Source organism: Burkholderia sp. BCC0322 (assembly GCF_902833045.1).
Taxonomy (GTDB): Bacteria; Pseudomonadota; Gammaproteobacteria; order Burkholderiales; family Burkholderiaceae; genus Burkholderia.
The window spans coordinates 1-57,671 of the sequence record NZ_CADFDU010000017.1 but is presented as its reverse complement, the minus strand read 5'-3'; the positions used below and the strand labels follow the sequence as shown (position 1 = coordinate 57,671).

Here is a 57,671-nt window from a genome sequence, read left to right as displayed (position 1 = left end):
CACGACGCTCGTGCCGAACGCGGCGGGCGCACCGACGCCATAGAGCAGCCCGCCGAACGCAGGCCCGAGGATCTGCGCGGCCTGGTTGGCCGACGTCGACAGCGCGGTCGCACGCGGCAGGTCGGTGCGCGGCACCACGGCCGGCAGCAGCGACGACACCGACGGCGACTCGAACGCGCGGGCCGTGCCGACGATCGCGGCGAGCGCATACACGGCCGGCGCGGCCAGCCATCCTTGCGCAGCGCCGAGCAGGAACACGCCGGCGGCCAGCGCCTCGACGCCCTGGCAGATCGTCGCGATGCGCCGGCGATCGTAGCGGTCGGCCACCTGCCCGACGACGAGCGTCAGCGCGAACATCGGCACGAACTGCGCGAGGCCGACGAGCCCGAGCGCGAACGCGCTATGCGTGAGCGCGTAGACATACCAGCCGATGGCGACCGACAGGATCTGGAAAGCCAGGGAAGACATCACGCGCGTGCCCCAGAAGCGCTGGAACGGGACGTGACGGAACAGGTTGGCGGGTAACGGGGATAAGGGGCTGGAGTCGGGCACGGAGTCGGTCATCGAGGTCTCGGCGGGCGGCGCTGCGCGCCGGTACCGTTCGGGATACGACCGCGCACGCCGATGCGTGCGCGCGACAACGGTACGGACGCGGCCAAAGCGCGATGATATGCCAACCGCGGAGAACGGGCCGCAGGCACGGTTGCCGACGATTCCGGCGGCCGTGTTGACCACGGCCGCCGGGCGGTGGCCCGTTTACAGGATCCTCTGACGCAGGCGGCCCGCGAGCTTCATCGCGGCGCAACGCCCGTGTCGCTCGAGCCCATGACGACGCCGAACAGACGTTGGCCTTCCGGCGTGTCCTCGACCCGCCAGCCCTCGGCGCTCAACGCTTCCCGGATCCGGTCGGCTTGCGCCCAGTCCTGGTCCGCCCTCGCGCGCTCACGCTCACCGAGCCACGCACGGACGTATTCCGGAACATCGAGCGCAACCGGCCTCCATTCGCGCAAATCGAGGCCAAGCACGGTGTCGAAGCTGTCCACGGTCGCCTTCAGGGTCGCGGGCGGCAGGTTGCTCCTGACCAGATCCCACAGCACCGCGAGCGCCCTGGGCAGATTCAGGTCGTCGTTCACTTCGGCATCGAATCGCGCGACGAAATCCGCATCGACGCGCCCGCCGTCCGGCCAGCCGGCATAGAGGTGCCGCAGTCGATTCAGCGCGGTATGCGCCGCGTCGAGCGACGCCCACGTGAAATGCAGCTTGCTTCGGTAATGGGCTGTCAGGCACAGGTAGCGGTACGCGAGCGGATCGACGTTCCGGCTCTGCAAGGTCTGCAGACGGACGAAATCGCCGCTCGACTTCGACATCTTCGTATCGGCGTCGAGCGTCAGGAAGTGCCCGTGCATCCAGTAGTTCGCGAGGTGCGTGCCGTGGGCCGCCCGCGTCTGCGCAATCTCGTTGCTGTGATGCACGGCGATGTGATCCTCGCCGCCGCAATGGATATCGAACAACGTCCCCAGATACTTCGCCGACATCGCCGAGCATTCGATATGCCAGCCCGGAAAGCCGCGCCCCCACGGGCTGTCCCATTCCATTTGCCGCTTGACGCCGGCCGGGCTGAACTTCCACAACGCAAAATCCGTGATGCTCCGCTTCTCGCCGAGCGCCACGCGCTTGCCCGCCTGCAGCCCCGCGCGATCCAGCCGCGCAAGATAACCGTAGTCGTCCTGCCGGCTGGTGTCGAAGTAGAGGCCGTCGCTCGTCCGATAGACGTAGCCGGCCCGGTCGAGCGTATCGATGAACGCGATCTGTTCGGCGATGTGATCGGTGGCGCGGCACCAGATCGTCGGCTCGAGCAGGTGGAGCGCGCGCCAGTCCCGGACGAAAGCCTCGGTGTAGCGCCGGGCGATGGCCCACGCCGATTCGCCGGTCCGACGGCTCCCCTTCTCCATCTTGTCTTCGCCTTCGTCCGCATCCGAAGTCAGGTGGCCGACGTCGGTGATGTTGACGACGTGCCGGACCGCATATCCGTTGCGCTCCAGGACGCGGCGCAGGAGGTCCTCGAACACGTAGGTTCTCAGGTTGCCGATGTGGGCATCGTCGTAGACCGTGGGGCCGCAGCAATACATGCCGACCTGCCCGGCCCGGATTGGCGTGAAGGGGCGCACGGTGCGCGACCAGGTGTCATACAGCGCAAGCGGCATCGAGTTTCTCCGTCCCGAAAGTGTCGGCCCAAAAACAAAAAGGCCGCCTGTTTTGCATCACAGGCGGCCGGAAGGCGATTGCTTGAACGTTCAGCGAGTTCGCTGGACGCAATGTCCCCCTGGCATGTTCTGACAACATGCACGGATCACCGAGGAGGGGGAAATGGCGCGATCAAGCATGCGGACGATGCTAGCGCCTATGGACGGCAATGGTCAATACCATCGGACAGCCGCTCCCGATGACGACCCCGCGGCAGTCGCCACGCGGCCGGCACCGACCCATGCGGATCCGATGCACGGTTTCACCCGTCAAAAAAAAGCGCGAACCTCGGTTCGCGCCAAAGAGAGACCTCTCGCTGAAGACGTCGCCGTCCCACACCACCCCGCTCAGAACGAATGCCGCATCCCGATCCGCACATCGGCCTGCGTCTGCGTCGTCGACGGCGTGAAGCTGTAGCCGACCACCGCATCGACGCCTTGCGACGCGCGCAGGTAGTCGCCGGAGATGTACACATCCGTGCGCTTCGACAGCAGGTAATGCAGGCCCGCCGTGCCCTGGTTCCAGTGATGGCCTTCGAAGCGCGTGTGCTGGTAGCCCGCGATCAGGCTCAGTGCCGGCGTGAACTGGTACAAGCCGCCGCCTTCATAGACCTGCATGTGCGACGACTGGCCGAAGCCCTTGATCGTCGTGTACGAGAAGTTGGCGTCGAGCGTCAGCTTGCCGATCGTGTAGCTCGAGCCGATGCCGAACGTGCCCTGGCTGTCGACATCCATCGGCGTGTTCGCGAACAGGTCGGTGCGTGCGCCGGTCGCCGGATCGACGGTGACGGTCTGCTGGCCGAGGAACGTGTGCGTGCCGATCATCGCGTACGGGTCGAACGCATAGATGCCGTTCGGGTTGTTCAGGCGCGTGTACGCGGCGCCGATCGAGAAGTCGCCCTTCGTGAAGCTCGCGCCCGCGCTCCATGCGCTGTTGCGATGGAAGTTGCCCGCGACGTTGCCGAACGAGTACATCGCGCCGAACTTGAAGCCGCTGAGATCGTTCGACAGGAACTTCACCGAGTTCGGCAGGCGGTCGCCGTTGAAGCGGTCGAAGTCGCCCTGGTGGGTCGCATAGCCGCTGCCCCACGCGGAGATGTTGTAGATCGACACGAGTTCGTTCGTGATGTCGAGCTGGTTGCCGAACGACAGCGTGCCCCAGTCGTTCTGCAGGCCGACATACGCCTGCCGGCCGAACTCCGCGCCGCCGAAGCCGAGCTGCCCGTTGCCGAGATGGAAGCCGCTCTCGAGGGTGAACACGGCCTTCAGGCCGCCGCCGAGATCTTCCGTGCCCTTGAGGCCGAAACGGTTCCCGTACGCGACGCCGTCGTCGAACTTGACCACGTGCGAGCCGCCCGTGTTGTTCACGTACGTGATGCCCGCGTCGAGAATCCCGTACAGCGTCACACTGCTCTGCGCATGCCCGACGGCGGGTACACAGGCCGCGCATGCAAGCGCGGCGGCTACGGCAACTTTCGTATGCTTCATTATCGACCACCCTCCCTGAACCGTTCGATGGAACGAACCTCGTTCCGGCGCGCGCCGCGATGCGCCGGTGGATTCGAATTCGGTACGCCTGATGGCTTCGGAATTTCGTTTTCCGCAATAACGCAGCCATTGGCGAAAAATACAAACCCATATTTCGCGTCACCCGTCTGAAGGCGACACCAAATGGTCACGATGCGACCGGTCGGGAAAACACGTAGACGGCGGCGCGGTAAAAGCCGGCCGCCCGGATGAAGGGAATCAGTGACCGTCGAGGGCCGCGCGCACGGCCGGCAGGCCCGGTGCGCCGGCCGCCGTCGTCACGCCGTCCAGCCAGCCGGCAACCAGCGCCGGGTCGGCCTTCAGCGCATGCTGCGCCGCGAGCGCGGGCGACGTCTTGTGGTCGAGCATGTCGGCGATCATCCGGTTCTCGACGTCGACGGAGAACGTCATCTGCCGGAACAGCCGCGCGAGGTTCCCGCACTGGCCGGCGAATCCGGCGCGCGTGACGGTGTTGACCGTCGCGCCGCCGTAGTTCGGGCCGAAATACGCATCACCGCCCGACAGGTAGGTCAGGTGGAACTTCGTGTTCATCAGATGCGGCTCCCACGCCAGAAACACGATCCAGCGCTTGTCGCGCACCGCGCGCTCGACCTGCGTGAGCATGCCCGTCTCGCTCGACTCGACCAGCGACCAGTTCGCCGGGCCGAGCGCGTGGTCGGACAGCAGCCGCTTGATGTTCTGGTTCGCGGGCGCGCCGGGCTCGATCCCGTAGATCTTGCCGCCGAAGCGGTCCGCGTAGCGCCCGAGATCGGCGAACGTATGCACGCCGACGGCCGCCACGTAATCGGGCACCGCGAGCGTGAACTTCGCACCGCTCAGGTTCGCGTGCAGCACATCGATCGATTTCTCGTCGACGAACGGCTTCACGAGCGGCGCCTGAGCGGGCATCCAGTTGCCGAGGAACACGTCGACCTGCCCTTTCTTGAGCCCCTGGTACGTGATCGGCACCGACAGGTTCGCCACGTCCTGCCGGTAGCCGAGCGCCTTCAGCACGACGCCCGCCATCGCGTTCGTCGCATCGATGTCGGTCCAGCCGGGCGCCGCCATCTTCACGTCGCTGCACGTCTGCGGGTCGGCCGCGTGCGCGGCCTGCGTCGTCATCAGGCACGCGGCCGCGGCAAACGCCGCGCCGATCCGGATTGCTGCATTGCATTGCCGTTCCATCGTCCGCTTCCTCCGTCTTTCGTCAGTGATCGCGATGCGGGACGCTCAGCGCCCGACGCGCGGAAAACGCGCCATCGCCTCGAGCGTGTCGAGTTCGATGTGATTGCGCATGTAGCGCTGGCTCGCGTCGGAAAACGGCTGCCAGTCCCACGCCTGGATACGGCCCTGTGTCGTCGCCGCGTAATGGAAGCGCCGGCGCCGCTGGCTCGCGCGCACCTGCCGGTCCAGTTCGGGCAGGTTCCAGCGCTGCGCGGCTTGCGCGCGAAACGCGGCGAGCACGTCGGCCGCTTCCGGCGTGCCGGCGAGGTTCGTCAGCTCGCGCGGGTCGTCGCGGAGGTGGTAGAGCTGGTCGGGATCGGCCGGGCAATGCACGTACTTCCAGTCGCCGCTGCGGATCATCACGACCGGCGCAACCGCGCCTTCCGCGAGATATTCGCCGAGCGCGACATCATGCGCCGGCGCGCCGTGCAGGTGCGGCACGAGGCTCGCGCCATCGACCGGGTCGGGCCAGCCGCCGGCCGGCGCGGCGCCGGCCAGGTCGACGAGCGTCGGCAGCAGGTCGACGTGCGACACGGGCCCGCGCACGCGCGCGGCGCCGAAGCGGCCCGGCGCATGGACGATCAGCGGCACGCGGCAGCCGCCTTCGAAGAACGTCATCTTGTACCAGAGCCCGCGTTCGCCAAGCATGTCGCCGTGGTCGGACGTGACGATCACGATCGTATCGTCGGCGAACCCGCACTGTTCGAGCGCGGCCAGCACGCTGCCGAACTGCGCATCGACGTAGGACGTCGCACCGTAGTAGGCGCGGCGCGCGGCGCGGATCTGCGCGTCGGTCGGCGGCGTACGGTCGTTCTCGCAGACGAAGCGCAGCCGCTGCGAATGCGGGTCGCTGTCGGCTGCATCGAGCCGCACGGCCGGCATGTCGATCTCGTCGTCGCTGTATTGATCCCAGTATTCCCGGGTGATCGCATACGGGTCATGCGGATGGGTCAGCGACACGACCATGCAGAACGGCCGCGCATCGTGCCCGGCCGCCCGCTCGCGCGCGACGTCGTACAGCTTCTGCTTCGCCGCGAACGTGACTTCGTCATCGAAATCGAGCTGGTTCGTACGCACGCACGGGCCGGCCTCCAGCACCGAACTCATGTTGTGATACCAGCTCGGCCGCTCGGCCGGCCTGTCCCAGTCGGGCACCCAGCCGAAATCGGCCGGATAGATGTCGGTCGTGAGCCGCTCCTCGAAGCCGTGCAGCTGGTCGGGCCCGCAGAAATGCATCTTGCCGGACAGCATCGTCCGGTAGCCGCCCGCGCGCAGGTAGTGCGCGAACGTCAGCGTTTGCGCCGGCAATTCGGCGGCGTTATCGTAGGCGCCGATCCCCGACGGCAGCTTGCCCGTCAGCAGCGAGAAACGCGACGGCGCGCACAGCGGGCTTGCGCAGTATGCGGCATCGAATACGACGCCTTGCGCGGCGAGACGATCCAGCGTCGGCGTGCGCGCGACGCGATTGCCGTAGGCCGGCAGCGCGAACGGCGTGAGCTGGTCGGCCATCAGGATCAGGATGTTGGGTGTCGGGTTCGTCATCGGCAGTCGTGGGGAAAACGGTGTTCGAATGGAACGGCGCGCCGCTCGGGCAGCGACGCGTCCGGCATGACGGAAGCGGCTCGACGAAAGTGCCGCGCGGGCGGGCCGCGCTGGCTAGAATCGCGGAATGCGTTGCGTGCCGCCCGTGCAGCGGGCTGCAAAGCGGGCCGTGAAGGGGGCCGTAAAGCACGCATGCCGCACCGTCCGAAGCACTATCGCCCGCCCGAATTCGCGCGGGTAGGCGTCCGGCCCTTATGGGGCCATTAGAGAGACTTATGTCGAAATCCGAACCGTTACCGTCGATGCAGGCGCTGCGCGCGTTCGAATCGGCTGCCCGGCTCGCGAGCTTCACGGCGGCCGCGCGCGAGCTCGGCTCCACCCAGCCGGCCGTGAGCCAGCAGGTGTTCCAGCTCGAAGCCGAACTGGGCGTGCCGCTGTTCGAACGCAGCCCGCGCGGCGTCACGCTGACGGCCGACGGCCAGTGCCTGTACGAAGCCGTGCGGCTGAGCCTCGACACGCTGCGCGCCGACCACCTCGACTGGGTCGCCGCGCTGCCCGAACGCATGACGCTCGGCGACGACGTGCTGATGGTGCACGGCACGCCCGACAGCGACCTCGTCTATTTCCTCGAAACGGTCACCCCCGATGGTTGCCGTGCGGCCACGCCCGATGAAATCGCGCAGCGCGCGGGCGACGAACCGGCGTCGCTGATCCTGTGCGGCCACACGCACATTCCGCGGACGGCGAAGCTCGACGACGGCCGGCTGATCGTCAACCCGGGCAGCGTCGGGCTGCAGGCCTACACCGACGACCTGCCGTATCCGCACCGCATCGAGACCGGCTCGCCGCATGCGCGCTACGCGATGGTGTCGCGCACGGCCGCCGGCTGGAACGTCGAGTTCCATGCGGTCGAATACGACTGGCACACGGCCGCGGCCACCGCGGCATCGCGCGGGCGCGACGACTGGACCGTCGCGCTGCGCACCGGCCGATGCTGATGCGCGCGGCTCCCCCTCCCGCTTCACTTCACTCACCGGAAAACCGCACCGCCATGCCTGCTCCATCGCAACTGCTCTTCCTGCCCGGTGCATCGGGCAGCACCGCCTTCTGGCAACCGCTCGCCGGCCTGCTGACGCATCCGGCCGAGCGCCGGATCGTCGGCTATCCGGGTTTCGGCGACACGCCGCGCGATCCGGCCGTCGACGATTTCGACAGCCTCGTGCGTCATGTTCTGGAAACGATCGACCGGCCGACCGCCGTGATTGCCCAATCGATGGGTGGCGTGATCGCGATGCGCGCGGCGCTCGACAAGCCCGAACTGATCACGCACCTCGTGCTGACGGTCACGTCCGGTGGACTCGACATGGCCGGGCTCGGCGCGCAGGACTGGCGCGCCGGTTTCGCGCAAGCCAACCCGCAGCATCCCGACTGGTTCCTGACGCTCCATGCCGACCTGTCGCGGGACATCGGTCGCATCGCGCAGTCGACGCTGCTGCTGTGGGGCGACGACGATCCGATCAGCCCCGTCGCGGCCGGCCGGCGCCTGCTCGAACGGTTGCCCGATGCGCAGCTGCATGTCGTGCCCGGCGGCCGGCACGATCTCGCGGCGGTGCATGCGTCCACGCTCGCTCCGCTCGTCGATGCGCATCTGCAGCGCGTGTGACGCCGCGCGCTGCTGCTTCAACGCCAGCTTCGGATTCGGATCAGGCTTCGAGTTCGGCACAAACCCGAAACCGCGCCGCTCACGCGCCGCCTCCCGTCACCCCGCATTCCTCAGCGTGAGCCGCGCCTCGAGCCCGCCGCCGTCCGTCCGGTTGTTCAGCGTGAGCGTGCCGCCCATCGCGAGCGCGAGTTGCCGCGCGATCGCGAGGCCGAGCCCCGTGCCGCCCGTCTCGCGGTTGCGCGACGTCTCCACGCGCCGGAACGGCTCGAACACCGCGTCGAGCTGATCGTCCGGAATGCCGGGCCCGCGGTCGAGCACGGCGATCACCGCGCCGCCGTCCGGCCCGGCCTGCACGTCGATCTCGGCCGCGCCCGCGAATTTCAGCGCGTTGTCGACGAGGTTGCCGACGATACGGCGCAGCGCCTTCGGCCGCGTGACGAGCGCGAGCGGCGCGCGGCTGTGCAGCGCGACGTCCTGCCCCGCATCCGTGTAGTCGCACACGATGCTGTCGAGCAGCGCGTCGAGATCGATGCGGCGCGCGGCCTCCTCGGTGCCGTGCAGCGTCCGCGCATACGCGACGCCCTCCTTCACCAGATGCTCCATCTCGAGCAGGTCCTGGCGCAGTTTCGCGCCCTGCGTGTCGTCGTCCATCATGTCGACGCGCAAGCGCATCCGCGTGATCGGCGTCTGCAGGTCGTGCGAGATCGACGCGAGGATCTGCATGCGCTCGGCCATGTACTGCGCGATGCGATCCTGCATCGCGTTGAACGCCCGGGCGGCGCGCGCGACTTCCGACGGCCCGCCCTCGTTCAGCCGCTCGCCCTTCAGGTCGGGGCCCAGTGCGTCGGCGGCCTGCGCGAGCTGCTTGAGCGGCCGCGTCGCGAGCCGCACCGCGAGCCAGCAGCACGCGGCCAGCACCGCGAGCTGCAGCACGAGCACGACCGGCAGCCAGCCCGACAGCGGCACCGTCGACATCGGACGAATGTCGATCGTCAGCGGCGACCCGTCGGTCAGCCGCAGATGCACCTGCAGGTGTTCGCGGTCGCCGGGGATCGCGTTCGCGGTCAGCGGGTAGTCGCCGCCGATGCCATCGGAAATCGACCGCTCGACGCGCGCCGACAGCCGCGCCTCCGGCGGCGTGCCCGTATCGCCGGGCCCGAGGATGAACGCATAGCTGCGCCGCGCGAGGCGCGGCAGCCACGCGGCGCGCTCGGCCGGCGGCAGGTGGTCGAGCAGCGCGACCGAGCTCGCGACCTCGCGCTCGATGTAGCCCATCATCAGGTTGGTGGTCGCCTGGTCGCGCTCGGTCACCGTGAGCCAGAACGACAGCGTCTGCGCGAGCGCGAGGCCCACGCACAGGATCAGCGCGAGCCGCGCGAACAGCGAGCGCGGCCAGTGCCATGGCATGCGCGCGCTCATGGCGTACCGTCGACGGCAGTCACGGCCGACGAGAACACATAGCCCTCGTTGCGCAGCGTCTTGATGTAGCGCGGTTCGCGCGCACCGTCGCGCAGGCGCTGGCGCAGCCGGCTCACGAGCAGGTCGATCGACCGGTCGAACGGGTCGGACTGCCGCCCCTGCGTGAGATTGAGCAACTGGTCGCGCGTCAGCACGCGCTGCGGGTTGTCGAGGAACACGCGCAACAGCCGGTATTCGGCGCCGCTCAGCGCGACCAGCGTGCCTTCCGCATCGAGCAGGTGGCGCCCGGTCGTGTCGAGCCGCCATTCGCCGAACGCGAGCATCTCCGCGGTTTCCGTCACCTGCATGCCGGGCGGCAGCATGCGCGCGCGCCGCAGCACCGAGCGGATCCGCGCGAGCAACTCGCGCACCGCGAACGGCTTGGCCAGGTAGTCGTCGGCGCCCATCTCGAGGCCGATGATGCGGTCGGTTTCCTCGCCGCGTGCGGTCAGCATCAGCACCGGCACCGTGCGGAACTTGCCCGCGCGCAGGTCGCGGCACAGTGCGAGGCCGTCCTCGCCGGGCAGCATCAGGTCGAGCACGATCAGGTCGGGGGCACCGTCGTCCAGAACGCTGCGCATCTCGCGGCCGTTCGCGGCCAGCGATACGCGCATGCCGTTCTTCTCCAGATAATCCGCGAGCAGTTCGCGGATCGCGCGATCGTCGTCGACGATCAGCACGTGGTCGATCTTGTCCATGAGTCGTTGTCGGTGTCGGTGTCGAGGAATTCGGGCTGGCGATGTCCACTTTTATACCGCACGGCGGGCATGCGTTTGTATCCCAATGTATCGCGCCGCCGCGACGACACACAACATTGCACACGCGTGGCTCGCCGGACACATCGCAGATACGTCGGCGCCGCCTAATAGGGCCTGTCGAAACCCGTCCGGCCACCGCCCCCGAGCGGCGGCCTCCCGCTCAGGAGAACGCCATGCTGCCCCGACTCAAGATTGCCACCCTCGTCATCGCCCTTGCCGCCTCGGCCGGGCTCGCCGCCTTCGCGGGCACCCGCGACAACGCCGACATGCCGGCCGCGCAGGCCGGTACGGCGGCCCCCGATTTCACCGGCATCGACCGCTGGCACAACAGCCCGCCGCTGACGCTCGGCCAGCTGCGCGGCAAGGTCGTGCTCGTCGATTTCTGGACGTACTCGTGCATCAACTGCATTCATACGATTCCGTACGTGAAGGAGTGGGACCGGAAGTATCGCGACCAGGGGCTCGTCGTGGTCGGCGTGCATACGCCCGAGTTTCCGTTCGAGCGCGACGCGGGCAACGTCGCCGATGCGATCAAGCGCTTCGGCATCCGGTATCCGGTCGCGCAGGACAACCGCTACGACACGTGGCGCGCGTACGGCAACCAGTACTGGCCCGCGCTGTACCTGATCGACGCGAACGGGAAGGTGATCTATACGCGCGATGGCGAAGGCGGCTACGACAAGACCGAGGCCGCGATTCGCGGCGCACTGGCGCAGGCCGGTGACGGCGCGAAGGGCACGACGCGCACGCAATGACGGGCCGGCGCGCGGGCCTGGCACTCGCCCGCGCGTGCCGACCTGTCGCGAGCGTTTACCCAAGCTTCGCGTCGGCCGCCTCGATCATCGCTTCGCCGATCGCGAGGTTGCCGTTCGCGACCAGCGCGTCGCCCGCGCCCCGAATATCGGCCTCCGCCTTGTTCTGCCCGAGCTTGCGCTTGCCGACGAGCCGCGTGATCTCGATCTGCAGTCCGACGATCGACTGCAGCATCGCGTCGAGATAATCCTTCGGCGCGTCGCCCATCTTCCACGGCGCCGGCTGCGACGCCTCGTGCGTGCGCGTCAGCCGGGCAACCACGCCGCGCACGAACTTCTCGTCGTCGCGCACCGTGATGCGGCCGTGCGCATGCACGACCACGTAGTTCCACGTCGGCACCTGCCGGTGCGCCACATGCTTGCTCGGATACCAGGTCGGCGAGATGTATGCGTCACCCGCGCGGAAGATTACGAGCACCTCGTCGCCGTTCGCGACGTCCTGCCAGACCGGATTCGCGCGCGCGACGTGCGCATGCAGCTCGTCGGGCCCGCCGTCGCCCGGCAGCAGCTCGAACGGGATGTGGTTCGCGTCGAGCCCGCTCTTGCCGTGCGTGATCAGGCTGCCGAACGGATGCTGCACGATCAGCTCTCGCAGCGCGTCGGGATTGGTTTCGGCGAAATCGGCGGGGACGTACATGTCGGCTCCACGGTCATGCGAGGGTTGGAATGGCTCAGGCGCTGGCCCGTCATGCGGCGATTGTGGCTCCAAACTGGTTTATGCTGTAGAGCCGGATTGAAACAATTTCAGCAGACCAGAATCATGGCAAGAACGGCCCGGAACGTCGACATCCCGTCGCTCGGCGCGCTCGATCGTGCGGCCGGCGACCTGAGCCGCCAGCTCGCGCAGGCGCTGCGCGAAGCGGTGCGGCGCGGCGACGTCCGGCCCGGCGACACGCTGCCGTCCACACGGCTGCTCGCCGCGTCGCTGCAGGTGGCGCGCGGCACCGTCGTCGATGCGTATGCGCAGCTCATCGCCGAAGGCTTTCTCGAATCGCGCGGCGGCGCGGGCACGCGGGTCGCGCACGCGCTAGCGGAGCCGCCCGTCAACGCCCCCGAACCGCCCGCCCGGCGCCGCTCCCCGGCGCGCGCCGGCCTGCCCGAGCCTGCCGCCACGTTCGCGCGGATCGCCGGCGAATTCCGTCCGCTGCCGGCCATGCCGTTCGCGATCTCGGTGCCGGTCGGGCTCACCGCACCCGACGACATCTGGCGCCGGCTCGGCAACCGGCTGCGCGCGCGCGGCGCCGGCGCGCCATCCGGCTATGCCGATCCGCAAGGCGCGCTGCCGCTGCGCGAAGCGATCGCCGACTACGTGCGCCGCTCGCGCTCGGTGCGCTGCGATGCCGGCCAGGTCGTGATCACGAGCGGCACGCAGCAGGGGCTGCATCTCGCGAGCCAGGTGCTGCTCGGCGCGGGCAGTCAGGCGTGGGTCGAGAATCCGGCCTATCGCGGCATCACCGCGCTGCTCGACAGCACCGGGCGGCGCGACGCGATGGTGCGGGTGCCGGTCGACGCCGACGGTATCGACGTCGAGGCCGGTATCCGTCTCGCGCCACATGCGCGGGTCGCATTCGTCACGCCGTCGCATCAGTATCCGCTCGGCATGCCGCTCAGCATGGCGCGGCGCAATGCGCTGCTCGCGTGGGCGCGCGCACGGCACGCATGGGTGGTCGAGGACGATTACGACAGCGAGCTGCGCTACGAAGGCCATCCATTCCCGTCACTGCAGGGGCTCGACCCCGATCGCGTGATCTACCTCGGCACGTTCAGCAAGATCCTGTTTCCGTCGCTTCGGCTCGGCTACGTGATCGCGCCCGACGATCTCGTGCCCGCGTTCTGCGGCGCCCGCGTGCTGATGGATCGCCACGCGCCGACCGCCGACCAGCACGTGCTGGCCGCGTTCATCGCGGAAGGCCATCTCGACCGCCACATCCGCCGCGTGCGCAGCGTGTATGCGGAACAGCGCGCGCTGCTGATCGACACGCTCGAGGCGCGGCTGCCGCGCGAACGCGCGTGGGTGCAGCCGGGCGACCAGGGGATGCACGTCGTGCTGTGGCTCGCGGAAGGGATCGACGATCTCGACGTGGTCGAACGCGCCGCGCAAGCCGGCGTCGCGGTGCGCGCGGTATCGCCGATGTTCGCACCGGGCACGGCCCGCCCGGGGCTCGTGCTGGGCTTCGGCGGGTTCGGCCGCGCGCAGATGGAGGCGGCCGCGCAGCGGCTCGCGGATGTGGTTTCGTCAGCGGAATCGCGACCGCGCGTGCCGTAAAAGGTTGTCGGCAGGCAACAAACGTAATCGTCCGTAAATCCTGCAAGCAAACGGCCGTTTTGGCCGGCGTCGCACGGGTGCCGTTTGCTAGGATCGCGCCTCTTCCCTCCGTGCTCCTGCCGACTTGAATCGCTTCGTGCCGCTTCTTCGAGACGCGTGGCGCCGTTGCCGCGCCCGCGTCGCACCGTTCGCCGCGGCCTGCCGCGCGCGCATCCGCGCGCTGGGCGCCGGCGCGCTGCATGGCCTGCGTCATCCGACGCGCCGCGGCGTCGCGCTGACGCTCGCCGCGATCCCGGTGCTGGGCCTGCTGGTGCTGCTCGCATTCGTCCCGTTCACGCCGAGCATCGGCGACATCCGCAAGGCGCGCATCGACCGGCCCGCGCGCGTGCTGTCCGCCGACGGCCAGCTGATCGCCGAGTTCCGGCCCGTCAACCGCGAATGGGTACCGCTCAAGCAGATCTCGCCGCATATGGTCGACGCGCTGATCGCGACCGAGGACCACCGCTTCTACGCACATCACGGCATCGACGTGCGCCGCACGATCGCGGCCGGGCTGCATACGTTCTCCGGCGACCGCCAGGGCGGCTCGACGATCACGCAGCAGCTCGCGCGCAACCTGTATCCGGATGAAGTCGGCCGCGCGCCGACGCTCACGCGCAAGGTGAAGGAGCTGATCACCGCGTTCAAGATCGAGTCGGTGTACAGCAAGGACGAGATTCTCGAAACCTACCTGAACACCGTGCCGTTCCTGTACAACGCGTACGGCGTCGAAATGGCGGCGCGCACCTATTTCGGCAAGTCGGCCGACCAGCTCGACCTCGTCGAAAGCGCGACGCTCGTCGGGATGCTGAAGGGCAACAGCTACTACAACCCGGTGCTGAATCCGGAACGCGCGGTACAGCGGCGCAACATCGTGCTCGACCGGATGGCGCAGATGCGCATGCTGACGCCGCAGCAGCTCGCAAAACTACAGCGCCAGCCGCTGCGCGTCGACTTCGAGCCGCAGTCGGGGCAACCCGGCCTCGCCCCGCACTTCGCGGTGCAGTTGCGCAAATGGCTGATCGCGTGGGCCGATCGCAACAACTATGATCTGTACTCCGACGGACTCGTCGTACGCACGACGCTCGACGCGCGACTGCAGGACATGGCGACGCAGGCGCTGACGCGGCAGACCGAACGGCTGCAGGCGATCGCCGACAGCGCGTGGCGCGGCCCGTCAGGCTGCGGGCTGCGCAACGACCTGTTCCGCGGATTCATCCGCCAGACACCCGACTATCGGCAGGCACGCGACACGGGGCTGACCGACGTCGCGGCGCTGAAGCAGCTCGGCGCCAATCGGGAATTCATGCGCACGCTGTGCGAGCGCAAGACGCAGGTGCAGGCCGGCTTCGTCGCGATCGATCCGCGCAACGGCGCGATCCGCGCGTGGGTCGGCAGTCCCGATTTCGGCGGCGAGCCGTTCGATCACGTCTCGCAGGCGCGGCGCCAGCCCGGCTCGACGTTCAAGCCGTTCGTCTATGGCGCCGCGTTCGCGGACGGCATGCGGCCGGACGATACGTTCGTTGACCGCCCCGTCGCGATTCCGATCGACGGTAGTGCGGTCTGGCGCCCGACCGATGCCGAGCCGCCCACCGACGAGCCGATGACGCTGCGCGATGCGCTCGCGCTGTCGCGCAACCGCATCACCGCGCAGGTGATGCAGCACGAAGGCGCCGCGAAGGTGGCGCAGCTCGCGCGCGCAATGGGCGTGCGCGAGAGCCCGCTCGACGCGGTACCGTCGCTCGCACTCGGCACGAGCCCCGTCACGCTGAAGGAGATGGTGTCCGCGTACGGCACGATCGCGAACCGCGGCGTGTACGTCGCGCCGCAGATGATCACGCGCATCGACGATCGCGACGGCAAGGTGCTCGCCGCCTTCGGCAGCGCGCCGCCCGAACGTGCATTGCCGGAGCCTGCGGCACGGACGCTGGTCGACGTGATGCGCGACGTCGTCGATCGCGGCACCGGCGCCGACATTCGTTCGCGCTACGGAATCCGAGTCGACGTCGCCGGCAAGACGGGCACGACGCAGGACAACGCGGACGGCTGGTTCATCCTGATGCATCCGCAGCTCGTGGCCGGCGCATGGGTCGGCTTCGACGACGGCAGCGTGACGCTGCGCAGCGACTACTGGGGCGCAGGCGCGCACAGCGCACTGCCGATCGTCGGCACGTTCTACGATGCGGCGCTGCGCGCGAGGGCGATCGATCCGCACGCGCAGTTCTCGCCTGACTTCCGGCCGCGCAGCGCGCCGGCGCCGCGGCGACGCACGCCGCACCCGGGCCTGTTCGACTGGCTGAGGTTGTTCCGCTGACCAGGATGCCGGCGGGCCATGCCGGCATGCACGACAGCAGTCCGGCCTATCGACGCGTCGTCGTCGCGTGCCCGTCCGCGTACAGCCATACCGGCGTGCCGTCGTCGCGCAAGGCGGCGACCGGTTCGCCCAGGCTCCAGTTCTGCGCGACCGCGACACGGCGGACGAACCACGGCATCAGCATCGCGTGTCCGACGCCTGCGTTGCGATCGTCGTCGAACAGCGCATCGTCACCGATCCGCGTATAACGCGCCGGATGCAGCACGGTACCGTCCGAGCGAAGCACCGTCGCCCGCACGTCGTGGCCGCTCTCGTCCTCCACACAGGCCAGCCAGCCGTGATCGGCGCCCCAGAACAGGCCGGCCACGTCGTCGTAGCGCCCCTGCGCGACCGTTGCGCCCGTCTCGAGATCGCAGACCGCGAGTTGCACCGGCTCGCCCGGCAGGACGCCGATCGCGTAACGCGTGAACAGCTCGCCCGGCACGGCTTCGTCATCGGGCAACCACGGCAGCGCCCCCATGTTGACGAAGTCGAACGGTGTCAGCACGCGGCCCTGCCCGTCGACAATCGCGCACCGCCCGTCGTCGCGCCGAACGATGTGGCGGATCGCGCCGAGCTCGGTCAGCATGTCCGTCCGTTCGTCGTCGGTCAGCCTGGCGACTTCCGCGTAATGCGGTTCGACGACGACCCGGCCCTTCGCATCGACGAGGCCGACGTGACCGTTGCGCTGCGCGACGAAGGCGCCGCATTCGGACGACCATTCGAGCGCGTCCCACTCGGGTTGCGCGCGCCATTGTCCGTCGCGCCCGATCAGCCCCCACCGCTCGCCTTCGGATACCGCCGCGACGGTGCCGCTCTCGAATTCATGCGCATCGTCGAAACGCGGCGGAATCACCCACGCACCGTGCGTGTCGACGAAGCCCCAGCGGCCGTCCAGGCTCGCGGATGCGAGCCCGCCGGTGAAATCGCCGAAATCGTCGAGTGACGGCTCGAGCGCCCACGTGCCGTCCGTGCGCACGAGTCCGAGCCGCTCGCCGACGCGCACGCATGCGACGTCGCCGCTGAAATCCCACACGGCGTCGAACGACGGTTCGCGCACGATTCGCATCTCATCGCCATCGCTATCGCCATCGGCGAACAGCAGGCCGACCTTCCCGTCGCGCGCGGCCCACAGCAACCGGCCGTCGCGCGCGCCGCTCGTCCACAGGCTCGCCCACTCGGGCGGCACGATCACGTGCCACGCGTCGTCGGTTTCACGCCGCACGCCCCACAGGCCGTTGCGTGCGCGAAAGCTGAACGTGCCGTAGCCGAGCCAGTTGCCGTGCACCTCGCCGGCATCGAACATCTCGGCAAACATCACGCCGCGCGGCGGCTCCTGGCGGACGAAATAGTGATGCGACATGCAGCCGAACCCGAAGCCCCACGCCCAGTCGCGCCAGTCGGGTGGCGTATCGATCTCGAGCGCATCGCGCACGCCGTGCACGTCGCGAAAGTCCATGCAGTTCGCGACCTGCCACCACAGGCGCGTGCAGGTATCGCGCTCCCGGTCGATGTAGTCGCTCGGATCGCCGCCGTCGAGCCACGACAACTCGTCGAGATTCGCGGAAAACCGCGGTGCGCCGTGTGCATCGCCGAGCGCGTCGATCGATTCGCCGAGATGACGCACGAGCGCATCGAACTGACGCGCGAGCGCCGGATCGTCACCGGGCAGCGGATACGCGACGACGAACGACGCGAGCCGGCTGAGTCGCGCATGCGCCGCACGCGCGTCGCTGGCGAGATTCGGCGTGCCGGCATCGCCGAACACGCGCTGATCGGTAATCGCGTCGCCCGCGCCGCCGTCGGCGAGCAGCACGCGCCACAGCAGCGGAAAGTGATTGTTGGATTCCGCGAGCGCGATCGTTCGCGCGTCGTCGCCGTCACCGGCCTGGAGATACAGCCATGATCGATTGCCCATCGGAAGGGTCGCCCTCGTCTTTGTTGTTGCTGTTGTCGTGCCGGCGCTCATTATAGGAGCGCGTGATGACGAAGGCAGTGGCCAGTACCACGCTCCGCGCCGGATGAGTCCACCCGGGCGAAGCGGAGCCGAGCGCGCGGAACGACGCGACGCGCGCCGGCATGATCGGCGGTCAGTCCGCCGTGTCGCCGCCCTTCGGCACCTTCGACCACGCCTTGCGCCCCGGCAACGGCGACCACGCCGGCCGCGTCTTGCGTGCGCTGTCGGTCACGACCAGGTAGCGGCCCGCGATCGGCGTGATGTCGCGGTCGCGACGCAACACCCACAGCGACTTGCCGGCCTCGACGCGCGCCTGGTAATCGTCGTCGAGCAGGCCGTGCCGGTCGAAGAACGTGTTCAGCGACGCGGGAATCCGCACGCACCCTTTCGAGTGCCGTATGCCCAGCAGCGATTCGAGGCGATCGGGATCGGTCGCATGCATCTGGAAGCGCATCGGCGACACGCCGCCCTTGCCCCAGCCGCGCTCGCCGTCCACCCAGCCGAAGTCGTAGATGCGCATGTCGCGGCGGCCGTAGCCGCGAATGCCGTTCTCGTTGGTCGTGCCTTCCGCGCGGAAATCCATGTTGTCCGGCGAATGATGGAACACGCCGAGCGGTGTCAGGAAATGGTCGTACTGGCCCGGCAGCCCGGTGCCGACCGGCGATGCGCCGATCATCATCCACGCGTTGGCCGGCGTCGCGCGGAAGTAGATGAACAGCGCCTGCACGTTCGGTGAGCGGTCGACCATAGCGATGTATTCGCCCGCCAGGTTGCCGAGGTCAGCTTCGGCGAGCGCCTTCTGGAGCCGCTCGCCGTACGCGCGCTGCTCGCTTGCAGGCACGTTCAGGCGCCGCGTGACTTCCTGTGTGAAGCGCTTGCGCATGTCGATCGCGCGTGCCGTCGCATTTTTTGCCTCTTCGGCCGACAAGGGGGGATGCTGGCGCGGCGGTGTCGGCGCGGGTGCCTCGGCCTCGCTGGCGGGCGTGGCGGACGCGGCCGATGCAGGTGCGGCGGCGGATGCGGCAGAAACTGCAGAGGGCGCCGATGCGCCCGATGCACTCGATGCGACAGGCGCGGGCTGGGCCGCCGACGCACCCGACGATGCACGCGCTGACGAAGCAGCATGCGTGCGAGACGCCGCCGATGCGGGCGACTCGACTGATGAGGATGACGTAGCAGTGGGCAACGGTGCGTCGGACGCCGCAAAGGCAGGCCGCGCGACAAGCACGGAGATCGGCAGTGCCGCAGCGAGCCAGAAACACGCAGCGGCGACACGAGCAAGACAACGCGGCTTCTTGAATCGCCGCGCTTGGCTGAAAAGCATCATACGTTCGAAGCCATCGGCCGATCCGGCCGCCGCATGTTGCTGTTGCGAGCGGCGCAGCCTCCGCGCGAGCCATCGACACGTCCGGCGCACCGTATGCGCCCGGCGCCGACGCCTCTTCGCGGTGGAGCGGTTGTTGATGCAACGCGACCGGCCCGATGGTGGCTATTGAGTCGTCAGGCTCTTCATTTTACGCGTCCGCGCAAGAATCGGCAGGGAGGAAAGGCGCGGTTTTGCGCTTCGTCACGCTTTGTTGCAACTCGTTGCCGCTCGCCGTTTCATTGCATGCCAGGCTTGTGCGTTGAGCGCTCGAGATCGATACAGGGAGCCGAGTGTTTCGCCAAGGCACGACTGCATCTTCAAATCGATTCGGATGCCGGATCATTTCCAAAACGCGGTACACGCCGTACGCGCGATGCAATCACCATCGCATCGCACGCATGCCGCACGAACCATGCGACATGCGTGCGCGACCACCGATCACTTCGAGATGGTTTCGAGCGCAATGCCCTTCGTGCGCGGCCCCATGAGCCCGATCGCAGCCATCACGATCACCATCGCGCCCGCGATGAACGCGAACACGCCGAAGGTGCCGAAGCCCTTCAGCACGGCCGCGATCACGAACGACGAGAAGATCGCCGAGAAGCGGCTCCACGAATAGACGAAGCCGACTGCCCGTGCGCGGATCGACGTCGGGAACAGTTCGGCCTGATACGCGTGGAAGCTGTACGACATGATGTTGCTGGCGAGCGTGAGTCCGATGCCGAGCACGATCAGGAACGCGCCCACCGTCGTCTGGCTGAACAGCAGCCCGCAGACGACGATCGCCGCCGCCATCGCGACGATCACCGACTTGCGCTCGAAGCGGTCGGCGATTACGAGGCCGATCAGCGGGCCGATCGGCGCGGCGAGTGCGATCACGCTCGAATACATCAGGCTCGACGTGATCGTGATGCCCTGCTTGATCAGCAGCGTCGGCACCCAGTTCGCGAAGCCGTAGAAGCCGACCGTCTGGAACACGTTGAAGATCGTCATCATGATCGTGCGGCTGCGATACGGCTGCACCCACATGTCGCGGAAGCGGCCGCGCGGCGGCACGGGCTCGGCGGGCGCGGGCGGTGGCAGCGGCCGGCCGTATTCGGCTTCGACCTTCGCCTCGAGCGTGCGCATGATGCGGTCGGCTTCGTCGACCCGGCCCTGCTGCGCGAGCCAGCGCGGGCTTTCCGGCAGTTCGCGGCGGATCCACCACACGAACAATGCACCGTGCGCGCCGATCAGCACGACCCAGCGCCAGCCATCGAGGCCGAACGGGGCATGCGGCACGAGCAGGTATGCGAGGAACGCGACCACCGGCACCGCGACGAACCCGACCGCCTGCTCGCACGCGAATGCACGGCCGCGGATCTGCTTCGGTACGAGTTCGGAGATGTACGTGCCGATCGTCACCATCTCGACGCCGAGGCCGAGGCCGACGACGAAGCGCCAGAAGTTCAGCCCGGCGGCGGTGTCCTGGAACGCCATCACGACGTTGGCCGCCGTGTACCACAGCAGCGACCACGTGAAGATCGCGCGGCGGCCGAAGCGATCGGCGAGGAAACCGCACGCGATCGTGCCGATGAAGAGCCCGGAGAACAGCGCGGCGATGAAGCTCGCGACGCCCGTGGTGCCGAACAGTCCGTGCGTCGTCGCGGAGAGGATTCCGCTTTTCACGAGGCCGGGGGCGACGTAGCCGCTATAGAGCAGGTCGTAGAGTTCGAAGAAGAATCCGAGGCTCAGCAGGACGACGAGTTTCCAGACGGTGCGGGTGGGCGGCAGGCGGTCGAGCCGGGCCGAGATGGAGCCGGGGTCGATCGCCGCGGGGCGGGCTGCGCCCGCTGCGACGAGCGGGTCGGGCTGGGTGGATGCCATGGTGGCAAGTCTCCGGATTCTTGATTGTCTTGGCGCTACCAGAGAGGCGTTGGCGAGCGGCTTCGCGCATTTTAGCGAGGCGAGCGGTGGAGCACATCAGTCATCTGACGCGCGGCCCAGCGTCGCCACGCACCGGAGCCGCCTTGATCAAGCCGGTTCCACCGTCATTGGTGAGCGCAGCATGGCGTCATATTGGTTTCACCGTCGGCCAATCTACGCTCTCCACACCCGGAAATTCGACTCCCTTGATGCCACGCCTGACGGCCTCGTCGCGAAAATCCTCGGAGCAGGTCAGCGAGTTGCTGCTCCAGGCATGGCCGGTCAGTTTGGCATCAACCGGCAGGTGGGATACCCGTAGTGAATCTGACTCCTTTCTTCGTCGCACGCAGTACAGCATCAGCCAGTTGATCCCCGACGATAATGTATGTTGGGGAGTCGTATTGCCGACCAATGCCATTGGCTGGAAACTCGGGGCGCAAGACCATCTTTTTGAAGCCGACCTTGGCGTCAGGAAATCCCGACACTTTCACCACCATCGGCTCGGAGGCGTCGTGATCAACCACGTCAACCTTCCTCGTCGGGTTGAGAAGGAAGTACGAGCCATCAATCGCCTCTCCGCTCGCTCTAATATCTGCCGGGATGAACTGAACATCGTCGTCATTCACCAGTTCTTCAATCGCAACACGCACCGCTTCGCTTACGAGCGGAACCAAGATGTCTGACCAGATGACGCCATAGTCTCGAATCTTTGACAGATCGATCCACTCGACGGGGTTTGACGCGTATTGATAAACGTTGATGCCGCCGTCGAGTCCAATCGGATCCTTCGAAACAAATCGCCCTACGCTAGGATCATAGTCTCGATTCCGGTTATACCTCAGCCCCGTCTCAGCATCTTCCTGCTGCCCCTGAAACCGAATCGGGTTCCGCGGCGCGATACCCGCCCGCAGCGACACCCGCGCGATCACCTCCCGCGCTTCGCCCCAGGCCCGATACGACGCCTCCCACACTACCTCGCCGACCTCGTCCGTCATCAGCAACGGCGTGCCGATCTGGTCACAGTGGTAGTAGAACAAATGCGCGTCCGACTGCATTTCCGGCACACGTTGCAGCGGATCCTGCTCCGGCACATATGGCTCGCCATCGCTCCACATCGGTGTCTGGATCCCCACAACCGGCTGAGCCGTCACATATTGGGCAAGCGGAACGAACGATTCCGGCTCGTACACATACTGCGTGGCGCCGCCGTCGCTGCTTTCATAAGCGAGCTGATCGCCATCCCAGCCGAACACCGTCCGCACACCATCGACGTCCTTGCCGATCCGGCGCCCGAACGGATCGTAGAAATACCGAGCCTCATGCCGCCGCTCAGACTCCTCGACGCGCGCAATTCTCAATCGGTTGAATCCATCCCACTCGTACTGCTGCCTACCCGACGGCGAACGCTTCCCGATCAAATTCCCGCGTGAATCGTATTCAAAGTGCGTGCCCGCGTATTCCTTCAACAGATTGCCGAGCACCTTCGGCACTTCCGGCGGCAACGTGCTGTCCACGCTGTCCGGCACCACAGGACTCGCCTTCGCCAGCCCCGTCGTACGCTTCAGTTCGTTGATCTTGGCGACCACCACCGGTGCCAACGTACGCAACGACACCGCAATCGAGCGAATCGGCGCGACGTACTCCTCGGGAACGAGCCCGGCCGCCGTGATGCCGACGGAGTTGGCGTTGCGCTTGCCCTTCGCCACCAGGGACTCGGACAGGTAACCCCACGCCCCCTTTACCTGGTCCGTGCTGAGCCATCCGCTCTGCTTCATCAACTGCCGGTATTCGGCGGCTTCCTGTTCGTTCTTCGTCGGATCGAACAGTTTGCCCGCCACCACCGCGTCGATGCCGTCGGCCAGACCCGTGAAGATCTCCTGCGCTTTCGCCGCGCAGTGATCGATCAGCTCGTTGACCACGGCCTGCAGCTTCGTCAGGAAGTCCTCGACCTCGGTCGAAAACGACGCCTGCACGTGCGTGACGACGATCGACACGACCGCGGCCCCGATGTCGCGCTTGTGAATCAGAGGCTGATTGCGGATCAGCGCCAGCAGCGGCCGAGCCGTGAGGCGCATCGGCGCCAGTACCGGCGGAAACGGAATCACGCCGATAGGTTGATCGCCAGTCCGAGATAGTCGAGCAGCTCACCGCCACGCTTGCGGATGATCGAGACGATGTCGGTGAGCGCGTCGGCCAGCGCCATGAGGTTGTTGAGGACCGGAATCATGCTGGCCACCGTCGCCAGCCGGTCGACGTTCACATAGCCGTTCGTCACGCTGATCAGCCACGCGTTGAAGCCTTCGCCGGACGCCACGACGTCATCCGGATGCACATCGGTCAGCCACGGGGTGGCCTGCTCATATTCCGCGCCCGGCGGAGTTACTGATCTGCCATGCTCTCAGGATTCTTTTCGTTGTTCGTTTTTCAGCTCGCGGAAGCCGTCCCCGATTCATATATTGGACGTCATGCCAGCGAACCGCGGCATCGTACCGACGAATGGACGACTGGACGACTGGAAAATGAAAGGTCTCAGCGATCGACCCCGCACCCGAAACGGGCTATCTCGCCCTATTTTTTGGCGCGACTTGCCCCGAATGGTATGTAAATTCGGTAACCATCTATCTGGCCGATCAGCGTCGCCGAGCACCACGAACCGCGACCTTTCCTGCGGGGCGCGATCCACGCAAGCCCGGTCAACCGGGCACAAGCCGCCGGATCGTGGCCCGTCGCCGCCATGTGGCGCCACGATTCCGCCCCCGCAGATTCGAACATCGCTCGTCGCCACACCCCGGTAACATGCTACCGGGCCAACCACCGGCTTCCGGGCGCCTTTCGGCGACCGGTATCGTCGGCAAATCGTAAGCATTCCATGTTCATACAACGACTACCCAACTACGCTCGCCGGATCGCACTGATCGCGCTGCTGCAGTTCGCCGCGATCGCGACCGCGTCGGCGTTTCCGGCGGCCGCATCGGCGCCGAGCGCGAGCGGCGTCGGCGCGCCCGTCCCGGCCATCTCGCTGAACGACGCCGTCGCGCAGCTCAAGCAGATGCAGGCGGAACTGGACCGCATCAAGCAGCAGACCTCGACCGCGTCCAACAGCAAGGAACTGGACGCGCTCAGCGACTCGACGCAGGAACTGAGCACCGACGTCGACAAACTGCAGAGCGATCTCGTCCCGCAGCGCGCGCAAATCCAGGCGCAACTCGACGTCCTGGGTCCGGCGCCTGCCGAGGGCGCCGCGCCGGAAGCGCCGGCCGTCGCGAAGCAGAGGGCCACGCTGAATACGCGCAAGGCTCAGATCGATGCGGCGCTGAAACAGGTTGCCGACCAGAAGACCAGCCTCACGAACCTGAACGAGCAGTTCGCGAAGCTGCATCGCGGCCTGCTGAAGAACCAGCTCGCGTTCCGTTCGGGCGGCATTTTCAGCGCGCAGTTCTGGCTGCCGCTGTTCCATCTTTCGCCGGACGACGCCCAGCGGCTCGGCGATTTCAACGAAGAAATGCTCGACATGCTGCGCTCGTCGTGGGTGCCGGGACAAAAGGCGATCACCGTGCTGCTGCTGGTTGCCGCGTTCGCGGCATGGATGGGCGGCCGCCGGCTCATCGAGCGCGGGCTCGCGTGGTTCTGCGTGAACCGCCTGCCGGCCACCCGTTTGCGCCGCAGCGCGCTGGCGTTGTCGACCGCGTTGTCGACGCTGCTGGCAACTGCCATCGCCGTCCAGATCTTTTACCTCGCCGTCGCACGCCATTACGACCTCACGCCGGCGCTGAGCGACCTGTGGGACCAGTTCGCGAAGCTCGCCGCAACCTGCGCACTGATCGCCGGGCTCGGCCGTGCGCTGCTCTGCACGAAGCATCCGTCGTGGCGCCTGCCCGCGCTCGCCGATCCCGTCGCGCGCGCGATGAAGCCGTTCCCCAGCATCCTGGCCGCGTTGCTGCTGATGTCCGGCACGCTCGAATCGATCAACCGGATCGTCGACACGAGCCTCTCGGTCACGCTGTTCGGCCGCGGGATCGTGTCGCTCGTCGTCGCGGTGACGGTCGGCGCGTCGCTGCTGCGCTCGAACCGCGCGCGTAGTCGGCTCGCGGCGGCCGGCGAGGCGCCCGAGCAGCGCTCGACGCTCGCCGGGCTGATCCACGCCGGCGTCACGCTGGCGATCGTCGCGACGCTGATCGCACTCCTGATCGGCTACATCACGGTCGCGCGCTTCATCACGTACGAGCTCGTGTGGTTCGAGATCGTGCTGTGCGCCACCTACATCCTGATCCAGCTGACGCGCGACGCGAGCGAAAGCCTGTTCTCGCCGAGCCTGTCGACGGGCCAGCAGATCAAGCATCTGTTCGCACTCGAAGACCGGCACCTCGACCAGGCCCGCACGGTCCTGTCCGGTTTCGGCACGAGCCTGCTGATGCTGATCGCGGCCATCGCGCTGTTGACGGGCGGTTTCGGCACGACCCCGGGCGACTTGCTCGACAGCGCGATCGCGATGATCGGCAGCCAGCGGTTGCAGAGCCTGAACATCATGCCCGACCGGATCATGAACGCGGGAATCGGGTTCGCGATCGGCTTCTACCTGCTGCGCTCGCTGCGCCGCTGGCTCGACAGCGAGTTCATGCCCGCGCTCGGCATGGATACGGGGATGCGCGTGTCGCTGATCACGCTGTTCACCAACGTCGGCTACGTGCTGCTCGTGCTGATGACGCTCGGGCTGCTCGGCGTCCGGTGGAACAACCTCGCGTGGATCGTCAGTGCGTTGTCGGTGGGTATCGGTTTCGGCCTGCAGGAGATCGTGAAGAATTTCGTGTCGGGGCTGATCCTGCTGACCGAGCGCCCGGTGAAGGTCGGCGACATGATCAGCATCGCAGGCGTCGAGGGCGACATCCGCCGCATCAACGTGCGCGCGACCGAGATCCAGCTCAGCGACCGCTCGACCGTGATCGTGCCGAACTCGCAACTGATCTCGCAGAACCTGCGCAACGTGACGATGGGCAACAGCACGCAGGGCGTCGCGACGCTGGTGCTGACGTTCCCGCTGAACACCGATCCCGAGCAGGTGCGCGACCTGCTGCTCGACGCGTATCGCTCGCATGAGGCGATTCTCGAGAAGCCGGCGCCGTCGGTCACGTTCAGCCAGCTCACGCCGGACGGGATCACGCTGAGCGTGACGGGTTACGTGTCGAGCCCGCGGATCGCCGGTTCGACGAAGAGCGATCTGCTGTTCGAAATCCTGAAGCAGTTGCGCGCGGCGGGGATCACGCTGTCGAGCCCGCAGATGCTGGTGGTGCAGAACATGCCGGCTGCGGGAGACGCATGACGCGGCTCGCACGCCCGCCGTCGCGCAGATGAACGAAGGGCCGGCACCGCGACGCGGCAGCCGGCCCTTTCTTCTCACACGCAGCGCCCTCCCGGGCGCTCCGCATCAAACGTCGAACTTCACCCCCTGCGCCAGCGGCAGCTGACGGCTGTAATTGATCGTGTTCGTCGCGCGACGCATGTAAGCCTTCCACGCATCCGAACCCGACTCGCGCCCGCCGCCCGTTTCCTTCTCGCCGCCGAACGCACCGCCGATCTCCGCGCCGCTCGTGCCGATGTTCACGTTGACGATCCCGCAGTCGCTGCCTGCTGCCGACATGAACTGCTCGGCCTCGCGCATGTCGTTCGTGAAGATCGCCGACGACAGCCCTTGCGGCACCGCGTTGTGCAGTTCGATCGCGTCTTCGAAGTTGTCGTAGACCATCACGTACAGGATCGGTGCGAACGTCTCGCGCTCGACCACCGCCGATTGCTTCGGCATCCGCACGATGGCCGGGCGCACGTAGTACGCATCCGCGTGACCGACGTCGACGCGCTCGCCGCCCTTCACTTCGCCGCCCTGCTCGCGTGCATCGGCCAGCGCCTTCTGCATCGCGTCGAACGACGCGCGATCGACCAGCGGGCCGACCAGCGTGCCCTCTTCAAGCGGGTTGCCGACCTTCACCGACGCATAGGCCTTCTCGATGCGCGGCAGCAGCTGTTCGACCAGGCTGCGATGCACGAACAGGCGGCGCAGCGTCGTGCAGCGCTGGCCAGCCGTGCCGACCGCCGCGAACGTGACCGCGCGCACGACGAGATCCAGATCGGCGCTCGGCGCGACGATCATCCCGTTGTTGCCGCCGAGTTCGAGGATGCCGCGCGCGAGACGCTGGCTCAGCACCTTCGCGACTTCCTGGCCCATCCGCACGCTGCCCGTCGCGCTGACCACCGGCACCTTCTTCGATGCCGTCAGCACCTCGCCGACATCGCGCATGCCGAGCACCAGTTGGCTCAGCTCCGCCGGCGCGACGCCCGGGTGGGTCTTCTCGAATTCGCGGATCGCCTTCTGGAGCAGCACGTGGCACGCGATCGCGGTGAGCGGCGTCTTCTCGGACGGCTTCCACACGACCGAATCGCCACACACGAATGCGAGCGCCGCGTTCCATGCCCACACGGCGACCGGGAAGTTGAACGCCGAGATCACGCCGCACACGCCGATCGGGTGCCACGTTTCCATCATCCGGTGGCCCGGGCGCTCGGAGGCGATCGTGAGGCCGTAAAGCTGGCGCGACAGACCGACCGCGAAATCGCAGATGTCGATCATTTCCTGCACTTCGCCGAGGCCTTCCGACGTGATCTTGCCGGCCTCGAGCGTGACGAGGCGGCCGAGCTCGGCCTTATGCTCACGCAGCACGTTGCCGAACACGCGCACGAGTTCGCCGCGCACCGGCGCCGGCACCGTGCGCCACTTGAGGAATGCGTCGTGCGCGGCGTCGATCTTGCGCTCGGCGTCGGCGGGCGTGTCGACGGCCAGCGTCGCGAGCGTCGCGCCGTCGAGCGGCGAACGCGCGGTCAGCGCGTTGCCTTTCCACTGGGCGAGATCGATATCGAGCGCGGCAAGAATGTCGTTGAATTGCATCACTTCCTCTTCAGGGACAGATTGATCGGTGCGGCGGCAGCGCCGCCCGCGTGATTCGATTGGAGCGCGTTCGCGCGCCCGGTGCAAGCGGATGCGCCGCGCGGCAGGCCCGGTGCGCCGCACGGCGCATCGCGCTGCGCCCCCGCCGGAAGCCCGCCGGACGGCGCGCTCCCGCCTCGCGGCGGCACGATCCATGAAACACATTGTCGGTGGCCACAAGTCGGGCCGCTATTGATATTAACTCACGACTTCATTCCGAAAACGCAACACCTTGGCGAGCCGGACCGATGCATTCTCGTGCCGATACGGGACTTTTCCAACGCCCGCAGCCGGGCAATCGGACGTATCCCGACGTGATGCAAGTTGATGACAAAGCCGCATCACCCTGTTCGGAAATATCGTTTGCCGGCCCATGCATCGGGCACACACAATCGTTGCGACGTCGAGGTGCAACGCACCCGGCGCGCCGCCGGCCGCCGTGACGGCTGCCAGACGACAGACGAAGGCGACATGCATCGCGGCGCGGTTCATCCGGCCCGTTTCAGCACCGCATTACCGCTGCCCGGCCGGCAGCCGGCAACGCGTCGCGCTTCGTCACCGAAAAACAATTCCGGAGACAGCGCCCAGCGCCCGCCATGCATTCAGATGCCCGCCCCGATTCGCCCCGTCCGTCCGGCTCGCCGCCCGCGAAGCCGTCCCTCCACCGTGCGCTGCAGGCCCGCCATCTGCGGATGATCGCGATCGGCGGCTCGATCGGCACGGGCCTGTTCGTCGCGTCCGGCGCGTCGATCTCGCAGGCCGGCCCCGGCGGCGCGATGCTCGCATACATGGTGATCGGCCTGATGGTCTATTTCCTGATGACGAGCCTCGGCGAAATGGCCGCGTTCATGCCCGTGTCGGGCTCGTTCGCGACCTACGGCGCGAAGTTCGTCGACGAAGGCTTCGGCTTCGCGCTCGGCTGGAACTACTGGTACAGCTGGGCCGTGACGCTGGCGGTGGAACTGGTCGCCGCGCAGCTCGTGATGCACTACTGGTTCCCGCACGTGCCGGGCGTCTGGTGGAGCGCGCTGTTCCTCACGTTGATCTTCGCGCTCAACGCGCTGTCGGTGCGCGGTTTCGGCGAAGCCGAATACTGGTTCGCGTTGATCAAGGTGCTGACGGTGCTCGCGTTCGTCGGGGTCGGCCTGCTGATGATCTTCGGGATCATGCAGGGCGGCCCGAGCGCGGGCTGGGGCAACTTCACGATCGGCGACGCGCCGTTCGCCGGCGGCTGGGCAACGATGCTCGGCGTCGCGATGATCGCGGGCTTCTCGTTCCAGGGCACCGAAATGATCGGCGTCGCGGCCGGCGAATCGGAAAACCCGCGCACGACGATCCCGCGCGCGGTGAGCCAGATCTTCTGGCGCATCCTGCTGTTCTACGTGCTGGCGATCTTCGTGATCGGCGTGCTGATTCCCTATACCGACCCGAGCCTGCTGAAGAGCGACGTCACCGACATCGGCGTGAGCCCGTTCACGCTGGTGTTCCGCCACGCGGGCCTCGCATTCGCGGCCGGCGTGATGAACGCGGTGATCCTGACGGCCGTACTGTCGGCCGGCAACTCGGGCATGTATGCATCGACGCGGATGCTCTACAACCTCGCGGTCGAAGGCCGCGCGCCGAAGATCTTCGCGAAGCTGTCGCGCGGCGGCGTGCCGCGCAACGCGCTGTATGCGACGACGGCCGTCGGCGCGCTGTGTTTCCTCACGTCGCTGTACGGCGACAAGACCGTGTACCTGTGGCTGCTGAACACGTCGGGCATGGCCGGCTTCATCACGTGGCTCGGCATCGCGGTCAGCCACTACCGGTTCCGCAAGGGCTTCCTGAAACAGGGCTACCGGCTCGACCAGCTGCCGTACCGGTCGAAGTGGTTCCCGTTCGGCCCGCTGTTCGCATTCGCGCTGTGCGCGGTCGTCGCGCTCGGCCAGGATTACCAGGCGTTCCTCTCCGACAAGATCGACTGGGTCGGTGTCGCCGCGACCTACATCGGCCTGCCGTTCTTCCTCGCGATCTGGATCGGCTACGCGCTCGTGCGCAAATGCCGCCTCGTGCGCTACGAAGACATGGAGATCGCGCCGTGGATCGAGCGCAACGCGACGCCCGCACCCGCGCCGCAGGCCGACACCGGCTACGCGGGCTACGTCGCCCGCCCGGCCAACCCGACGCCGGGCGCCTGAGCGCGCGGATCGGCGCGGATCGGCGCGGATCGCACCGGCCGCCCCCGAACGCGGCGGCCGACGCCCAGCCCCCATTCGACGCGGCGCACACGTTCAGGCAAGATCGACGCGCGCCGCCTGTTTTTCCGCCGTTACGAGTCCACGAAATCGCATGCAGAACTTCTACGAAGCCACCGTTACCCGCCAGCTCTACCCGCAACTGACCGGCACGATCGACACGCAGGTCTGCATCGTCGGCGGCGGCCTCGCCGGCCTGTGCACGGCGCTCGGCCTCGTCGAGCGCGGCGTGCATGACGTCGTCGTGCTCGACAGCGAACGGGTCGGCTTCGGCGCGTCGGGCCGCAACGGAGGCTTCGTGTTCGGCGGCTACAGCCTCGACAACGCCGACCTGCTGCGCACGCTCGGCCGCGACGAAGGGCGCCGGCTGTACCGGCTCACCGTCGATGCGGTCGACCTGATCCGCGCGCGGATCGCGCGCTACGGCATCGACTGCGACATCGTCGACCAGGGCGTGATGCTCGCGAACTGGTTCGACGATCCGTCCCGCCTCGACAGCGTGCGCACGCTGATGAAGGATGAACTCGGCGTCGACTGGGAACCCGTTTCGACGGACGCGCTGCGCCAGCGGCTGAAGACGCGGCGCTATTACGGCGGCCTGTTCGAGCCGAACGCCTTCCACTTCCATCCGCTCAAGTACGTGCTCGGCGTCGCGGCGGCCGCATCGCGCGGTGGCGCGCGCGTGTACGAACGCTCGGCCGCGCTCGGCATCGCGCGCGAAGGCGCCGGGTACGTCGTGCGCACGGCGCAGGGCACGGTGCGCGCAAAGGACGTCGTGTTCGCCGGCGGCGGCTACGCGCGCGGCGTGTCGCCGCGCATCGAGCGCGCGGTGCTGCCGATCGCGACCTACGTGATCGCGACCGAACCGCTCGGCGCGCGTCTGCCCGACGCGATCGACGCTCCATACGCGATCTACGACACGCGTTTCGCGTTCGACTATTACCGTCCGCTGAAGGACACGCGCATCCTGTGGGGCGGCCGGATCTCCGTGCTCGACCGCGGCCCCGACGCAATCGCGCGCCTGCTGCGGCGCGACCTGCTGCGCGTGTATCCGCAACTGGAAGGCGTGGAGGTCGAGTACGCATGGGGCGGGCTGATGAGCTACGCGCGGCACAAGATGCCGCAGATCGGCCGCGACGCGGACGGCGTGTGGCACGCGATCGCGTTCGGCGGCCACGGGATGGCGCCGACCACGGTGGCCGGCGAAGCGCTCGCGGCCGCGCTGGCCGAAGGCCGGCCGGTGCCGGAAGGTTTCAACGCGTTCGGGCTCACGCGCACGTTCGGGCTGGCCGGCCTCGCCGCCGCGCAGCTCACGTACACGGCGTACCAGGCCCGCGACGCGCTCGCCTCCTGCCGCCGCTGAGCGGCGGCCACGGCGGCCGAAACCGCCCCGCCGATTAGAGCGTCAGGTCGGCCGGACGGGGATTTCCCGCATGCTAGAATGCCTTTTCCAAGCCGCCGAAGCCACAATAAAGTCACATGAAAGCAGGAAGCAAGGCCGCCACGTCCGACACCCGCGCGCTTCCGTCCGATGCGCGGCGCAAATACGATCCCGAGCAAACCAAGCGCAACATCCTCGACGTCGCCACGCAGGAATTCTCCGCGATGGGCCTCGCCGGCGCGCGCGTCGATGCCATCGCCGAGCGCACCAACACGACGAAGCGGATGCTCTACTACTACTTCGAAAGCAAGGAAGGTTTGTACGAGGCCGTGCTGGAGAAGGTGTACGGCGACATCCGCGCACTCGAGCAGGAACTGCACGTCGGTGACATGGAGCCGCGCGAGGGCATGCGCCGCCTCGTCGAATTCACGTTCGACTATCACGACAAGCATCGCGACTTCGTCCGCCTCGTGTCGATCGAGAACATCCACGGCGCGAAGTATCTCGAACAGCTCAAGTCGTTCAAGAACCGCAACGTCAGCATCATCAAGACGCTCGAGGAACTGGTCGAACGCGGCGCGGCGAGCGGCGCGTTCCGCCAGGACATCGACGCGTTCGACCTGCACCTGCTGATCAGCTCGTTCTGCTTCCACCGCGTGTCGAACCGCTACACGTTCGGCGCCGCGTTCGGCCGCGACCCGTCGGCACCGCGCCTGCGCGCGCGGCATCGCGACACGATCGCCGACGCCGTGCTGCGCTACGTCGCCGCATAAGCGGCGGCGTCAGCCGGTTTCGCGGCCAGTCTCACGCCGGGCGCGCCTCTACCGCGCCCGTCGTTCTCTCGTGCGTCAGTCTGTCGGCGCGGTCGACGCCAGCGCGATCCGCGCCTTCTCTTCCGGGCTTCCCGCCACGTAATACTTCTTCGCCCAGCTCGAATCGGGCGCAAGCGCGAGCCGCGCATGCGTGTCCGTGCCCGTGCCGGCGCCGTGCTGCTTTGCGCTAATCGCCAGCGCCCGCGCACGATAGTGCTCGTACAGCCGCAGGAATTCCGCAAGATAGATCGCCGCGATCCGCTGGTCGCGGATCTCGAGCAGGTTCTCGTCGTTGTACTGCTCGGAATTGCGGCTCATGTTCGCCGAGCCCGTATAGACGACCGGATTCGCGCCCTCCGCATCGATCACGATGAACTTGTGATGGATCACGACGGGCGGAAAGGCCGGCGCCGGTTCCCCCGGAAACAACCGCAATTCCGGCTCGAAGCCCTGCGGCACGGTGGCCGGCGAGAAATACGCGGCATCGATCACGTCGTGGTTGTCGCGGCTGCGGTGATACAGCTCGAGGTTCGCGAGCGTCGCGGCATCGAGCGTCTGGCCGGCCTGCTGCGCCGCATCGGCCTTCGTCGCACTGCCGACGTTGATCTTGTTCACCAGCCCGAACATCATCAGGCTGCGGTCGCCGGCGGCGAAACACGCGTCGCGCAACGCCGCGTCGGTCGGCATGAACAGGCAGAACGACACCGAATGCTTCGCGGCCGCGATCGCGGCGACGATCGTGTCGATCTCGGTGCGCTGCCCCGCCGGCTCCGGCGAAAACGCGAGCCGTACCTGCGCACTGCCGATCGTCATCGGTTCCGACCAGCCCGGCGACAGCCGCGCCGTCTCCGCGATCGAAGGATTCCCGGCCAGCGCATGCGCGCGATCGTTGTACAGCGCGGCAAGTGCGGGCGAGTCGAACGCGTGCAGCACGTTCGCCTGCTCCGTGAGCCCCTCGGTCGTGAAGTTCGCGGAACCGGTCAGCACGCGTGAGGGCACCGCATTCGACGACGCATCGGTCACGATGAACTTGTCGTGCATGATGTGCGTCTTGTCGCGCGGCGCGAGCGTCGCGAGGCCCTGCAGCGCATCGACGGCCGGCTGGTTCGGCGAAGGCAGCGGCGGCTTGCCCTTGCGCGCCGTCGTGTGCGCGTCGTAGACGATCGCGAGCGACGCTTCGCCGTGCTGGCGTCCGAACGCTTCGAACGCCGGCAGCGCCCACAGCGTGTCGGTCAGGTGATAGACGGCCGACGCCGCGCGCGACGCGGGGCCGAGCATCTGCGCGAACACCTGCTCCATGTCGTTCGCGAGCCACGTGCGCAGCTTCAGCGCCTGCACGTCGCTCGGCGCCGCATTCGGCGCGAGGCCCAGCGCCGCCACCTGCTTCGCGAAGGCCTGCGAGCTGACCACCGCGCGGTTGAACCACGTGCCGATGCCGTCCTCGATGTGCGCGGGCAATACGACGTCGCACACGCCGGCTTGCGCGCCGAGCACCTGCAGGTTCGCCGGCGTACCGACGACCGGATACACGTCATAGCGGAACGCCGCGCCGCGATCCTGCGGGTCGATGCGCGCGTCCCACCACATGAATTTCTGGATCGGCGCCTGGTCGGTCGGCGCGTCGCCCTGCGTGTGCGCGGCCGGGCCGTCGAACGTCAGGCGGTTCGGCAGCCAGCTGTCCGGCGCGCGCGTCTTGCCATCGGCCGACCAGAAGCCCGGCGTGCGCCGGATCGCGAAGCCGAGGAAATCGGCACGCGACGCCGCATCGGGCCAGTCGAAAGCCAGCAGGACCAGGGTGGGTGAAAGATAGCTGCGCACGCTGACGGTCATTCGTTGCTCCCTGGCCTTGCGGCCGGTCGAGGTGAATGAGTCAGTCTTGACGCCGGTTCTTCCCTGCGGATGACGGTTCGATGAACCTTGTATGTCGGACGCGCGTCAGTCGCACACGAGCAGTTCGATCCCGCGCGCGGTCAACGCGCGGCGCACGGCCTTGTCGGGTGCGCGTTCGGTCACCAGATAGCGGGCAGCCGCCGTGCCGTTGATGCGCACCGGCGTCACGCGGCCGAATTTCGAATGATCGGCGACGATGACCGCCGTGCCCGCCGCCGCGATCATCCGGCTGCGCACTTCGGCCGCGAGTCGCGAGTAGTCGGTGCACTCGCCGTCGGGCGTGATCCCGCCGGCGCCGACAAACGCGAAATCGACGTGGTACTGCGCAAGCTGCTGGATCGTGTCGAGCCCGAAGGTGGCGTCCTCGTCGTCGGACAACTCGCCGCCGAGCAGCGTCACGCGGTTGCCGTTGCGCCGCGCGAGCACGAACGCGGTGCGCCAGTCGTTCGTGTAGACCGACAGCCGGTGCCGGTCGGCGAGCGCGAGCGCGACCGCGTGCGGTGTGCTGCCCGAATCGATCAGCACCGATGCATCGTCGGGCACGAATTCGGCCGCGCGCCGCCCGATCGTGCGCTTCGCTTCGGCGTTCGCGGCTTCGCGCTCGGACAGGCTCGGCTCGCGGCGATCCGCGGCCAGCGCGCCGCCATGCGTCATCACGAGCAGGCCGCGTGCGGCCAGTGCGTTCAGGTCGCGCCGCACGGTTTCGCGCGACACGTCGAGCGAACGGACGAGCTCCGCGACCGACAATGCGCCCGACCGTCCGAGTTCCGACAGGATGAATTGATGACGTTGTTCCGCCAGCATCGCGTGTGCGCCCGAGGCGACTGGTAATGAGTAAGCCGACCATTGTATTACGGCCGTTTGACCGGCATTTGACTGCGTCGGGAAACCCGCCGGGGCGCGTTTCCCGAAAGCGAAATTCTGTATTGCCTGACGCGCGCGAATCGGTGCGGCGCCGGTTGCTACACTTTGCGCTTCGCCGAACGACAGACCAAGCAAAGGGGCTCGCGCCATGTATCGCAAAGGCAGTGTGATCGAAATCCAGTTTCCGCCCGAACGCCTCAACGACGCGGCCGGCGATCCGTACTGGATCGACCTGACGCTCGACGAGGCCCGCCGGCTCTACGAACAGCTCGCCGCGCGCTTCGCGAACGACGCGCGCGCCAACCAGCCGCTCGACACGTTCTCGATCGACTGATCCCCGCAGCTTCACGCTCGCCCGCTCCGCATCCGGGGCGGCGCCCCGCCTTCCCTCGGCACCGACGGCCGCATGCGCGGCACGCCGCATGAGTGCAGGATGCGACAAGACGCCCGCATCGCTTGCCCCGATACTGGCCGACTTCACGATTCCGTCCGGCCGCGTCGCGGCCCGCCACGCATGCTGATCTCGATCGTCGCCGCCGCTTTCGTCGCCCTCTGGTCCACCGGCTTCATCGTTGCGCGGGCAATCAAGCCCTACGCCGATCCCAACCTGTTCCTGCTCGCGCGTTTCGCGGGCACGGCCGCGCTGTTCGGCGTGGTGGCGCTCGTCGCGCGCGCACCGTGGCCGGCCCGCCGCGAATGGCCGCGCCACCTGATCGCGGGCGCGCTGCTGCAGGGCATCTATCTCGGCGCGAGCTACTGGGCCGTCGCGCAAGGGCTGAACGCGGGCGTCATGGCGCTGCTCGGCGCGCTGCAGCCGCTCGCCACCGCCGTGCTCGCCGTCCCGCTGTTCAACGAGCGCCTGCCTGCCCGCGGCTGGTTCGGGATGGCGCTCGGGCTCGCCGGCGTCGCGCTCGTGCTGGCGCCGAAGGTCACGGGCGGCGTCGCGCCAGCGCCGGGCGCCGCGCCGGCGTGGCTCGTCGTGGCCGTCTCGGTGCTCGCGGTCGGGTCGATCACCGCCGGCTCGCTGTACCAGAAAGGCAAGCTCGCGCAGAGCGACCTGCGCACGGCGGTCGCCATCCAGAACTTCGGTGCGGCGATCGTCGCGACCATCTTCGTCGCCCTGCTGCACGAGACGCGCTGGATCGGCGCGCCGGCGCTGTGGGTGTCGCTCGTATGGGGTGTCGTGTTCCTGTCCGGCGGCGCGGTCACGATGCTGATGTGGATGCTGCGGCGCGGCAACGCCGCGCGCGCGACGTCGCTGCTGTTCCTCGCGCCGCCGCTGGCCGCGCTGCAAGGCTACTGGCTGTTCGGCGAAACGCTCGCGGCGATCCAGCTCGCCGGCTTCGCGCTCGCGCTGGTGGGCGTCGTGCTCGCGCGGCGTTGACGCATCTGCCCATGTGCGCGGTCGCACGGCAGCCTGCACGCCGGCCGCCACGCGCATCGACTACCGGCCATGCGAACGCCCGTTGCGCGGCATCCCGCACCCGCCCGGCGCACCGTGCACCACGGCGATGCAGCCCGTCTCGCCGAAGCAACGCGACATCGCCGAATCGCACGCCCGGCGCGGCGCCGCGGCGCGATTGCGCTTATGATGGGCGCCTTGATTTTGTTCCGGAACTTCCTTCATGACATCCGCCGATTTCGCCAGCCGCCAACGCGCGATCATTGCCGAACTGAACGTCGCCCCGCAATTCGACGCCGAGGCCGAGATTGCCCGCCGCGTCGAGTTCCTCGCGCAGTACCTTCGTTCGACCGGCCTGCGGACCTACGTGCTCGGTATCAGCGGCGGCGTCGATTCGTCGACGGCCGGGCGGCTCGCGCAACTGGCGGTCGAGCGCCTGCGCGCCGACGACTACGACGCACGTTTCATCGCGATGCGCTTGCCGAACGGCGTGCAGAACGACGAAGACGATGCGCAGCGCGCGCTCGCGTTCGTCCGCGCGGACGAGGAGCTGACCGTCAACGTGAAGCCGGCCGCCGACGCGATGCTCGCCGCGCTGGCCGCGTCCGGCCATGCGTTCGAGACGCCGGCGCAGCAGGATTTCGTGCACGGCAACATCAAGGCGCGCGAGCGCATGATCGCGCAGTACGCGGTGGCCGGTGCACGGCGCGGCATCGTGATCGGCACCGATCACGCGGCCGAATCGTTGATGGGGTTCTTCACGAAATTCGGTGACGGCGGCGCGGACATCCTGCCGCTCGCGGGGCTGAACAAGCGTCGCGTACGCGCGGTGGCCCGTGCGCTTGGCGGCGACGAACTGATCGTGATGAAGGTGCCGACTGCCGATCTCGAGGAACTGCGCCCGCTGCGCCCCGACGAACACGCGTACGGCGTGAGCTACGACGAGATCGACGATTTCCTCGAAGGCAAGCCGGTGAGCGACCACGTGTACGAGACGGTGCTGCGCTTCTACGACGCTTCGCGCCACAAGCGCGCGCTGCCGTACACGATGTTCGACTGGCCGGCGGCATAAGCCGGCCGCCCAGAATGGACAATACCGCCGCGCGCACCGTAACGGCCGCGCGCGGCGTCGTACCGACGGGCACGGCTACGCGTGACCGCCCGTCTTCGTCGCCTGCAGTGCGCGAATCCGCATCCGCGCGCCCGTGTCGCTGACCGTCGCGTCGTACATCGCCGCGAGATCGCGCTTGAGCGCGGTACGCGAGCCGCCGTCGAGATACACCATGTGCCCCGACGGATAGAAACGCGCGGACAGGTTCTGCCGCACCTTCTGATCCTCGAGCGGCATCTGCTGCAGGTCGATCACGGTCTGGTAGAACGGCGTGACGAAATCGTAGAAGCCGTTCGCCGACAGCACCTTCAGGTCGACGTTCAGCGCCATCACCGCCGCGAGATCGCCGGCCGTATAGAGGATCACGTTCCCCTGCGCATCGATGCCCTGCTGCGCGCCGGTCGGGTCGATGTGGCTGAAATCCCAGTTCTGGAACGCCTGGTCGTTCAGGTCGGTGAACGCGGAATTCGACGTGAACTTCAGCTGCTCGTTCAGGTAGCTGTTCCACATCGCCGTATAGACGCCCGTCACGGCCGTCATCGTCGGATCGTTGCCGCCCGAGTTCGGGTCGATCTTGCCGGCGATACCCGACGAGATCCCGGTCACGCGGCCGTCGTACGAGCCGAGCGCGAGCCCCTGCGCATGCAGCAGCGTCGTCAGGAACAGCGAATTGCCGCGCGTGTCGTAGCCGGCGATGTTGAGACTCCACGACTGCAACGTCGCCGTATCGATGCCCGTGTATTGCGACAGCTTCTGCACGGCTGCCGGGTCCGCATGCGGGACCGCGCGCAACGCGTTCAGGTAGTCGGTGCGCGCGAACTGCGCGACTTCCTCGACGAACGCGCCGAGATCCGTCGGCGCCGGCGTGACGCCGAGTTTCTTGTGATACCACGCATCGGCCGCCGCGGTCGGCAGCGCACCGACCGGGTTGCCGGCCTGCCGGTAGTCGAGGATCGACGACTGCAGCGTGACGCCGTTCAGGTCGACGCCGTCCTCGTGCAGCTTGTACGCGAGCACGCAGCTGCGCGCGGTGCCGTACGATTCGCCGAACAGGTACTTCGGCGAATTCCAGCGGTTGTTCTTCGTCAAGTAGCGCTTGATGAACTGCTTCAGCGAATCCGCGTCCTGGTCGACGCCCCAGAAATTGCGATTCTTGTTCGGCGCGACCGCCGCCGAATAGCCGGTGCCGACCGGGTTGATGAACACCAGGTCGCTGTGGTCGATCATGCTGTCCGGGTTGTCTTCCATCTGGTACGGCGCAGGCGGCGTGAAGCCCGGCATCGACGTCTTGATGCGCTTCGGCGCGAACGAGCCGAGCAGCACGAACACCGACGACGAACCGGGCCCGCCGTTATAGAAGAAGGTCACGGGCCGCGTTTCCTCCTTCGCGCCGTCGGCCGTGAACGCGACGTAGAAGATCTTCGCGGCCGGCTGCGAACTGCTCGGGTCGACCGTCACGAGGTGGCCGGCCGTCGCCGTGTAGGCGATGCGCTTCCCGTCGATCAGGATCGTGTGATGCGTGATCGCGGCCGCCTCGGTCGTGTCGGTCACCGAATCGTCGGGGCCGTTGCCGTACGCGACCGGATCGAAGAACGGCTGGTCGCGCCCGTGGCTGAGCGCGACCGGATTGACGGTCGGCGGCACGCCATGCGAATTGTGGTCGCCGTGATGCAGCGGATACACGCCGCCGGAGGATGCGGAATCGATGCCCATCGTGCTGCTCCTGGAGGTGAGAAAAAGGCGCGGACAGGTAGCCCGCGCCATACGGAAAGACGTGAACCGCAGCCGTCAACTCGACGGCTTGCGCGTCAGGATCGCCGCGAGCCGCGCGCCGTTCGGGCTGCCGAGGCCCGTGCACGCATCCCAGCCCGGCGCAGCCGCATACGTGCCGTTCGAGCCCTGCGTGATGTCGCGCAGCGCGCCCGGATTCTTGTAGAGCACCGGGTTGACCCAGCCGGCGGTCGCACCGCTCGCCGCCGCGTTGATCCGCGCGATCAGCGCGGCCCACAGCGGCGCGACCGCGCTCGTGCCGCCCATCACCGTGGCCGTGCCCGCGATCGACACTTCGTAGCCCGTCTGCGGCGACGCGTCGCCGGCAACGTCCGGCACGCCGCGCTTCGCGAGCTGCGCGCGGCTGCCGTCGGCGCGCGTGACGGTGAGCCCCTGCTGCCACGCCGGCAGGTCGAACAGCGTGCTGACGCCGCCCCCGCCCGCGCCGCCGCCGGCGGCCTCGTCGTTCCACGCGACCTCGCTACGGATGCCCTGCCCGGGCAGCGCGTCGATCTGCGTACCGCCGCAGCCGAGCACGTACGGGCTCGATGCCGGGAAGTCGACATGATCGGCGCCGTCCTGCAGACCGTCGCCCGAGCCGCTGTCGCCGGACGCCGCGCACACCGTGATGCCCTGCGCAGCCGCCGCCTGCAACACGCGGTCGAACGCCTGAGCGGACTGCGCCTGCCAGATCGCCTCCGGGCCGCCCCAGCTGATCGAGATCACCGACGGCTTGTTGGTCGTATCGCTGACGGCCGCGTTGACGGCCTGGATGAAGCCCGCGTCGCTGTTCGGCGCGAAGTACACGGCGATCTTCGCGGCCGGCGCGATCGCGCCGGCAATCTCGATGTCGAGCGCGACTTCGCCGTCCGGGCCGCTCGGGTCGCCGGTCGGCGTGTTGCGGCCGGTGCCGACGTTCACGTCGACGAGCGTCGGCGGTGTCGTGATGCCGAGCCCGCGGAAATACTGCTGGATATCGGCCGCGCGGTAGCCGCCGCCGAGCTCGATGATCGCGATGCACTGCCCGGCGCCGTCGCCGGCCGGGAAGCCGTACAGCGATGCCAGTTGGATCGGGGTGAACGTCACGCCCGCCGCGCCGCCGCGCGCCGGCGTGAACGGCGGCCGCAGCCGGAAGTGCGGCCGCGCTTGCGGGCGGCTGTCGAGGCCGAGCACGGCCGTGACGGCGTCGCCGAGATCGTCGGGCAGCGCGATCGGGCCCGTGCGGCCGCGATACTGGCCGATCGACTGATGCTCGAAGCGCTCGAGCTTGACGCCGAACACGGCTTCGAACTGCTGGATCGTGCCGGACAGCACGACGACACTTTCGACGGGATCGACGCGGTCGACCGTCAACTGGTGGCGACGTGCGAAGTCCTCGGCCTTGCGAATGTCGTCGGGATTGGCGGAAAAGCGTTGCGCGAAGGTTTCGCGCGACACCGGTTTCGCTTGCGCGTCGCCGGTGGCGAGCTGGTGAAGCAGCGTATCGAGTTGCCCTTCTTCCTGCCGCCGCAACATGATCGTGACGTGGATGCGTTCTGCCGGATCGCACGGACCGAGGCACTTGGACTCGGCGACGATTCGGGGTTCACGGTCGGCGTGAAGATGCCTTGCCATGTTCAGACCCTCCTTGGTACCGCGTTGCACGGAACAGCCAGGAAATCGGACAGGGCCGGCGAGAGACGGTTCCGTTCGTTCGGTCGGGTTCGCTCAGCGCGAAGTAACAGGGAGTTTAGAACAGTCGGACAATTTGCGCGTGCGTCGTTCTGCGACGGGGCGCACGCGCGGGCGGCGGTGCGCGGCCTGCCATCGGGTGCGGCGCCGCGCCGCGCGACCTGCGCACGCGCGACGTCTCATCGGCGCTCAGTCCATCGACAGGCGCAGCGCAAAGCCGATCAGCGCCGCGGAAAACGTCCAGCGCTGCACCGTCTGCGCGAGCGGGTGCGCGCGCATCCACGCGGCGATCCGGGATGCGCCGAACACGCACGCGAGGTCGAAGCACACGCCGGCCGCCACCAGCAACGCGCCCAACTCGAACATCTGCAACACGACCGGGCCGGCCTCGGGGCGCACGAACTGCGGCAGCAGCACCGAGCAGAACAGCAGCGCCTTCGGGTTCAGCAGGTTGGTGAGCAAGCCCTTCACGAACGACTGGCGCAGCTCGCCCGCCGCCGCTGCCGCGTCGCCGTCGCCGAGCGCGAACACGGGCGAACGGAACACCTGGATCGCGACATACGCGAGATAGAGCGCGCCGCCGTAGCGGATCACTTCGTACAGCCACGGCGCGCTGCGGATCAGCGCCGCGACGCCGCAGGCGGACAGCGTCACGTGCGCGGTCCGCGCGAGCGACAGGCCGGCGGCGGCCGCCATCCCCGGCCGCACGCCGCGGCCGATGCTGGTCTGCAGCACCAGCGCCATGTCCGGCCCCGGCACCGCGTAGATGGCCGCCAGCGCGGCGAGATAAATCAACAGCAAATGCGTGGAAATCATGGTCTGCCCCTGTCCTCTTACGGCGATATGTTGCCGCCAGAGTACGAGGGATTATTGGCCATCTTTGGTTCAGGATTGGCGATCCGTAGGGGAATCCGCCACAATCACCGAATCTGCACCAGAAATCCGCCAACATGACCGAACTCGACAAAACCGACCGCGCCATCCTTGCCGCGGTGCAGCGCGACGGCCGCCTGCCGATCGCCCGCCTCGCCGACACCGTGGGCCTCTCCGAAACCCCTTGCGCACGGCGCCTGAAGCGTCTCGAAAACGACGGCTACATCGAGCGCTACCGCGCGCAGTTGTCGCGCCAGGCGCTCGGCTTCGGCGTCGTTGCATTCGTGCTCGTGCGGTTCGCGACGCACGACCGCAAGACCGCCGACCGCTTCGAGCGGGAGGTGCTCGGCATCGAGCGGATCCTGGCATGCCACAACGTGGCGGGCACCGCCGACTATCTGTTGCAGGTCGTGGCGCGCGACCTGGACGACTACGGCACGTTCCTGCGCGAATCGCTGCGGATGCTGCCGGGCGTGACGTCGATCGAATCGGCGCTGTCGCTGCGCGAGGTCAAGCATGACGCGGGGTTGCCGGTGCCGTGATGCCCGCGGGTGGGCGGTGCGCGCAAGCCGCACCCGCCGCCCGATCCATCACTTCGACGCCGATCGATGTGGGCCGCGTCGGGCCGCGCCGCCGCAACACTCGTTCACAGTGTTGAGGCCGGCGGCCTATGCGATGTCGGGCGGCTGGTGCGCGCGTTCGAGATCCTCGAGAAACGCATCCACGAGCGGATTGCCGCGCCCGTTGCGCGCGACGACCATGTGGAACGTCACGTCGTAGCGCAGTTGCTCCGGATTGAGCGGCGTGAGCAGCCCCTGCGCGACGTACGGCGCGGCAAAGTGCTGCGGCAGGTAGCCGAGGTGGTGGCCGGACAGGATCAGCAGCGCGACGGCCTCCATGTTGTCGGCCGTCGCGGTCACGCGGTCAGGCGTCGTCGACATCTGCGCTTCGGGCAGCGGATACGAGCGCCACGCCCATTCGAAGCCCGCGACGTCGGCCGGCGTCAGCGCGCCGGCGCCGTCGAACAGCGGATGGCCGCGGCCGCAGTACGCGACCTGGCGCTCGATGAACAGCGGCGTGTAGTGCAGCGACGGCACCCGGTGCCAGAAATAGCCGACCGCGATCTGGATCTCGTCGCTCAGCAGCTTCTCCTCGAGATCGCCCGGCGCGCGCACGGAGATCGAGAAACGCACGGCCTCGTCGCGGGTGCGGAACGCGGCGATCGCCTCGGCGATCCGCGCGTTCTGGCTCACCGGCGTATGGCCGATCAGGCCGATATTCAGCGTGCCGACCAGCTGACGATCCATGTGCCGCGCGGCCATCCCGAATTCATCGAGCGCCGCGAGCAGCTTGCGGCTCATCGCGTGGAAGCGCTCACCCTTCGGCGTGAGCCGGAAACCGCTGCGGCCGCGCTCGCAGAGCCGGTAGCCGAGGCGCGTCTCGAGCGACGAAAGCTGCGCGCTGATCGTCGACTGCCCGACGTTCAGCACGGCCTGCGCGGCCGATACGCCGCCTGCGTCCGTGACCGCGAGAAACACGCGGATCAACCGCAGATCGAGGGTCGACAGATTCCCCAGCACACTCATCCCCTTCCATACATCGATGAAAATCGATGTTTACGTCGATATCTTCGCATTCTTCTTTGCCGGCGGAGCGCGTAAAACTATGCGCCAAGCCGCGTCGGATGATACGGCAACCCCACATCGGAAGAGACAGCCCATGAACGACCACCCCCATTTCCAGCCGCTCGGCGGCAATGAAATGCCGCGCTGCGGCGGCATCGCGACGATGATGCGCCTGCCGCACGTGGCGAGCGCCGAAGGCCTCGACGCCTGTTTCGTCGGCGTGCCGTTCGATCTCGGCACCTCCAACCGCACCGGCGCACGCTTCGGCCCGCGCCAGATCCGCACCGAATCCGTGCTGCTGCGCCCGTACAACATGGCCACGCGCGCAGCCCCCTTCGATTCGCTGCAGATCGCCGACATCGGCGACGTCGCGATCAATCCGTACAACCTGCACGATTCGATCGCACGCATCGAAGCGGCGTACGACGCGATCCTCGAGCACGACTGCAAGCCGATCACGCTCGGCGGCGACCATACGATCGCGCTGCCGATCCTGCGCGCGATCCATCGCAAGCACGGCAAGGTTGCATTGATCCACGTCGATGCACACGCCGACGTGAACGACACGATGATGGGCGAAAAGATCGCTCACGGCACGCCGTTCCGCCGCGCGGTCGAGGAAGGCCTGCTGCACGGCGACAAGGTCACGCAGATCGGCCTGCGCGGCACCGGCTACGCGGCCGAGGATTTCGACTGGTGCCGCGAGCAGGGCTTCCGCGTCGTCCAGGCGGAGGAATGCTGGAACAAGTCGCTCGCGCCGCTGATGGAAGAAGTGCGCGAGCGCGTCGGCGACACGCCCGTCTACATCAGCTTCGACATCGACGGCATCGATCCGGCCTATGCGCCGGGCACCGGCACGCCGGAAATCGCGGGCCTCACGGTGCCGCAGGCGCTCGAGATCATCCGCGGCGCGAAGGGGCTGAACATCGTCGGCTGCGATCTCGTCGAAGTCGCACCGCCGTACGACCCGTTCGGCACCACGGCGCTGCTCGGCGCGAACCTCGCGTACGAGCTGCTGTGCGTGCTGCCGGGCGTCGCGTACCGCGACTGATCCGCGCGCCGTCACCTATTCCAAATCAAAGGATTCAGAGGAGCACAAATCAAGATGGGGACTTCCGTCAAGCAACCCAAGCGGGCGGCGCTCGCGTCGTTCGTCGGCACCACGATCGAGTGGTACGACTTCTATAGCTACGCGACCGCCGCCGCCATCGTGTTCGGGCCGCTGTTCTTTCCCGGCGAAAACCGCTTCATCAGCCTGCTCGCATCGTTCGGCTCGTTCGCGGTCGGCTTCTTCGCACGGCCGATCGGCGGCGTGATGTTCGGCTACCTCGGCGACCGCTTCGGCCGCAAGCGTTCGCTGCTCGCGACGCTGATGCTGATGGCCGTGTCGACGGTCGCGATCGGCCTGCTGCCGACCCATGCGCAAGCCGGTGTGATTGCACCGATCCTGCTCGTGCTGATGCGCGTGCTGCAAGGCATCGCGGTCGGCGGCGAATGGGGCGGCGCGGTGCTGCTCGCGGGCGAGCATGCGCCGGAAGGCAAGCGCACGTTCTTCGCGTCGTTCGCGCAGCTCGGCAGCGCGAGCGGCCTGATCCTGTCGATGCTCGCGTTCGGCGCGATCAGCACGCTGTCGAAGGAAGACATGATGAGCTGGGGCTGGCGCGTGCCGTTCCTCGCGAGTTCCGTACTGCTGATCGTCGGCTTCGTGATCCGCGCGAGCGTGTCCGAATCGCCCGAGTTCGAAGAGGTCAAGAAGAGCGGCAACATCGCGCAAAAACCGCTGCGAGAAGCGCTCAAGTACTGGCCGCTGCTGCTGCTCGCCATCGGTGCGAACGTGTACGGCATCGCCGGCGTGTACTTCAGCAACATCTTCATGATCAGCTATGCGACGCAGTTCCTGTCGCTCGACCGGTCGATGGTGCTGCATTGCATGACGATCGTCGCCGTACTGCAGTTCGTCGTGCAGCTCGCGGCCGCGTTCCTCGCGCAGCGCTTCGGCACCACGCGCGTGCTGCTGATCACCGGCGCATGGGCCGCGATCGTCCCGTTCGTCATGCTGCCGCTCGTGCACATGGGCACGCCGCTGTCGATCACGATCGGCGTCGGCCTCGCGACGCTCGCGGAATCGGGCTACTACTCGGTGGTCGCGGGCTTCGTCAGCGGCATCTTCGTCGCACGCATCCGCTACACGGCGATCTCGATCGCGTACCAGGTGTGCGGCGCGCTGGCCGGCGGCCTCACGCCGCTCGTCGCGACCATCATCGCGCAGAACACCGCGCCGCAATGGTGGCCGCTCGCGCTTCAGTACACGAGCGCCGCGATCCTGTCGTCGCTGTGCGTGTGGCTGATTTCGCGCCGCGTGAGCATCGACGATGCGGGCGCGCCGCGCAAGACGGCCGACACGTTGCCGCGCGCAGCACGCACCGCGTAACGCACATAAGCACCGGGCTGGCCGCTTCGCCCGCCCGCGTCTCATCTAAAAAGCGGCCTTCGTTGAAGGCCGCTTCTTCTTTGACCGATTGCGGCCACCACGCGTCCGTCTTTCCGGCTATACCGCGCTCGGCCTTCCCCTCCGCCCTCCGGCGCGTTCGCGCCTATACATCACGCCGATCCGGATCGGCTCACGACCGTTCGACTTACACTGCAGGTTGGTATCGCGCGGCGAATACATACATCCGCAGGAATCCTGCCGATATAACGTCTCGCGTTTTCCGATCTCGATCATGCGCGCCGAACCACCGCCCTTGCGCCAGTCGAATTCCCCGCCCTCGCTGTGGCAACCGGGCTGCAGAAAAGGTTTGCGTTCGTCGAGGGTCGTCATGCTCGCTTCGTACCGAAGACGGTATTCAGAATGACGGCGCGCATCGCGCCGTCCGCCTGCTCGGCGCGCGCTTGCGCCGCACCGAGATCCGGTGAATCGCGATCGGTATCGATCAGGGTCGCCTGCGCATCGTCGCTCGCGATCCATGCGCAGGCCACGTCACGCAGCGTCGCCCGGTCGGTACGCAACAGCCGGCTCACGACCACCCGGCCGATTTCCTCGTAAATCGCCCAGCAATCGTCGCTGCCGTCCTCGAGTGCCTTCAGCAATCGGTCGATCGTGACGTTCGAGGCCTGACTCATGATGCGCTTCTCCCAACCGAATGAACGAGCCGGCCGGCGTCCGATCCGACGCCGGGCCGCCCGCGATCGCCGCGCCGGATCACGATGCCGCGGCGACCAGGGTGGAAACGACGCGTCCCGGCGCCTGCCCGGGACGGTCTCGACCGGTGCGACACCCGCTGCCGGATCATCGATCCGGGCAGCGCGTGCTATTGCACCTGGTTGCGCAGCGTCTTCGCGGCGGCGACCATGTTCGTCAGCGCCGGAATCACTTCCGCCCACTGGCGCGTCTTCAGGCCGCAGTCCGGGTTCACCCATAGCCGTTCCGCGGGAATCCGCTCGGCCGCCTTCTTCATCAGGCCGACGATGTGCGCCTGCGTCGGGATGTTCGGCGAGTGAATGTCGTACACGCCCGGCCCGATTTCGTTCGGATACTTGAAGGTGTCGAATGCGTCGAGCAGTTCCATGTCCGAGCGCGACGTCTCGATCGTGATCACGTCCGCATCCATGTCGGCGATCGACGCGATGATGTCATTGAACTCCGAATAGCACATGTGCGTGTGAATCTGCGTTTCGTCCTGCACGCCGTTCGCGGCGACGCGAAACGCCTCGATCGCCCACCTCAGGTACTCGCCCCACTGCGCGCGGCGCAGCGGCAGCCCTTCGCGCAGCGCGGCCTCGTCGATCTGGATCACGCGCACACCGGCCTTCTCGAGATCGAGCACTTCCTCGCGGATCGCCAGCGCGAGCTGGTAGCACGACACCGAGCGCGGCTGGTCGTCGCGCACGAACGACCAGTTCAGGATCGTCACGGGGCCGGTCAGCATGCCCTTCATCGGCTTGTTCGTCAGCGACTGCGCATACGTGATCCATTCGACCGTCATCGCCTTCGGACGGCTGATGTCCCCGAACAGGATCGGCGGCTTCACGCAACGCGAACCATACGACTGCACCCAGCCGAACTGGCTGAACGCGTAGCCGTCGAGCTGCTCGCCGAAATATTCGACCATGTCGTTACGCTCGGCCTCGCCGTGCACGAGCACGTCGAGTTCGAGCGATTCCTGCTCGCGGACGCTGCGTTCGATCTCGGCCTGCATCGCCTTGCGGTAGCCGGCTTCATCGAGCGCGCCGGCCTTCAACCGGCTGCGGGCCTGACGGATTTCGCCGGTCTGCGGGAACGAGCCGATCGTCGTCGTCGGGAACGCCGGCAGGTTCAGGCGTGCCGACTGCTTCGGCGCGCGCTGCGGATAGGGGCTCACGCGGTTGCCGAGCTGCGCGTCCATCCGGGCGATCGCGGCCTTCACCGCCGGGTTGTTCACGCGCGGCGAGTGGCGACGCGCATGGATCGCGGCGGCGTTCGCGGCCAGCGCGTCGGCCACCTTGTCGCGGCCTTCGTTCAGCGCGGTCGCGAGCACCTTCAGCTCGTCGAGCTTCTGCAGCGCGAACGCGAGCCACGAGCGGATTTCCGCGTCGAGCTTCTCCTCGCTCGCGAGATCGACCGGCACGTGCAGCAGCGAGCATGACGGAGCAAGCCACAGGCGATCGCCCAGTTGCTTCGCGCGCGGCTCGAGCCAGTCGAGCGTCGCGTTCAGGTCCGTCTTCCAGATGTTGCGGCCGTTGATCGCGCCCACCGACAGCACCCGCTCGGGCGGCAGTTCACGTATCAGCGCGTCGACTTCGTCGCGTGCGTTGATCGCATCGACATGCAGGCCGTCGACCGGCAGCGAGCTCGCGAGCGCCAGATTGCTCTGCAACCGGCCGAAGTACGTCGCGAGCAGCACCTTGATCCGGCGCGTTTCGAGCGCGGTGTACGCGGTCTTGAATGCTTGTCGCCATTCGGCGTCGAGTTCGGTGACGAGGATCGGTTCGTCGACCTGTATCCATTCGACGCCCTGCGCGGTCAGCGTATCGAACAGCGCGCCGTACACCGGAAGCAGCTTCGGCAGCAGCGCGAGGCGGTCGGAAGCGTCCTTCGCCTTGCCGAGCCACAGGTAGGTGACGGGGCCGAGGATCACCGGCTTCGCGTCCACGCCCTGCGCCTGCGCTTCCGCCAGTTGCTGCAGCAGGCGCGACGGGTCGAGCGAGAAGTTCGTGTCCGCGTGGAACTCCGGCACGATGTAGTGGTAGTTCGTATCGAACCACTTCGTCATTTCACCGGCCGCGACACCACCGCAGCACGCGGCATGCTCTTCCGCCGACTGCGCCGAACGGCCGCGCGCGACGCGAAAATAGTTGTCGAGCACGTCACCGTGGAAGCCCTGCACGCGCTTCGGCAAGTTGCCGAGCGTGAAGCTCATGTCGAGCACCTGATCGTAGAACGCGAAGTCGCCGATCGGGGCCAGGCCCAGGTCGCGCTGGTCGTTCCAGTGACGCCGGCGCAGCTCCGCGCCGAGTGCCTTCAGCTCGTCGCGCGACGATTCGCCCTTCCAGTAGCGTTCAAGACCGAACTTGAGTTCGCGCTTCGCGCCGATGCGCGGAAAACCGAGGTTGTGAGTCGTGACCATGAGCTTCCGTCCAGAAGAGAAATTGAATGTCCGGCAGCCATGATAGGGATTTCAAATCATGAAATAAAATGGCATTATTTCATTCATCCATTAAAATCACTCATGTGTCTGTTGCGCGAGCGAAATCCATGCTGGAACGATTCCATCTTGTCGTCATTCGTGAGGTCGAGCGCCAGGGCTCGCTGACTGCGGCAGCCAATACGCTGCACCTCACGCAATCGGCGCTCAGCCATACCGTCCGGAAAATCGAGCAGCAGCTCGGTACGCCAATCTGGAATCGGGAAGGTCGCGGCCTGCGGCTCACGCAGGGCGGGCAGTATCTGCTGAAGCTGGCGAACCGGCTGCTGCCGCAGCTCGAGCTCGCCGAGGAGCGGATGAAGCAGTACGCAAAGGGTGAGCGCGGCACGCTGCGCATCGGGATGGAGTGCCACCCGTGCTACCAGTGGCTCCTGAAGGTCGTGTCGCCGTACCTGTCGCGCTGGCCCGACGTCGACGTCGACGTGAAGCAGCGCTTCCAGTTCGGCGGCATCGGTGCGCTGTTCGGCTATGACATCGACGTGCTCGTGACGCCCGATCCGCTGAACAAGCCGGGCCTGCGCTTCGACCCGGTGTTCGACTACGAGCAAGTGCTGGTGGTCGCCGATTCACACCGTTTTGCGAACGCCGAATACGTGACGCCGGAACAGCTCAACGACGAGGTCCTGATCACCTATCCTGTCGAAACCGACCGGCTCGACATCTACACTCAGTTCCTGACGCCGGCGGGCATCGCGCCGAGACGGCACAAGTCGATCGAGACGACCGACATCATGCTGCAGATGGTGGCGAGCGAACGCGGCGTGGCCGCGCTGCCGAGATGGCTTGCCGACGAATACGCAGACCGGATGCCGGTCGTGCCGGTCAAGCTCGGCAAGAAGGGGATCGCGAAGCAGATCTTCCTCGGCATTCGTGAAGCGGATGCGTCGATCGACTATCTGGCCGCGTTCGTCGCGCTGGCACGCGAATCGACGCGGCGCGCGCCGCGCATGCTGCGCTAGGCGCACCCCGTTGCCACGCGCGTCAGGCGGCGCGCATGCCGATGCGTTCGCCGCGCTCGACCCATGCGCCGAACAGCAGGCCGATCGTCGTCCACATGATCGCCTGCATGCCGATCGCCGCGGCGCGGAACTTCCACAGCACGACGGCCGGGAAAGCGGCCGGCACCTCGTTGATCGACGGCAGCCCGAGTTGCACGGCCGCTATGATCACGATGAACACGAGCCCCGCGACGATCGACGCGTTCCATGGCCCGAGCTTCGCCAGCAGGTGGCGGCGCACGTTGACCGAGAACACCATCGTCGCGATCGAGATCGCGATCATCAGGAAAAACAAGCCCGTGCGATAGCCGATCGTGTCGGGGTCGCCGACCGACGGCGGATTGGCCGGGTACTTGATGTTCGGCACGATCACGAGCGCGATGAACGCCGCCAGCGCGAGCCACGCGGCCAGCGGCCGCGCCGGGAGGCGGCTGCCTCGGCCATAGGCATACGCAAAGACCAGCGAGAACAGTCCGCCGAATGCCGCGCCGTACGTGACGACGCCCGTCAGAAGGCCGATGCCGGCCTGCGTGTGGCGGCTTACCAGCTCGGGTTCCGGCGCGTCGCCCTGGGCGGCGTCGAGTTTTTCTTCAAAGGCGATTGCCTGATCGACTTGCGGTTCGCCGACGATTTTGGCGAAACCGAACGTCAGGAGGCCTGCGGCGATGCCTGCGAGCATCCCGCGCATGAGCAGCTTTCCGACCATCGTGTACTCCGCGTCAGTGGCAGGGGAAGCCGAGCAGATGGCGGCCGTCGTGGACGAACTCGTGGACGTACATGCCCGGCACGAGCGACGTTGCGCCCTGTTCCGCGCCGACGAAATAAATCGCAAGCAACAGGATCAGGCCGACGAACACGGCCCACGGCAACAGTTCACGGACGGGGATGGGCGCCGGCACGACCGCCGGCTTCAGCACTGCTTCGCTCATGGATGCACCTCAGGGGAATCGCGCCCCGACAAATGTTGGATGGGTACGAAGGCAGGTCTGGCTTCCGGGATCATGGATCACCGGTTACAGTGGCGCGACCGCGCCGGAATTGAACCGGCTTCCGCGTTTCGTACCGGGCGAATTGTACGCGCGAACGTTCGCGTATTGAAGCGGCGCCAGGTGAACGAACACCCCCGTCCCGGATCATCCGAAAAACGACATGAACCAGCATGCCTCGCTGCGCCTGATCGCACACGCATCGACCCGGGCGATGCGGATCGGCACGTTTCCCGACGACGATCCGCTCGACGCGCACGGGCTCGCCGAAGCCGCGGCGCTACGCGACCGGTGGGCCGACATCACCGGCACGCTCGTGCTGTGCAGCCCGGCCCGCTGTGCGGTGCAGACCGCCGATGCGCTCGGCCTGCATGCCGACATCGATGACGCACTGCGTGACATCGACTACCGAAACTGGCGCGGCAAGCGGCTGCACGACCTCGCGCGCGACTTTCCTGACGAATTGGGCGCGTGGATCGGCGATCCGTCCGCGTCGCCGCACGGCGGCGAATCGTTCGACGCAGCGATACGCCGCGTCGGCACATGGTTGAACGCACTGCAACACCGCCGCGACATCGTCGCCATCACGCACGCGCCGATCGTTCGCGCGGCCATCGCGCATGCGCAGCGGATGGATCCCGACGCGGCAACCCGCATCGACGTCGCACCGCTGTCGTGCACGACATTCGCTGCGTCGCCGCACGGATGGATGTTGAACGCTGACGCAGATCGGCGCGACACTGCCGCATAGTCTCCTGCCGTGTTGTGTTCGCGATATCAACGTCGACGTCGACACAAGCCGACGTGTCGCGTCGTGTCGCAATCGCAACTGCAATTGCGTGCCGGCGTTCACCTTACGCCGCTGTAAGACGCACCGTTCGCACTCCCTGCTGTCATCAAACTGACTGCTAGCCGAAGCTAGGATCGGACGCGGCTCCCTTACGAGACACCGTCATGAATCAACCTGCTTCGTCTGCCCCGAACAATTCGGGTTCCGTCGAACGCACCAGGCAGCTCGGCTTGGCCGTCTTCCTGCTGGTGCTCGCGATCGGTGCGATCTATATCGCCACGCACCTGATCGACGATCTGTCGCCGATGCGCGAAGGATCGCTGTTCCCGTACCTGATGCTCGGCGCTGCACTGCTGATCGCGCTCGGCTTCGAATTCGTCAACGGTTTCCACGACACCGCGAACGCGGTGGCCACCGTGATCTATACGCACTCGCTGACCCCGAATGTCGCGGTGATCTGGTCCGGCCTGTGGAACTTCCTCGGCGTGATGATCTCGAGCGGCGCCGTCGCGTTCGGCATCCTGCAACTGCTGCCGGTCGAGCTGATCCTGCAGGTCGGCAGCGGCGCGGGCTTCGCGATGGTGTTCGCGTTGCTGATCGCCGCGATCGTGTGGAACCTCGCGACGTGGTATTTCGGATTGCCGTCGTCGAGCTCGCATACGCTGATCGGGTCGATCATCGGCGTCGGGCTGATGAATCAGCTGATGCACGGGCCGTCCGGCACGAGCGGCGTCGACTGGGGCCAGGCGCTCGGCGTCGGCAAGTCGCTGCTGTTCTCGCCGATCGTCGGCTTCCTGTGTGCGGCGCTACTGCTGCTCGTGCTGAAAAACCTCGTGCGGATTCCCGAACTGTACAAGGAGCCGCCGAAAGACCAGCCGCCGCCGTTCTGGATTCGTTGCCTGCTGATCCTGACCTGCACCGGCGTATCGTTCGCACACGGCTCGAACGACGGGCAGAAAGGGATGGGACTCATCATGCTGATCCTGATCGGTACGGTGCCGACCGCCTACGCGCTGAACAAGGCCGTCACGCCGGCCGAGACACAGACCTTCGTTGCGGTCGCGAACCAGGCAGCCGCGACGTTCGGGAAGTACACGAACGGCGTCGCACCGTCCGCGAACCCGCGCGCCGACGTCGAACTTTATGTCCAGCATCGCGCACTGACGCCGGCCGTGCTCCCCGCCGTTCAGCAGTTGTCCACGTCGCTCGCGACCGCGGTCGGCGCATCGGGCTCGATGGCGGCCGTGCCGCAGCGTGACGTCGACAACGTGCGCAACACGATGTATCTGGTGTCCGAAGCAATTCGCCTGATCGAGAAATCCGGTCAGCCCGCGTTCGCTGCCGACGACAAGCTCGCGATCGACAACTATCGCAAACAGCTCGACCACGCGACCAAGTTCATTCCGACGTGGGTGAAGGTTGCGGTCGCGATCGCACTCGGCCTCGGCACGATGGTCGGCTGGAAGCGAATCGTCGTGACCGTCGGCGAGAAAATCGGCAAGCAGCACCTGACGTACGGACAGGGCGCATCGGCCGAACTCGTCGCAATGCTCACGATCGGCGCGGCCGACGTGTACGGATTGCCCGTGTCGACGACGCACGTGCTGTCGTCGGGCGTCGCAGGCACGATGGCGGCGAACGGATCGGGCCTGCAATGGGGCACAGTGCGCAGCCTCGTGCTGGCGTGGGTGCTGACGCTGCCCGCGTCGATCGTACTTGCCGGCGGGCTCTATTGGCTGTTCCGGTCGGTAGCGTAAACGGTGATTCGGCGGGTGGCCGGCAGGAGCCGGCTGCCTGCTGCAGAAGATTCGACCCTCGCTTCTCCGCTTCTCCGCTTCTCCGCTTCTCCGCTTCTCCGCTTCTCCGCTTCTCCGCTTCTCCGCTTCTCCGCTTCTCCGCTTCTCCAATTCGACTCGTCGAGGCACCCGGTGCGTCCATGCCGTCGCGAGCGCTCGCCCTCTTACTTTCCCGAATTGAAGCGCAAGATCCGGAGCGCGCCGGAGCATGGACATCCGTAGACTGGGCTCATCAACATTTACCGTGGGCTCAACCGTGCGAACGACGTTGCCGAAGCATTTCGCGCGACTGCATGGCGCCACATTACTGACGAACCGAGCGACGCCCGTGAACATTGCCGACCTGCAACCTGCCGTCGAATCGCTGGAAATCGCGCAACGCGTCGACGCGATCGACTGGACGACTGTCGATGCCGATCTCGATCGCTACGGATGCGCGCGCGTGCCGGGCCTCATCTCGGCAAGCGAATGCACGGCGATCGCATCGCTCTATCCGCGCGATGCGCTCTATCGCTCGCGCGTCGTGATGGCACGGCACGGGTTCGGGCGCGGCGAATACAAGTATTTCGCATACCCGCTCCCGGCGATCCTCGCCGAGCTGCGTGCGACGACCTACCCGCATCTCGCGCCAATCGCGAATCGCTGGAACAAGGCGCTCGGGATCGACATCCGCTATCCGGCAGACCACGCGACCTTCCTCGACCGCTGCCACGCAGCGGGACAGACGCGACCGACGCCGCTTATCCTGCAATACGGCGCCGACGACTACAACTGCCTCCATCAGGACCTGTATGGCGAGCACGTCTTTCCGCTCCAGGTCGCGATCCTGTTGTCGGCGCCGGGCCGCGATTTCACGGGCGGGGAATTCGTGCTGACGGAACAGCGACCACGCATGCAGTCGCGCGCGGAAGTGGTGCCGCTGACGCAAGGCGACGCGGTCATCTTCACCGTGCACGGCAGGCCCGTGCAGGGAACGCGCGGCGTCTATCGCGTCAACCTGCGCCACGGCGTCAGCCGGATTCGGAGCGGCCATCGCCACACGGTCGGCATCATCTTCCATGACGCACAGTGAGTGACGGTGATAGGGACGCGCACGACGCTGTCATGCCATCCATCACACCGGCGAATTCGCGCGGGAAATACTGCTCATCCGACGTACCAATCGCGCGTGATCGATCGGGATCGCTTCGCGGATGGGTATCACGACGCGATCAGTTCGATCATCTGTTGCGACAGATGACCGTTTTTGCTTCCCTTCGGAGCATCACCGCACGACGGATCGACGTTTCAGGCGAGTGTCGTCGTGCAAAAACACTCACCTGTCGCAACACAAGGTCGGCGGGAAACCCGGGCCTATCCGCGCGCGACATTTGCCCGCAGCCGGTCGCCCGCATCGTGGGCAAGACGTGCGTAGCCCGGCAACGTCAGCAGCGCGAGCACGCCCGCCGCGACGAATGCCCAGCGAAAGTCGTCAAGCACGTAGTGCATGCCGGCCGCATCGCCACGCACCAACGCCGCGAGCCGCAGCGACAACGCACCGAACGCGATGCCCATCCCGATCGTCATCTGCTGAGCAGCGCTCCATAGCGTGCTGGCCGCGCTCGTCTGCTGAGCCGGGATATCCGCATAGGCCAGCGTCGCGAGCGTCGTGAACTGCATCGACCGCGCCAGTCCGTAGACGAATACGACGAACAGCGTGATCGCCAGTGGTGTCGATGCGGTCAGCCAGCCGCATGCGATCGTGAAGAGGCCGACTATCGACACGTCGACGAGTGCGACGCGCCGGAAGCCGAAGCGGTCGAGAATCCACGAGGTTCCCGCCTTCATCCCGAGATTGCCGAGCGCACTCGCGAGCAGCAGCAGCCCGGACTGGAACGGCGACAGCCCGAAACCGATCTGGAACAGCAGCGGCAGAAGGTACGGCACGGCATTGATGGCCATCCGCGTGATCGACCCGGTGATCACCGTCACCGAGAACGTCGGCACTTTCAATGTCGTGAAGTCGAGCAACGGATGTGCGCAACGTCGCGCATGCCACCACGCGGCAATACCGAACAGCACGCTCGCGCCCACCAGGACGGCCGCGCGCGTGAAGTGGACGTCCTGCTGGCCGGCTGCTTCGGTGCCGATCAGCAAGCAGGTCAGCGCGCCCCCGGCGAGCACGAAGCCGCCCCAGTCGAGCGGCCGTTGCTCGTCGGCCCGCGTGTTCCGGACGATCAGCCAGGTGCAGACCAGTGCTGCAATGCCGAACGGGACGTTCAGCAGGAAGATCCATCGCCATGACGCATAGGTCGTGATGAAGCCGCCGATCGGCGGCCCGACGACGGGCGCGACGATGCCCGGCCACGTGATCGTCGCGATCGCACGCATCAGCTTCGCTTTCTCGGTACTGCGAACGACGATCATGCGCCCGACCGGCACCATCATCGCTCCCCCCACGCCTTGCAGCAGGCGCGCAGCCGTGAACGTCACGACGCCCTCGGACAACCCGCACAGCACCGATGCGCCGGTAAAGACGACGATTGCACTGGCGAACACCGTGCGCGAGCCATAGCGGTCCGCGATCCAGCCGCTGATCGGGATAAACACCGCCAGCGCCAGCATGTAGGCCGTCATCCCGAGGCTCAGCGCGTTCGGCCCGACGCCGAACGAGCGCGCCATTTGCGGCAGCGCGGTCGCGATCACGGTCGTGTCGAGGTACTCCATGAAGAACGTTGCGGCGACAAGATACGGCAAGAAGTCGGTCGTCCGACCACCTTGGGCAGGGCTGTCAGTCATGAACGGTGCGAGAGACGAAATATGGGGACACCGACCACCCGCGGTTGCCTGGAAGCGCTGGGAATCGGGACGAATGGCGATATTACCCCGAAGGGCTTGCACCCCGCTCCGTCAGGCATGTCTCGCGAATGGACTTTATGCGCATAGATTTCTATGATGATTCGGGGCTGAGTTCGCTGTGTGCGCCGATGACCACATCGGCGCACCGTGTCGAACGATCAGTGGATAGCCCAGGACGGCTTTCGCCAATATGCATCAATTAACGGCCATTTTCTTAAAACATCGCTCATCGTCGGCTGTTGCAGCGCTGTCCGTGGATGGATCGACGTTAGACGAGCACTCGTTGGCGTGCCGATTGATATGAGGAAAAGGAGCGCGTGCCGGGAGATATTGGTGGCACAGAACTGTAGATCGCTCGAGAACAACGGAGGCCCGAGTCGACGCATTCGACGGCTTCGGCGCCAGCCAGATTGATGTGGAACGCAGCGGTACGTAACTGAAGTTTTCGGTGCCGGCGGCGGGGTGGGTTGCTCGAGAACGGCAGGCGCCTGAATCTGCGCATTCGTCCGCCCCAGCTCCAGCCTGGCCGTCCATCCCGATCCCCCGTGCATTTCCTTCGCGCCAATGCAAGAACCCCCGCCTTTCGGGCGGGGGTTCTTGGCTTAGGGAGCCTGACGATTACCTACTTTCACACGGGAATCCGCACTATCATCGGCGTAGAGTCGTTTCACGGTCCTGTTCGGGATGGGAAGGGGTGGGACCGACTCGCTATGGTCATCAGGCAAAGAGGGTTGTTCTGCTGGCGTGGCCAACAGAACCAATCTGGGAAGAAGCAGTAATTTTTGAGTTGTGTGTATCACACACGAGAATCCAACTTGTCCGACGCGCTGTTATCAGCGCGAGGCAGACTTGTTATAGGA

The 57,671-nt window shown here is 67.0% G+C and carries 44 protein-coding genes, 1 rRNA gene, 1 pseudogene and 1 riboswitch (1 of these 47 running past the window's edge); of the genes and pseudogenes, 19 read left to right on the top strand and 27 right to left on the bottom strand.

From position 1 onward, the window contains the following. The 5 genes from HWX39_RS31815 to betC all read right to left on the bottom strand — a co-directional run. A protein-coding gene (locus HWX39_RS31815; protein WP_175971575.1) for an MFS transporter crosses the window boundary here: on the bottom strand, positions 1-564 show its start. It extends 687 nt beyond the left edge of the window; 564 of the gene's 1,251 nt are visible here — the first part of the coding sequence; it begins with the start codon at positions 562-564; its stop codon lies beyond the left edge, outside the window. A 227-nt stretch (positions 565-791) separates the two neighbouring features. Continuing rightward, positions 792-2,204 carry a cysteine--tRNA ligase gene (gene cysS / locus HWX39_RS31810; RefSeq protein WP_175971574.1) on the bottom strand — a complete coding sequence of 471 codons (1,413 nt, stop codon included), beginning with the start codon at positions 2,202-2,204 and terminating at the stop codon, positions 792-794. 387 nt (positions 2,205-2,591) lie between these two features. Continuing rightward, a complete protein-coding gene (locus HWX39_RS31805) occupies positions 2,592-3,731 on the bottom strand; it encodes a porin (RefSeq protein ID WP_175971573.1) in 1,140 nt (379 codons plus the stop codon). A 258-nt stretch (positions 3,732-3,989) separates the two neighbouring features. Then, entirely contained in the window at positions 3,990-4,955 is a 966-nt protein-coding gene (choX, locus tag HWX39_RS31800; RefSeq protein ID WP_175971572.1) for a choline ABC transporter substrate-binding protein, read from the bottom strand. A 45-nt stretch (positions 4,956-5,000) separates the two neighbouring features. After that, the gene (betC, locus tag HWX39_RS31795) at positions 5,001-6,536 is read right to left on the bottom strand and encodes a choline-sulfatase (protein WP_175971571.1); all 1,536 of its coding nucleotides are present in this window, start codon (positions 6,534-6,536) and stop codon (positions 5,001-5,003) included. Between the two features lie 275 nt (positions 6,537-6,811). Here betC and HWX39_RS36485 point away from each other — a divergent pair, with 275 nt between their 5' ends. Together HWX39_RS36485 and HWX39_RS31785 are read left to right on the top strand one after the other, a co-directional pair. Then, positions 6,812-7,534 carry a LysR family transcriptional regulator gene (locus HWX39_RS36485; RefSeq protein ID WP_244135132.1) on the top strand — a complete coding sequence of 241 codons (723 nt, stop codon included), beginning with the start codon at positions 6,812-6,814 and terminating at the stop codon, positions 7,532-7,534. Positions 7,535-7,587: 53 nt separating this feature from the next. Next, entirely contained in the window at positions 7,588-8,199 is a 612-nt protein-coding gene (locus tag HWX39_RS31785) for an alpha/beta fold hydrolase (RefSeq protein WP_175971569.1), read from the top strand. A 96-nt stretch (positions 8,200-8,295) separates the two neighbouring features. Here HWX39_RS31785 and HWX39_RS31780 read toward each other — a convergent pair whose 3' ends face one another. Both HWX39_RS31780 and HWX39_RS31775 read right to left on the bottom strand, forming a co-directional pair. Further along, on the bottom strand, positions 8,296-9,618 hold the full coding sequence (locus tag HWX39_RS31780) for an ATP-binding protein (RefSeq protein ID WP_175971568.1): 1,323 nt from the start codon (positions 9,616-9,618) through the stop codon (positions 8,296-8,298). Beyond that, positions 9,615-10,355, bottom strand: coding sequence for a response regulator (locus tag HWX39_RS31775; RefSeq protein WP_175971567.1), 741 nt, complete (start codon positions 10,353-10,355; stop codon positions 9,615-9,617). Before HWX39_RS31775 ends, HWX39_RS31780 begins: the two co-directional genes overlap by 4 nt. A 233-nt stretch (positions 10,356-10,588) precedes the next feature. Here HWX39_RS31775 and HWX39_RS31770 point away from each other — a divergent pair, with 233 nt between their 5' ends. After that, the gene (locus HWX39_RS31770) at positions 10,589-11,170 is read left to right on the top strand and encodes a thioredoxin family protein (protein WP_175971566.1); all 582 of its coding nucleotides are present in this window, start codon (positions 10,589-10,591) and stop codon (positions 11,168-11,170) included. 55 nt (positions 11,171-11,225) lie between these two features. On the opposite strand, the gene HWX39_RS31765 is transcribed toward HWX39_RS31770, so the two are convergent. Continuing rightward, the gene (locus tag HWX39_RS31765; RefSeq protein ID WP_175971565.1) at positions 11,226-11,864 is read right to left on the bottom strand and encodes an FMN-binding negative transcriptional regulator; all 639 of its coding nucleotides are present in this window, start codon (positions 11,862-11,864) and stop codon (positions 11,226-11,228) included. Positions 11,865-11,987: 123 nt separating this feature from the next. On the opposite strand from HWX39_RS31765, the gene HWX39_RS31760 reads away from it, so the two are divergent. Together HWX39_RS31760 and HWX39_RS31755 are read left to right on the top strand one after the other, a co-directional pair. Further along, positions 11,988-13,493: a PLP-dependent aminotransferase family protein gene (locus HWX39_RS31760; protein WP_175971564.1), complete on the top strand. Its 1,506-nt coding sequence runs from the start codon at positions 11,988-11,990 to the stop codon at positions 13,491-13,493. A gap of 124 nt (positions 13,494-13,617) precedes the next feature. Then, positions 13,618-15,846: a transglycosylase domain-containing protein gene (locus tag HWX39_RS31755; RefSeq protein WP_175971563.1), complete on the top strand. Its 2,229-nt coding sequence runs from the start codon at positions 13,618-13,620 to the stop codon at positions 15,844-15,846. Positions 15,847-15,892: 46 nt separating this feature from the next. Here HWX39_RS31755 and HWX39_RS31750 read toward each other — a convergent pair whose 3' ends face one another. From HWX39_RS31750 to HWX39_RS31730, 5 genes are all read right to left on the bottom strand, one after another. Beyond that, positions 15,893-17,803 (bottom strand): WG repeat-containing protein, encoded by a 1,911-nt coding sequence (locus HWX39_RS31750; RefSeq protein WP_175971562.1) that lies wholly within the window; start codon positions 17,801-17,803, stop codon positions 15,893-15,895. Between the two features lie 172 nt (positions 17,804-17,975). Next, positions 17,976-19,259 carry a hypothetical protein gene (locus tag HWX39_RS31745; protein ID WP_244135131.1) on the bottom strand — a complete coding sequence of 428 codons (1,284 nt, stop codon included), beginning with the start codon at positions 19,257-19,259 and terminating at the stop codon, positions 17,976-17,978. A 387-nt stretch (positions 19,260-19,646) separates the two neighbouring features. Next, positions 19,647-21,074: an MFS transporter gene (locus HWX39_RS31740; RefSeq protein ID WP_175971561.1), complete on the bottom strand. Its 1,428-nt coding sequence runs from the start codon at positions 21,072-21,074 to the stop codon at positions 19,647-19,649. Between the two features lie 332 nt (positions 21,075-21,406). Next, entirely contained in the window at positions 21,407-23,218 is a 1,812-nt protein-coding gene (locus tag HWX39_RS31735; RefSeq protein ID WP_244135130.1) for an RHS repeat-associated core domain-containing protein, read from the bottom strand. Next, entirely contained in the window at positions 23,215-23,427 is a 213-nt protein-coding gene (locus HWX39_RS31730; RefSeq protein WP_175971560.1) for a hypothetical protein, read from the bottom strand. Before HWX39_RS31730 ends, HWX39_RS31735 begins: the two co-directional genes overlap by 4 nt. Before the next feature lie 555 nt (positions 23,428-23,982). Here HWX39_RS31730 and HWX39_RS31725 point away from each other — a divergent pair. Next, a complete protein-coding gene (locus HWX39_RS31725; protein ID WP_175971559.1) occupies positions 23,983-26,430 on the top strand; it encodes a DUF3772 domain-containing protein in 2,448 nt (815 codons plus the stop codon). A gap of 105 nt (positions 26,431-26,535) precedes the next feature. Here HWX39_RS31725 and HWX39_RS31720 read toward each other — a convergent pair whose 3' ends face one another. Next, positions 26,536-28,047 carry an aldehyde dehydrogenase family protein gene (locus HWX39_RS31720; protein WP_175971558.1) on the bottom strand — a complete coding sequence of 504 codons (1,512 nt, stop codon included), beginning with the start codon at positions 28,045-28,047 and terminating at the stop codon, positions 26,536-26,538. 731 nt (positions 28,048-28,778) lie between these two features. Between HWX39_RS31720 and HWX39_RS31715 the strand changes: the two genes are divergently transcribed. The 3 genes from HWX39_RS31715 to HWX39_RS31705 all read left to right on the top strand — a co-directional run bounded on the left by HWX39_RS31715 (position 28,779) and on the right by HWX39_RS31705 (position 32,474). Then, complete coding sequence (locus HWX39_RS31715; RefSeq protein ID WP_347879612.1) at positions 28,779-30,263, top strand: amino acid permease; 1,485 nt, start codon at positions 28,779-28,781, stop codon at positions 30,261-30,263. A gap of 151 nt (positions 30,264-30,414) precedes the next feature. After that, complete coding sequence (locus HWX39_RS31710) at positions 30,415-31,683, top strand: FAD-binding oxidoreductase (protein ID WP_175971556.1); 1,269 nt, start codon at positions 30,415-30,417, stop codon at positions 31,681-31,683. Positions 31,684-31,799: 116 nt separating this feature from the next. Next, a complete protein-coding gene (locus HWX39_RS31705; RefSeq protein ID WP_085042517.1) occupies positions 31,800-32,474 on the top strand; it encodes a TetR family transcriptional regulator in 675 nt (224 codons plus the stop codon). A gap of 75 nt (positions 32,475-32,549) precedes the next feature. Here HWX39_RS31705 and HWX39_RS31700 read toward each other — a convergent pair whose 3' ends face one another. Then, complete coding sequence (locus tag HWX39_RS31700; RefSeq protein ID WP_175971555.1) at positions 32,550-34,343, bottom strand: phospholipase D-like domain-containing protein; 1,794 nt, start codon at positions 34,341-34,343, stop codon at positions 32,550-32,552. A 105-nt stretch (positions 34,344-34,448) separates the two neighbouring features. After that, on the bottom strand, positions 34,449-35,207 hold the full coding sequence (locus tag HWX39_RS31695; RefSeq protein WP_175971554.1) for a DeoR/GlpR family DNA-binding transcription regulator: 759 nt from the start codon (positions 35,205-35,207) through the stop codon (positions 34,449-34,451). A 208-nt stretch (positions 35,208-35,415) separates the two neighbouring features. On the opposite strand from HWX39_RS31695, the gene HWX39_RS31690 reads away from it, so the two are divergent. The 3 genes from HWX39_RS31690 (at position 35,416) to nadE (ending at position 37,741) form a co-directional block, all read left to right on the top strand. After that, positions 35,416-35,601 (top strand): hypothetical protein, encoded by a 186-nt coding sequence (locus HWX39_RS31690; protein ID WP_060083291.1) that lies wholly within the window; start codon positions 35,416-35,418, stop codon positions 35,599-35,601. 180 nt (positions 35,602-35,781) lie between these two features. Beyond that, positions 35,782-36,651, top strand: coding sequence for a DMT family transporter (locus tag HWX39_RS31685; protein ID WP_175971553.1), 870 nt, complete (start codon positions 35,782-35,784; stop codon positions 36,649-36,651). Between the two features lie 241 nt (positions 36,652-36,892). Further along, on the top strand, positions 36,893-37,741 hold the full coding sequence (gene nadE / locus HWX39_RS31680; protein WP_175971552.1) for an ammonia-dependent NAD(+) synthetase: 849 nt from the start codon (positions 36,893-36,895) through the stop codon (positions 37,739-37,741). 75 nt (positions 37,742-37,816) lie between these two features. Here nadE and HWX39_RS31675 read toward each other — a convergent pair whose 3' ends face one another. From HWX39_RS31675 to HWX39_RS31665, 3 genes are all read right to left on the bottom strand, one after another. Beyond that, positions 37,817-39,493, bottom strand: a complete 1,677-nt coding sequence (locus HWX39_RS31675) for a peptidase S1 (protein WP_175971551.1) — start codon at positions 39,491-39,493, stop codon at positions 37,817-37,819. A 75-nt stretch (positions 39,494-39,568) separates the two neighbouring features. Next, the gene (locus tag HWX39_RS31670; RefSeq protein WP_175971550.1) at positions 39,569-41,164 is read right to left on the bottom strand and encodes a S53 family peptidase; all 1,596 of its coding nucleotides are present in this window, start codon (positions 41,162-41,164) and stop codon (positions 39,569-39,571) included. Positions 41,165-41,410: 246 nt separating this feature from the next. Next, entirely contained in the window at positions 41,411-42,037 is a 627-nt protein-coding gene (locus HWX39_RS31665; RefSeq protein ID WP_175971549.1) for a LysE family translocator, read from the bottom strand. A gap of 134 nt (positions 42,038-42,171) precedes the next feature. On the opposite strand from HWX39_RS31665, the gene HWX39_RS31660 reads away from it, so the two are divergent. Next, on the top strand, positions 42,172-42,636 hold the full coding sequence (locus HWX39_RS31660; RefSeq protein ID WP_011353982.1) for an Lrp/AsnC family transcriptional regulator: 465 nt from the start codon (positions 42,172-42,174) through the stop codon (positions 42,634-42,636). Positions 42,637-42,762: 126 nt separating this feature from the next. Here HWX39_RS31660 and HWX39_RS31655 read toward each other — a convergent pair whose 3' ends face one another. Then, complete coding sequence (locus HWX39_RS31655; protein ID WP_175971618.1) at positions 42,763-43,674, bottom strand: LysR family transcriptional regulator; 912 nt, start codon at positions 43,672-43,674, stop codon at positions 42,763-42,765. 139 nt (positions 43,675-43,813) lie between these two features. Here HWX39_RS31655 and speB point away from each other — a divergent pair, with 139 nt between their 5' ends. Further along, entirely contained in the window at positions 43,814-44,770 is a 957-nt protein-coding gene (gene speB, locus HWX39_RS31650; protein ID WP_175954891.1) for an agmatinase, read from the top strand. 54 nt (positions 44,771-44,824) lie between these two features. Beyond that, a complete protein-coding gene (locus HWX39_RS31645; RefSeq protein ID WP_175971548.1) occupies positions 44,825-46,150 on the top strand; it encodes an MFS transporter in 1,326 nt (441 codons plus the stop codon). A gap of 117 nt (positions 46,151-46,267) precedes the next feature. On the opposite strand, the pseudogene HWX39_RS36480 reads toward HWX39_RS31645, so the two are convergent. The 3 genes and pseudogenes from HWX39_RS36480 to metE form a co-directional block, all read right to left on the bottom strand. Further along, positions 46,268-46,477 (bottom strand): annotated as a pseudogene (locus tag HWX39_RS36480) (epoxyqueuosine reductase QueH); the annotation flags it as partial. 59 nt (positions 46,478-46,536) lie between these two features. Then, on the bottom strand, positions 46,537-46,842 hold the full coding sequence (locus HWX39_RS36475; protein WP_244135129.1) for a hypothetical protein: 306 nt from the start codon (positions 46,840-46,842) through the stop codon (positions 46,537-46,539). Between the two features lie 188 nt (positions 46,843-47,030). Continuing rightward, on the bottom strand, positions 47,031-49,325 hold the full coding sequence (gene metE / locus HWX39_RS31635) for a 5-methyltetrahydropteroyltriglutamate--homocysteine S-methyltransferase (protein ID WP_175971546.1): 2,295 nt from the start codon (positions 49,323-49,325) through the stop codon (positions 47,031-47,033). Between the two features lie 128 nt (positions 49,326-49,453). On the opposite strand from metE, the gene HWX39_RS31630 reads away from it, so the two are divergent. Next, complete coding sequence (locus tag HWX39_RS31630; protein ID WP_175971545.1) at positions 49,454-50,362, top strand: LysR substrate-binding domain-containing protein; 909 nt, start codon at positions 49,454-49,456, stop codon at positions 50,360-50,362. Between the two features lie 22 nt (positions 50,363-50,384). Here HWX39_RS31630 and HWX39_RS31625 read toward each other — a convergent pair whose 3' ends face one another. Continuing rightward, complete coding sequence (locus tag HWX39_RS31625; RefSeq protein WP_175971544.1) at positions 50,385-51,107, bottom strand: CbtA family protein; 723 nt, start codon at positions 51,105-51,107, stop codon at positions 50,385-50,387. Between the two features lie 13 nt (positions 51,108-51,120). Continuing rightward, complete coding sequence (locus HWX39_RS31620; protein ID WP_011353973.1) at positions 51,121-51,330, bottom strand: CbtB-domain containing protein; 210 nt, start codon at positions 51,328-51,330, stop codon at positions 51,121-51,123. Positions 51,331-51,362: 32 nt separating this feature from the next. Further along, a riboswitch (cobalamin riboswitch) is annotated at positions 51,363-51,505 on the bottom strand. A 45-nt stretch (positions 51,506-51,550) separates the two neighbouring features. On the opposite strand from HWX39_RS31620, the gene HWX39_RS31615 reads away from it, so the two are divergent. From HWX39_RS31615 to HWX39_RS31605, 3 genes are all read left to right on the top strand, one after another. Next, a complete protein-coding gene (locus HWX39_RS31615) occupies positions 51,551-52,138 on the top strand; it encodes a histidine phosphatase family protein (protein WP_175971543.1) in 588 nt (195 codons plus the stop codon). 203 nt (positions 52,139-52,341) lie between these two features. After that, positions 52,342-53,934: an inorganic phosphate transporter gene (locus HWX39_RS31610; protein ID WP_175971542.1), complete on the top strand. Its 1,593-nt coding sequence runs from the start codon at positions 52,342-52,344 to the stop codon at positions 53,932-53,934. 367 nt (positions 53,935-54,301) lie between these two features. Then, complete coding sequence (locus HWX39_RS31605; RefSeq protein WP_175971541.1) at positions 54,302-55,045, top strand: 2OG-Fe(II) oxygenase; 744 nt, start codon at positions 54,302-54,304, stop codon at positions 55,043-55,045. 281 nt (positions 55,046-55,326) lie between these two features. On the opposite strand, the gene HWX39_RS31600 is transcribed toward HWX39_RS31605, so the two are convergent. Both HWX39_RS31600 and rrf read right to left on the bottom strand, forming a co-directional pair. Next, positions 55,327-56,751, bottom strand: coding sequence for a DHA2 family efflux MFS transporter permease subunit (locus tag HWX39_RS31600; protein ID WP_175971540.1), 1,425 nt, complete (start codon positions 56,749-56,751; stop codon positions 55,327-55,329). 669 nt (positions 56,752-57,420) lie between these two features. Next, positions 57,421-57,533 (bottom strand): 5S ribosomal RNA (gene rrf, locus HWX39_RS31595). Positions 57,534-57,671 lie beyond the last annotated feature (138 nt).

Coding starts and splice junctions, on each gene's coding strand:
- HWX39_RS31600 (WP_175971540.1), bottom strand. CDS start 56,751: ATGACTGACAGCCCTGCCCAAGGTGGTCGGACGACCGACTTCTTGCCG.
- HWX39_RS31615 (WP_175971543.1), top strand. CDS start 51,551: ATGAACCAGCATGCCTCGCTGCGCCTGATCGCACACGCATCGACCCGG.
- HWX39_RS31610 (WP_175971542.1), top strand. CDS start 52,342: ATGAATCAACCTGCTTCGTCTGCCCCGAACAATTCGGGTTCCGTCGAA.
- HWX39_RS31725 (WP_175971559.1), top strand. CDS start 23,983: ATGTTCATACAACGACTACCCAACTACGCTCGCCGGATCGCACTGATC.
- betC (WP_175971571.1), bottom strand. CDS start 6,536: ATGACGAACCCGACACCCAACATCCTGATCCTGATGGCCGACCAGCTC.
- HWX39_RS31700 (WP_175971555.1), bottom strand. CDS start 34,343: ATGACCGTCAGCGTGCGCAGCTATCTTTCACCCACCCTGGTCCTGCTG.
- HWX39_RS31765 (WP_175971565.1), bottom strand. CDS start 11,864: ATGTACGTCCCCGCCGATTTCGCCGAAACCAATCCCGACGCGCTGCGA.
- HWX39_RS31720 (WP_175971558.1), bottom strand. CDS start 28,047: ATGCAATTCAACGACATTCTTGCCGCGCTCGATATCGATCTCGCCCAG.
- speB (WP_175954891.1), top strand. CDS start 43,814: ATGAACGACCACCCCCATTTCCAGCCGCTCGGCGGCAATGAAATGCCG.
- HWX39_RS31620 (WP_011353973.1), bottom strand. CDS start 51,330: ATGAGCGAAGCAGTGCTGAAGCCGGCGGTCGTGCCGGCGCCCATCCCC.
- HWX39_RS31715 (WP_347879612.1), top strand. CDS start 28,779: ATGATCGCGATCGGCGGCTCGATCGGCACGGGCCTGTTCGTCGCGTCC.
- HWX39_RS31625 (WP_175971544.1), bottom strand. CDS start 51,107: ATGGTCGGAAAGCTGCTCATGCGCGGGATGCTCGCAGGCATCGCCGCA.
- HWX39_RS31705 (WP_085042517.1), top strand. CDS start 31,800: ATGAAAGCAGGAAGCAAGGCCGCCACGTCCGACACCCGCGCGCTTCCG.
- metE (WP_175971546.1), bottom strand. CDS start 49,325: ATGGTCACGACTCACAACCTCGGTTTTCCGCGCATCGGCGCGAAGCGC.
- HWX39_RS31775 (WP_175971567.1), bottom strand. CDS start 10,355: ATGGACAAGATCGACCACGTGCTGATCGTCGACGACGATCGCGCGATC.
- choX (WP_175971572.1), bottom strand. CDS start 4,955: ATGGAACGGCAATGCAATGCAGCAATCCGGATCGGCGCGGCGTTTGCC.
- HWX39_RS31690 (WP_060083291.1), top strand. CDS start 35,416: ATGTATCGCAAAGGCAGTGTGATCGAAATCCAGTTTCCGCCCGAACGC.
- HWX39_RS31645 (WP_175971548.1), top strand. CDS start 44,825: ATGGGGACTTCCGTCAAGCAACCCAAGCGGGCGGCGCTCGCGTCGTTC.
- nadE (WP_175971552.1), top strand. CDS start 36,893: ATGACATCCGCCGATTTCGCCAGCCGCCAACGCGCGATCATTGCCGAA.
- HWX39_RS31660 (WP_011353982.1), top strand. CDS start 42,172: ATGACCGAACTCGACAAAACCGACCGCGCCATCCTTGCCGCGGTGCAG.
- HWX39_RS31760 (WP_175971564.1), top strand. CDS start 11,988: ATGGCAAGAACGGCCCGGAACGTCGACATCCCGTCGCTCGGCGCGCTC.
- HWX39_RS31685 (WP_175971553.1), top strand. CDS start 35,782: ATGCTGATCTCGATCGTCGCCGCCGCTTTCGTCGCCCTCTGGTCCACC.
- HWX39_RS31665 (WP_175971549.1), bottom strand. CDS start 42,037: ATGATTTCCACGCATTTGCTGTTGATTTATCTCGCCGCGCTGGCGGCC.
- HWX39_RS31750 (WP_175971562.1), bottom strand. CDS start 17,803: ATGGGCAATCGATCATGGCTGTATCTCCAGGCCGGTGACGGCGACGAC.
- HWX39_RS31695 (WP_175971554.1), bottom strand. CDS start 35,207: ATGCTGGCGGAACAACGTCATCAATTCATCCTGTCGGAACTCGGACGG.
- HWX39_RS31670 (WP_175971550.1), bottom strand. CDS start 41,164: ATGGCAAGGCATCTTCACGCCGACCGTGAACCCCGAATCGTCGCCGAG.
- HWX39_RS31780 (WP_175971568.1), bottom strand. CDS start 9,618: ATGAGCGCGCGCATGCCATGGCACTGGCCGCGCTCGCTGTTCGCGCGG.
- HWX39_RS36485 (WP_244135132.1), top strand. CDS start 6,812: ATGTCGAAATCCGAACCGTTACCGTCGATGCAGGCGCTGCGCGCGTTC.
- HWX39_RS31770 (WP_175971566.1), top strand. CDS start 10,589: ATGCTGCCCCGACTCAAGATTGCCACCCTCGTCATCGCCCTTGCCGCC.
- HWX39_RS31675 (WP_175971551.1), bottom strand. CDS start 39,493: ATGGGCATCGATTCCGCATCCTCCGGCGGCGTGTATCCGCTGCATCAC.
- HWX39_RS31785 (WP_175971569.1), top strand. CDS start 7,588: ATGCCTGCTCCATCGCAACTGCTCTTCCTGCCCGGTGCATCGGGCAGC.
- HWX39_RS31805 (WP_175971573.1), bottom strand. CDS start 3,731: ATGAAGCATACGAAAGTTGCCGTAGCCGCCGCGCTTGCATGCGCGGCC.
- HWX39_RS31630 (WP_175971545.1), top strand. CDS start 49,454: ATGCTGGAACGATTCCATCTTGTCGTCATTCGTGAGGTCGAGCGCCAG.
- HWX39_RS36475 (WP_244135129.1), bottom strand. CDS start 46,842: ATGAGTCAGGCCTCGAACGTCACGATCGACCGATTGCTGAAGGCACTC.
- cysS (WP_175971574.1), bottom strand. CDS start 2,204: ATGCCGCTTGCGCTGTATGACACCTGGTCGCGCACCGTGCGCCCCTTC.
- HWX39_RS31710 (WP_175971556.1), top strand. CDS start 30,415: ATGCAGAACTTCTACGAAGCCACCGTTACCCGCCAGCTCTACCCGCAA.
- HWX39_RS31740 (WP_175971561.1), bottom strand. CDS start 21,074: ATGGCATCCACCCAGCCCGACCCGCTCGTCGCAGCGGGCGCAGCCCGC.